This is a genomic window from uncultured Sphingomonas sp. (assembly GCF_934560975.1).
Classification (GTDB): domain Bacteria; phylum Pseudomonadota; class Alphaproteobacteria; order Sphingomonadales; family Sphingomonadaceae; genus Sphingomonas_I.
The window spans coordinates 1-57,671 of sequence record NZ_CAKTFO010000008.1; the positions used below are offsets into that span (position 1 = coordinate 1).

Here is a 57,671-nt window from a genome sequence, read left to right on the forward strand (position 1 = left end):
CTCGCAGCGGCATGACCAACCAGCGGCGATCCACTTAACGACCCCGCGAGCCTGTGCAGACAAACCGAGCCACCTCTTGTCGCCGTCTGACCTGGCAACGGAGAAGACGCGCACCTTCCTGCGGCTGATGGTAATCGAGGGACGAGCCGCTGCCGCCGGAGCGATCCGCCGCAATGGATCATAGCAGCGTTGGTGCGGCCGGCTGGCGCGTCGGGAACTCTGGCCCGCGCACCGTCATCCGAGTGGCCGTATAGGGGCGCTGGAGCGCGACCACATCGTCGAAGCTGCCTCTCAGCCAACGTTGATGGTCCTCCGGCCGCAGGATCGTGATCATCGCCTTAGGGTGGATCGGCGCGACCAGCTCGTTCGGCTCGCACGTCACCATGGTGAAGCCCTTTGTCTCGCCGAACGCCTGCCAGAAGCCCGCGACCATGAAGATGGCCTGATCCGTCACCTGGAACCACATCTCGCCCTTGATCGGCTTCTTGCCGTCGCGAAGGTCGACAGCCTTGGGCGTCCACTCGCAAAATTCAGTGAGCGGGATCAGACAGCGGTTTTCCGGGCGCTCCGCCAAACGCCGCCATTGCGCCAGGCCGAGTTGGCGCACGTTGGTCATTGGCCAGGCCGCCTGCCCGTCGAGAACATCCCAGATCATCACATCAAGCCCAAGTCCACGATCATTCTGGCGCAGCACATAGGCCCGGCCCCGCGGCGCAAGCTCTTGCCAGTTGAAGCGATTGTCGGTTGGTCGCGGCTCCGCCCAGTCGGCACCGAAGCGCTCCTTCAGGGTTTCAGGTTCTGTCCGGTTGCGGGCTCGGTTGCACATGGGCGCAGCAAACACGCAAACGCCACCCACCCGCAAGCGCCGAGCGCATTGTGCATGACGTCTACGTTCGACCAGATCTGGGGAAGGCTCGACGAGGACTATGCAGACGGGAACTCGAACTCGCCCGCCATCTGCCGCGCGGCGTGCCCGCTGAGGTAACCCTGCAACACGGGTCGTCCTTCCAGTTCCATGTAGATGGGTGCATGCAGCCCGATGCCTGACCGGGTCCACCGCTCTCGCGGCATGGCCAGGATCGTCTCAACCGCGTCCCGCAACGTCATCTTGGTACGCAGGATGCGCAGCGATGGCGGCTTGTCGGGCTCGAACAGCTCAACCTCCATGCTCCAGTCGATCGAAGGGTTTGTGGGAGACGAGGACATGATGGCCCTGTGTTGGAGATCCGATCCAGCATAGGAGGAACGATGCTCTTCCTCTACGCGCTTGCGCTCTCCGCTGGTCAGCCTTTCATCTGCGATGTCGTCAAGGTCCACGACGGTGACGGGCCCTTCCACTGCCGCAACGGCGTGTCAATTCGGCTCCAGGGCATTCAGGCGCCGGACTTCACCCGCGCGGAACCCTGCAAGAAGGGCAAAGACGGCTACGTGTGCAGCGACAGGCTTGCCCGGCAATCGCGCGATCGTATGGCGGCGCTGATCAAGGGGCGGCGGCTCAGTTGTAACGCGACCGGCAAGAGCTGGCAGCGAACCGTGGCGACATGTTCATTGGCCGGCGAGGACCTCTCCTGCCTGGCCGTCCGCCGCGGCATCGCAACGCGATGGCCGAAGTACGACCGGGAACGGCGACTCGTCGGCTGCAAGTGAGCTGGCGGCAGGCGTTCCTTGAGCGTCAGCCGCAACCTCCAACCCCGGTTCTCCTAACCAGCGTCATCCAGCTCGGGAGACGCATCTGACGTGGCTAAAGCGGCACCGGGCAGCCGTTCGGCTAGTGCGCTGATGCCGGCGCCGTGCACCTCGTCCATCAACACGCCGTCGATCAGCAAAGCATGTTCTGGCGTGAGGACCGCACCATCCCGGTGCGCCGGATCCAGCGCCAGCCACGCGCGCACCGCGCCCTCAAGGCTGGTCACTTCGGCAAGTTCGCTGTCGCCGCGCGGTACGTTCTTCAACGCGGCGCTCGTGCGCCAGTTTATCTCCGGCGACGCCGCGTCGCCCCACCCTGCTTCGGTCATGAATGTCTCCAGACCGCACGCCCCACCAACCCGACTGCCGTGATGGCAGTCAGGCCGAGGTGGGGGACGTGCAAGGGTGGTGGATGCTTCGGCGTGCGAAGCGGCTGCGCGAAGAGCCGGAAGGAGCGAGGCTGGCTCTCGCCAACCTGTTTTTCCCGTCCTCACGCTCTTCAATTTTGCAGCTTCGTCGACTGCCTATCGCAATCTAGGGATGTGCCTTGGTGTGGAGGCCTAAAAGCTCAACCTATCCGCGGCAGTCTCGCGAACTGATTCCCAGCACGTTGCAGATATCGATGATTATCCGACGCTTGAGCAGTAGCAGCGGCCAGCACGTCTGGGCCCAGCCGCCGCAATTCTTCTGCCGCCAATTTGTCCTTGAGCGCCACCGCAGCACGTCGGTTACGCTCGGCGACCGTGATCGGTCCGCCAGGGCGGATAGTGGCCGCATGCGCTTCCTGCCAGCTTATGACGAGCGGGTGAGAAGGAGCCACAGGTCGCGGCGGGTCAGACTTGGTTGTCGTTGGTGTGGGGACGCGCGAGTTCATCACGGCCTCCGGCGCAGTGGAAGCAGCAGGTCGCGGAGCGGCGTCCTGGCCGATCGGCCTATAGTCCGATGGAGGTGGAGCAACGTTGACTTGTGGAGCGACTGGCCGGCCCGCATTCTCCTGCGTGCGCAGGATACCTGCCAGGCGGCGCTGAACGGATTGCGCCCGAAGCTCTTCGTGCGTGACCCCCAGGCGCACAGCGTCGGCATCCCGGATGGCAACGGCATCTCCAATGCGGTGGACCGCCACCCCCGCCTTGGGAATCCCGTCGACCGCCCGATGGGCCGCGGATGTCGATGCCTGGTGCATGGCAGATCGATGCGCCATTCCTGTTTGCTGCGCGGTCCTGAGGCGATCTTGGACGCTCGGGTCGACAATGTAGCGGCGCAGCCCATCCTGGATGGCGCGGTCGGCATGGGCGATTGTCCATTTGCCATAGCTTTCCACCGGGATCGTCAAAATAGCGGGAGCCGCTTCCACGGCCGCTGAGATCCGCGCGATCAATCGGTTCTGTTGATCGCGAATGCGGTCCAGTTCCTTCAATTGCGCGGGCGAAGCGACACCCAGCATGTGCCGATCGCGATCGGTCAACCTAAACGGTTCGACCCGCCCATCGCGTCGCGTCAGGCGTCGGTGCCGATTGATGCGTCCGATCCAGTCGTCAACCTCGGCGCTGACTGACCCGAACATCGGAGGTTGCACCGTTGGCGATGGCGCAGGTGGCCGTGAGGACGCGACGGGCGTGGTTGATGGAGATTGCCCTTTCGTCCCTGCGGCGGCGGCCTCATCACGGAGCGCCGTGGTGACGGCCGGGGGACTCTCGCCAAGGATCGAACGGGTAAATCTCGCAGCAGCGTACAGGACGTCAAGCTCGACGTCGATCTGCTCCCGTGCCTGCTGCGCGTCCGAGACTAGCGATGTAGCGAGCCGGGTCTCGGGCGCGAACGTCCGCTCAAGCTCGGCTATGTAGGCTTGAGCGTCCCTTTCACGCTGCTTGAAAGCCGCGTGGCGCGGATGATGCTCGGTGCGCTGCCCCCTGGCCACCAGCTTATCGGCGAGTTCGGTGGCATAGCCGTTCATCTTCTCGGCCGTCTGCTCCGCGTTGCTTCGCGCCATTGGATGGAGGATCTTGAGAATAACGTCACCCGTTCGGGCTTCGGCGCGCTGCTCCGCCATGCGCCGCTCGAGCAGCGCAAGAGTGTTGCGGTGCTTCGCGTCCTGGCCGATCACGGCGCGAAGAACTTTGATGCGGTATTCATCATCTTTGTCGATCTGATCGTGTTGCAAGAGCAGCTGACGCACGCGCCATGACCAACCCTTGCGAGCGTTCTCCCGCTCCTTGGTGGGGGCGGCGCCACAGGCGGCGTGAAAGGCCACGCCCCTAGCGAGGTGTTTCTGCGGTTCAGCATTGATATTCATATCTTCGTAGCGCCGCGGATCGTAGCGTCGCCGCGAAGATGTGCGGGCGAGTTCGACATTGACCGCCTCGGCGAAGCTGGTTCGCAGGTACATCGGCCAGTTCTGTGCACGCACATCTTTGTGCTTGAGCTGACGATGCGGGTAGCTTCGTGTGCGATTACGGGACGAGGTCCTGCGCTCCTGCGCAATGGTGAAATCCCAATGGCCTGCATCACCAATCCGTTCACAAGGACGGTCGTAATACAATAGGTGAAAATGCCAGTTGCGGTCGTGATTGGCGGCGGTTGGCGCGTGCAGGGCGACATAGTAGCGGAGACCACGCCGATCGAACTCCTTCGCCAGTTTCTTGAGCACCTTCCGGCAACCGCCAGCGCCGAGTTCAGCGGGAAGTTCGCCGGTAACCCGTCGCTGGACGATACCACCTCTCCCTTTGCGCAGATGGACCAGATCCGTCGCATTGTGCCTGCTCAGCCAGGCAGCGCAGCCGGCGATATCTGCGTCAGTCTGAAGAGGATGCGTCTTGCTCTTGGGACTGCCCGATCGCTCGACCCGATAGGCATTCGGATCCGCCATGATCCGCTCGATCCCACTCTTGAGTTGTGACGGAATGGTACTGTCCTGGGTCAAAGCCCGTAACTTGGCGATGTCGAGTGGTTCGGCCACGCAGATACCGTCGGGATGACCAATGTCCTCATGTTGGACCACGGTCGCGAAGAAGGCGGAGGCCTCCCCGTCGATGTTGGTCAGGACGATCGCAGTGCCGTCACCATCGGTTGCGACCGCCGTGTCACGGGAGACATAACCGACATGGGCGACGGCCTCATGAACGAGTGGGTCAAAGGTTTCCTCCGGAGCGTTGGTTGCCACCGCGTCCTCACGCCCGACATATTCGACGTGCCCAGCCGGGTCAGCCGCACGGCCATCATTCGTGCGGCAGACGCCACCCACCCCCTTGGTGACCGTGGTGAATTCGAGATGGAAGGATACGCGACCGTCCGCGGTGCAGGGGCGACCACGCGGCGGCCGCGGCTGATGAAAACGTGCGGGCGGAAGGCTGGACGAAGGGCGGCGCGCTCTCTCGGGTGCGGTATGACGCTGGGGCTCATTGGCTACTGATCGGTGCAGGATCTTCAGAACGTCTGTTTCGCGACCTGTGATGTCCTCGTCGGACGGGAGCGCCGCATACTTGGCGATGGCCGCACGAGCATGCACGGCCTTTTCTGCAGGGAGCGCGCCAGGAGGCGCAAAGGCAAAAGCGAGCTGAGAAGCCATAATCGACATTATCCATCAGACAGCATCGATGCGCAATAACAATTGCGCGTTTGCACAATGACTCTAGCTTATAGGATTGTCTGGAAAATAGCACGGCGTATAGATGCCATCGTCGTGGGCGACGGTGACTATCGCGAAGCGACCGCCCGCCAGGGCTTTCACTTTATCGGAGCGACTCGCATACCCGATAAAGGTATTGCGCAACTCCTAAACGGTGGCTCTGTATTGCTCTGGTATCGGCCATCGGTACATTTAAAACCCCATTTTCTGGGAAGCTTGAACGAGCCGTTGGCGAGCTTGGGGCATGGTCCTTAACGTGCGTTGAAGAGATGATGCTCGATATCTAACCCCCTTTCTGGGGAGGCCTGGATCTACTTGGGCAAGGAATGCTTCATCACCCTTGTCCGGGGGTGAGAGCCGCCGCAGGCGCGTTGACGACGGCTGACGGGACTGCTGATCCTGGACGATCATGCGTCTTTATGGCGCCGGCGAGCTTTTCCATGCTGCATTCGCGCGTGCGCTTCCGGAAGGACTACTCACGTGGGACGACACGCCGTCCGACGAAGAGCAAGGCAAACCCGGTGCCGCTATCATCACTTAGCTTCACACAGGGGATGTATTGCCACTGCCCGACTATGGAGTCAGACCAGCCTACCCAGCGTCCCTCTTGGGGTACCGTGCGCCTGTACCCGTCGCATTCGCCGCTCGATTGACGTCGCGCTCACTTGGGAGGTGGATAATGGCTGCCGAAAGTAGGCAGCGCCGGCGCAATTATTAAACTGGTTGCGCTGGGCCCCTGCGGATGCAGGTGCGGTGACGAGGAGCAGCGCACCAGTAGTACCTATGCGAAAGCCTCAGCGAGCAGCGTTGCGTACAAGGGGCACTGGATCGAGGCGATCGCCTTCCCCCCCGCGCGGCGGCTGGAGGATCAAGGTCCACGCATTTACTTAGGACATCGACTCTTGCCACGTGCTGATGCTGGTAACGGGCGATCTTAACAACATAGAGGCAGCGCCAGCCAGCACATGCTATCTGCTGGCCGGCGGAGCCGACGCACTTGTCGGCCCCGCTTTCCTATCATCGTTCCCAGATGGATCCGGTACCGCAATTGACGAGCGAACGTTTGCGATCGAAGCGCAGCTCCACTCCCCTGCTCATGAGCGTGGTGGCGCTTATAATCTTGCAGTCATCATCGAAGGGCAACGTAAATCTTGAAGACAGCGAGCCGCCGACCAGCGCGTCGACATCGTCTTGCGAGAACTCCTGATCATACCAGCGAAGTATGTTGCCGGACTGCTCGAATATGCCAGGTGCGACAATCTCGGTTTTGATGCAGCCATCGCGCCAGAACAACGTCGCGTAGACGGGTCCTGCCTCGGCCATGAAGGTCACGCTTGTTTCGTAGCTGGCAGCGAGGCGAGACAGGACCTCCGCCTGACCTTCCGGGGCGAACCGCACGACGGCGGCCGCGAGCGGGTCGATCTCGCCATCCGCACCCAGCGCGCGCAGTTCGTCGCGCTCCGCGCGACGGCCGTCGATGCCGTGGGGAACCGGATCACGCCTGAACTGCCCATCGATAATGGCCGGGATGTAATCAAGCACGACCCCGGGTCGCATTGCCTCGTCGATTGCGTCATATTCGAGGTAGAAGCAGAAGCGCTCGTCGTCCCGCTGACACTCGAAGTCGATGGCGATCGCGTGGATGGCGACGCCGACCGCATCGCGCGGGATTTTGGCTTCGGCGATGGCTCGCACCGCCTCGACCTGGATAGCGACCGCACTGCGGCGCCTCCACAGGACCTCCATGTCGGCGACGATCGATGCCGCGAGAGCCTCGATCTGCGCCGGGGTAGCCGCGCTGAAGCGGGAAGCACCCGTTTCACTTGCCCAGCGCTGTAGCACGACGCCCCCCGCTTCCCCGAACGGCGGGAATTTGAGCAGATGCCGGGCATCGGAGTCGACGATAAGCACGGGCGAAGGCAGGCCGATCTGTCGCCAGGGCTTGTTCCGAACGGCTTCCGAGATGGTATCGCGCAGCAACTCCAGATTAGGACCGTGTGCATCGCGCCGCATGGTCTCCAGCGGAAACAGGCCCGCTTGGCCCGCCCTGGTCACCCAGGTTTCCGCGCCGATGCGGACGGAGCCAGGCTGGTCCGACCGGACCTCGGCACCTAGAGGCAGCATGAATCGCTGATGCTTGTGCTCCAGCGCCGCAAGCAGATCGGCACCGAGATCTATGATCGCGTCATCGTCCAATGCGTCGATAATCTCGACGCCATCCTCATTCCGGCTCTGGCGCAGATCGACCATGATCGCGGAGGCAAGCGCGGCCGCCAACGACGTGCCATTGGCGAGTTCCAACGCGTTCAAGGCAGCGTTGAACTTGTCTAGCAGCAAGACTTCAAGCAGGTCATCAACAACCATCATCTTCTTAAACTCCTTCATTTTCCGTCCTTGGCATCTGCCAATCTTCGAAAATTGATCGAACGGAGTTCAACCTCGAGAGGGTAAAGGAAATGAGGACGAAGGTGTCATTCGCGGCGTGAGGTCTTGTTCACGATGCCGGCGGCACAACCGCCTCTTCACCGGCAATGTCGGTCATGGCATTGTCCGTAGATATTGGCGGCCAGCGGACGAAGGTGTGCGTACAGCCTCGTTTTATAAGGACCCCTGAATCGCAGAGCCTGGCAAAATGCCACGTAATACTCCCATCTCGTGCCGGGGTCGCGCCGCCGCCTGAGGCACCGCTGACAAGCTCACGGCCGAACTGCGGCTCCCTTTCATGGAGATCCTTCAGCGTCGTCATGACGCGATCTGCGGCGACCCGCTTACCCCCGACAAGGTTGGGATAGGTGATGCGGATCATACGGAGCACGAGTTCGGTGCCCGGCGCATAGTCCTTCGGGCGGCCGTCGGCTTGGTCCGAAGCTGGTACAGCGTTACGCGCCTTCGAGGACTTTGTGCGGGCTTTACGCAGCTGTGATCCGCTGCCTTCTTCCGGATCCGCAACCGCAGCCTGGGGACGCTCGACCTCCTGAAACGCCCCCCTTGAATCGCGAACAAGGTAGCGCGGCTCGCGACAGACACCGAGAAGATTAGCCTTGGCGGTGTAGACAACGAGGAAGTCCGTATGCGGAAGGCCGGGGAACATGTCGCGCAGCTTCGGTTGCTCGCGGTGTCCCTTGCCGCCCCACTCCTGGAGATGCCGCACCTCGACCGCCATGCGCGGCGCCGTGGTCCACATGGCGACACCGCGCAGGCGCGCGGCCGCCGTGGCCCATGGATCCTTGCGGGGCACGAACGCCGCCTTGGGAACGTGGCCGATGATCGTGAAGAAGATCCCGAGCGCCTCGCACAGGCGCCCCAGATAGAAGAAGAAGCTGGTGGTGGCCTCGCCTTCCATGCTGTCGAAGCCCGCCATGCTGGTGGCGGAGTCAAGGACCACGCCCACGATCCGGTCCTCCGGATCGTCGTGGCGCGCATTCCACTTGGCGATGTAGTCGCGCACCTCCTGCATGACCTCGGAAGCACCCCAAACCCGGTCTATACCCAACCGGAACAGGCTGGCATTAGGGTGTTTGAACTCGTCCTCGGTCATGCTGAGGAACGGCATGACGTGAAGGCGCGAGCAGGTCTCGTGCCCAATCGCGGAGCTCTGCTGCATCGTGTTCTCGACGATGTCGCGCAGACGGCCGAGGATCTGCGGACGCGTGTCCTCGGCGGTCAGGATGAGGACATGGCCGGTCCCGTTGATCGTGCCGCCGAGCCAAGTCGGTGACCGGTGCTGCGGCCGGCTCGCGATCATGGCGGCCATCCAGAGGAGCAGTTGCGTCTTGCCAGTCGAACCTGCGCCGAACCAAACGGAGGTGCCGCGCTCGGCAAGCCAGCCTTCGACCCTGAAAGACACACGAGGCGTTGCGCCCTCTGTGTGATGGCTTGCGAGCCACGTGTCTGTTTCGGGACGTGCGTCCCAGCGCTTGGCCGGCGCTTCTCGCGTCGGCTGGTTTCGGCGATCCGGATGTGCCGGATCGGGTTTCGTCGGCGCTGCCTGCGCCGACCGGCCTTGGCGATCCGGCGCATCCGGATCGCTGGTTGTAACGAAATGACCGCTCATGCTGATCAGATCCTGTGTCAGCCGCGCTCGTGATGAGCACGGCTTGGGTCGGATTCAGCATTCAGCGCTAAAGTCTTTATATATACCTATGGACATAGGCGGCTGAATATCTCAGCCGCCTTGTTCCATTGCCCCTGCGCTGAAAAGTCGAGGGTCGCAACAGCCGCGCTGTCAGGTAGGCAGCACCGACCGGGTGCACGGTTGAGGCGACGGCAATGGCCGACGGCCAGCCTGGGACGGCCAGTATTGTGAAGGCTGACCTGGCAAACTTCATACGCGCGTGTCCACCCCAGCGGATAGTGGAAGGAGGGACACGCGCGGATGCTGGGGATGACCGGCAGGATGACCGGTAGACGACCACAAAAAGTTGGCGAGGAACAGCGCATGGGTGTCGAACCTGTCGTTTTCCCCCAAGCTCCATTTCGCCTCTGCCAACGTGAATGTTCCAATTATCGGTCATATCAAGTTGTATGATTTATATTTAGGTCATATAGGTTGCCTTATGGCCCCACAATCACGCTATGCTGAACACGCCTTGAAGCTGATGGCGGATACGATCCGAACAGCCCGGATGGAGCAGCGGATCTCGCAAGCCGATCTCGCGGTTCGCGCCGGGATCTCGCGTTCGCTGCTTGTCCGTGTCGAGCGGGGAGAACCGGGGTGCGCCATCGGGACTGTGTTCGAGCTGGCGGCGATCTTGAAGGTGCCCCTGTTCGGTCTAGACGAGAGAGAACTGACCATCGAAGCGAACCGGGTTGCCGATCGGCTCGCCTTGCTTCCCTCCGCCATCCATAGCCGTCGCGTTGCGGTGGACGATAGTTTCTGATGGCAGAGCAGGCGTTTGTCTGGGTCTGGCTGCCGGGGCGAACTGAGCCGGTCATTGCCGGGCGCATCTTCCGCGATGGTCAGCGGCTGTCGTTCAACTACGGGCGCAGTTATCTGGCGCGGAACGACGCGGTAGCCCTCTACCTGCCCGAACTGCCGCTCGTCGCCGGTGCGCTAACGCCCTTGCCTGGTTTGTCGATGCCGAGCAGCCTACGGGACGCTGCGCCCGATGCATGGGGTCGACGCGTCATTCTCAACCGGCTTCTTGGCCGTCAGGCGCGGGACGGCGACGTCGATCGGATCGATGAGCTGGGCTATCTGCTCGAATCAGGCTCCGATCGCGTCGGCGCACTGGATTTCCAGGAATCGCCAACGGACTATGTGCCGCGCGCGTCGGTCGGTGCCACGCTGGAGGAACTGGTCTGTTCGGCGGAGCGGGTTGAGGCTGGCATACCTCTGACGCCCGAATTGGATCGGGCGTTGCATCACGGCAGTTCGCTTGGCGGGGCCAGGCCCAAGGCTCTCCTGACCGACGGCACGACGAAATATGTCGCGAAATTCCCGGCTGCCGGTGATGTGCAGGATGTCGTGAAGGCGGAATATGTTGCGATGCGGCTCGCAGCCGAGGTCGGACTGGACGTTGCGCCGGTACGCCTGGCTCGGACACAGGGCAAGGACGTGCTGCTCGTCGAGCGCTTCGATCGCGTGGCGGTGGCAGAGGATTGGTCACGCCGTGCCATGGTATCGGCGCTGACCCTGCTGGAACTCGACGAGATGATGGCGCGATATGCCAGCTACGAGGTGCTGGCAGAGATCATCCGCCACCGCTTCGGCGCGCCGAGGGAGACGCTGCGCGAGCTGTTCGGCAGGCTGGTCTTCAACATCCTGTGCGGGAACACCGACGACCATGCGCGCAACCATGCCGCATTCTGGGACGGACAGGCGCTGGCGCTGACGCCTGCCTACGACATCTGCCCGCAGGCGCGTGCGGGCGGTGAGGCCGGTCAGGCGATGCTGATCCGGGGGAGTCACCGCGATAGCCGACTTTCGCTGTGTCTCGATGCAGCAGGAGCTTTCCTGCTCACCCGAGAGGCTGCCGATGCACTCATCGACCGACAGATCGGCATTATTATCGACCGCTATGATGCGATCTGTAACCAGGCCGGCATGACGACCGTCGACCGCGGCCTGATGCGCGGGCGACAATTTCTCAATCCGTTCGCGCTGCAGGACTATCACGGAGCGTAGCGCGGCGATCAAGCCCCCATAGATGGCGAGGCTGCGGGCCGCTTACCAATGGCGCCCGCGTGAAGACGTATTTGCTGGGGGAGGATACTAGATTGTGGAAAACGACGGAGGTGATATTTCCGGATGAGGTGCCTTTCCATGTGACAGGTGATTGGCTAGACTCCTGAGCGAGCCCAGGTCGACTGCTTGTTAAAGCAAGAGCTTAGATGGTTTACGCACGGGTGTGAGCATCCTGCCGCCCCAGCCAATGTTTTCCGCCGTTCGTGCGGTCACGCCCGGGTGCTGCCTCCAGGCCATTCCGTACTACGTTCCGCAATCATTCGGCCTTCGCCTACAACTTCGTGACGGCAGGATCGCTCAGCGTTGCCGTCACGGCCTGATCGGCGTCGAGCATCCGGCAGACCGTTGACACGGCCCAACTCAGCACCGCGGCGATCGAGAATGTCGTTCGTCGGAGCGCTGTTTGTTGGTGACGTCGTTGCTCCATTGATGCCCCGTCCCGCCGACCCCGTCACCTTTGTGACCGATGCCAGCCTTCCGGCGCGGGGCAGCGCGATCCGCTCGCCGTGGAGCGGACGACTTTTACAAAGGCGCGGCGGACACATAGCCACGCTCCCTCGTTTGCGCCGGGGGATCGATCCCACCAGGAGGATGACGTCGATGGCTGTAAAGTTTGCCGGTACGATGAACGCGATCAATCGCGGGCTCGATGAGACCAAGCCCGCCAAGGGCGCCGACATGATCGAGGATTGGGAAGCGGCACTTGCCGAAGTCGATGTTCCTGGCGCGAAGGGCATCCTCCGTGACCTCGTGTCCCTGCGCAAGCAGCTGGAAAAGGACGAGCCCGACGCCGATCGGGTGCATGCCCTGCTGCATCGCCTGGGCACGGCAACCACCAAGATCGCCGACAAAGCCGACAAGTCGCAGGACAAGCTGAAGGCGCTGGGCGAGGCCCTGATCGAAGCCGGCGAGGACCAGCCGGACGAGGAGGAAGACGCCGAGGCCGCCGCAGCACCCAAGCGCGCCCGCAAGACGAAGTGACGAACTGGGGCGGAGGCCGCGGTCTCCGCCCTTACCTTGGAAAAGGTGGAGAAGGCGGCGCCTTGGTTCCCGAACTGCCCCGACAATCGCCCCCGCGGATCTGCCGCTTGCTTCGGCAGGCGACAATTGCCGAGCCGGTTTCGGATCATGATGTGATGTGCGCGCTGGCCGAGGGTCCGATCAGGCTGACGACGCGCGCGGTCGTCCGACTTTTCCACCGGTTTTTAACCACGTTGTAATCACCCTGTCACCTCACCCGACGAAGGTCGCACCGTCTCCTCTCGCCCAAGGGAGGAATATGTCTGGTGGTTGCGACTCATTCGGGGGTGTCTGATGAAGACAATGTTGCTGTGTGCGGGCATTGCCATGTTCGCCGTTTCCGGTTCAGCCGACGCAGCCGGCCTGCTCGACAGATATGCGGTCAGCTTCGCCAGGGCGATCGACACCAAGGAGGCAAGCGCCGTCGCCTATAATTGGGACACGCGCAGGCTGTTGGTGACCAATGACGAGGAAGAAGCCGACGGCACCAACATCTGGGGCGAATATGATCTGAACGGCAGCAAGACCGCCAACGTTGTTCTGGCCGGCTGTTTGTCGCTCGGAAAAGCCCAATGCGATCCCGAGGGCCTGACCTATGTCGGCAACGGCCGATATGCCGTGGCCGAGGAGCGTTACCAGGATATCGCCCTGATCAGTGAGATCGGCGGCAGCGGCGGCACGCGCACCTATACCGCCTATCCGAATGCCCCGACCGTCAGCGTCGGGCCCAATGCGGGCAATAGCGGCCTGGAGGGCGTGGCCTACAACCGGGTCACCGGGGACTATTACGGCGTGAAGGAAACCTCCGCGCAGACGATCTACAAGATCGCCGACGTCGATTTCGCCAACCAAACCGCCACCGTCAGCACGCTGTTCGATCCCGCCATGCTCGGCCTCGACCGGCTGTCCGACATTGCGGTGCTCTCCAACGGCGCGTTCGCGTCGACCCCGTTCGGCGACAATCTGCTGATCCTCAGCGGCCGCTCGTTCAAGCTGCTAGAGGTGACGCAGACGGGCACGGTGGTCAGCGCCTATGACCTCTCCGGCTTCCGGTCGCTGGTCGATCCCGAGAGCGAGGGCGGCAAGTTCGAGGGCCTGACGCTGGACGATGACGGCAACATCTACCTCGTCAGCGACGATGGCGACGGCAGCAACCAGTCCTATCTCGTGAAGCTGGGGCTCACCGGCGCCGTGCCCGAGCCGGCGAGCTGGGCGATGATGGTCGGCGGCCTCGGCCTGATCGGCGGCATGATGCGGCGCCGCCACAAGACCGCCGTCGCCTTCGGCTGAACAGGTCGGGATGGAAGAACGGACGTCGCGCAGAAACCGCGGCGCCCGCCTCATGTGCTCCCGGCACCATCGGACGCCCTCCCCTGTTCGGCGGCATGCCGATCAAGGAGCGGCCGAGCGTTCAGTTGCATGACACGGGATGATGGAAGGCCCTCCCCCCCCACGCGCCACAAGGCACGTGGCGCCGCCGGGCAATGCATGCCGCCTTCAGCCGCCGCTCGTACAGGATCGGCGACCGCAAGCTGCTCTAGGATAGAGCGGAGCGAGCAGGACTGCGCCATCCGGGTCGCGTTCAGATCCCGCGGGTGCGTGCATGGTTCAACTCGGCGACGTCCTCAAGCTCATCGGGCCAAACGCGGCCATTATCTTCGCCGCGTGGATCTTCATGGGCTTCCTGCAGCAGCGCTACGACGCTGCCGTCGATCGCTATCGGGAGGTGGTCGGCGACTATCGCTCGAGCCAGCATGAGCCCGATCGCGCAAGCAATCTCAAGAAGCAGATCCTGACCTATCGGCACCGATGCAGGTTGATGGCCTGGTCCACCCTGATCGGCCTCGTCGCGGCCATTCTGCTGATCGCCTCGCTCATGCTGGGCGCCCTGGAGGTGATCGTTCCGAATGTGCCGGCGATCGCGGTATCCGGGGTGGTGGCAGCCCTGAGCGGCTTTGCCCTGGTGATCGTCTCGGCGCTGATCGTCATTGCCGAGGGACGGATCGTCAGCCGGCAGATTGACGACGAACTGCGCGATGTTCCGGACCTTGCGAGCGACACCGGGCAGAAGTCCGGAAGCTAGCCGCGCGCGGATAGACGACAAGGCGCGTGCCGGCCTATCACGATACCCTGGTCTGCAAGGCTTAGCGAGGCATCTCGCTGTTCAGCGTAGCCGATGGTAGGCCCGATGGATGACCCTGTCGCCGCACCCCGCGCTCGCATTCGAGCGGCCGGCCGACCTCGCCGACTGGCTTGCGGCGAACCACCAGAGCAGCGGCGAATTGTGGGTGCGTATCTTCAAGGTGAATTCGGGCCGGGTGTCGGTGACATGGGCGGACTGCGTCGTGGAAGCGATCCGCTTCGGCTGGATCGACGGCCGGAAGCAATCGGATGACGAAAACTCCTACCTACAGCGGCTGACTCCCCGCCGCGCAGGGTCGAACTGGTCCGCCAAGAACCGCGACCATGCCGACCGGCTGATTGCCGAAGGGCGCATGACCCCGGCTGGACTTGCACATGTGGAGGCCGCCCGCGCCGACGGACGCTGGGAAGCCGCCTATGAAGGATCGGCCGCCATGGTCATTCCGCAGGACCTGCTCGACGCGCTAGCGGCCGTGCCCGCAGCCGAAGCATTCTTCCGCACGCTGGATCGCAGGAACCTGTACCCGATCTACTACCGCCTGCAGACCGCCAAGCGGCCCGAGACGCGGGCACGCAGGATGAAGCAGATCCTGGACCAGCTCATGCGCGGCGAACGCTTCCACTAGGCGCATCACTCGCCATCGGGTTGCGGGTATAAGGCGAACGGGACCGTTCCTTCGCTATCGAGCATCCGCATCACGGCCGCTACGGGCGCACTCCGCGCGTCGGCTTCCCCGACCTTCGCGGCGCGGGCGATGAGGCGATCCAGCTCCATCTTGCCCGTGACGTAGCTGGTGCCGTATCCGGGCTGGCGCAGGTAGAGCAGCTGCTCGAACCCGACCAGCGGACTGTCCGGATCGGAGAAGCCGCGCGGCGTCCAGCGGGCGTGAAACTGCCCGGCCTTTACCAAATCCCATTCATTCGCCTGGACATGGAGCGAGGCCAGACCGCGCGCCGCCCGGTTGGCGAGCATGATCCATACCAGCTCCCGCCCCCTTGGCTCGGCATCATACAAGCCTGCGTGCATCACCAGCTCTTCGAATGCCGTGGCAAACCCCTCGGAACGTGACTGGAAGATGTTGTAGAGCGGGGCTCCGCGCCGGATCGGGTCGGGGTTGGGCTCATGCCTGATGCGCGCCAGCTCCACCCAGTGGATGTCGTGCGAATAGAGCGGCCACGGATCGAGCGCGGTCACGTGGTTGAAGAAGTTGCGCCTGGCGGGCTCCGTGAAGTCGAGCGTCTGTGCGGCCAGTGCCGCACGGTAATAAGGCCGGTCCTGGATGAGCTTCTGCTTGACCAGGAAGTCGGTGAAGACCGTCATCTTGCGTTCCGCGAAGCGACGATAGGCAACCCGGTCGTCGATCGAGCGCAGCGGTGGCAAAGCGCGGTTGCGCTGCTCCTCAAGCTTGAGGCCGGCCCAGGCGCGCTCCAGCTCGCGTTGCAGCAACACGCGCTGCTCGTCCCATGTATAGGGGACGAGCTGAACATGCTTCATGTACCAGTCGTAATCGGCCTTGCCCACGCCCGAGGGTCCGGCCTTGTTCGGTGCCTGGACCTTGACCCATGCACCGAATGCCGCGGTCGCGTCACGTGCGGCGATTGCCGCGCGCAGCAGAGGGGCGGGGGCGCCCGTGAGGCTGGCAGACTTGGCCCCATCCAGCGTTCGCATCGACAGGCTCCCGTCGATCAGGGCGTCGAGCACCGACTGCTGCTCGGCAAAGGCGCGATCGCCATAGCGCCACAAGTCGGCGGCCTGGCTGTCCGCCAGCCACGATCGGGCGTGGTCGAGCAGCCGCGGCACGCCCGCCAGCCGTGCCGCCAGGTCGCGGGCGTCGGCCGGCGACAGCGGCCAACGGTAGCGAAACAGGTCGATCGTGTCGGCGGACGGCCCCTCTCGCGCGGGAACATCGCTCTCTTCGCCATACACGGTCGCGTAGAAGCTGGGGTCGCGTGCCCATGGCCGTCGTACACGCAGGTCGAAGTCGAGGCCGTTCATCTCGGCTTCGATCAGCCTGGCGTCGGCGATGGCGTGGGCGGACCAGCCGGTCCGGTCGATCTCGACCAGGCGCTTGCGGATGCGGGCGAGGTCCTGCGCCTGGCGCGTCAACGCCGCCGGGCCAAAATCCACCACGCCATCCTGTCGTGCGGGAGCAGCAATGCGCCGCCAGTCCTGAAAAAGTGCGATCAGGGTTGCCGGCGACGTTGCGTCAGCTTCGGCGGATCGAACCGGTTGCGCAGGCTGAGCCAATAGGGTCGCGCCATGTGCCGCCGACGCGGCCATCGCCAGGCTGGCGATCATGATCCTCCTTTTGCTGCCCATGCTCATCCCTTGTTTAGCCAAATGATTGAAAACGCTGCCGATGCGGATCAACGTCCGTGCGATGCGGTGCATCGGCCCGGTCGGCAGCCGATGCGGAGGTGTCGATCCCCCATCGCTCCATAGAAGCTGCCGGCTTCGACCACCACATATGCCGCACACAGGATCATGCCCACCGCCTGCGCAAGGCAGCATGACATAGCAGCGGTTTCTGCATGACGGCGGCTCCGATACGGTCAACGGGATGGCGCGGATATTGTCGAACGGTTAGTGCGTTCACACCTGTCATGCACAAAGGAACGCCCGTGAAAGCGCATGCCGTAACCGCCGTTGTGGTGGGGTTGATCCTCTGCACGCCTGCGGGCGCCCAGGTGCAGCTGGTGGCCGACAGTACGGGATCACCGTCCGCAGGCACCGCCACCGTTTCGCCCAGCAGCGTGAACGAGGCATTCGCCCGCCATGATGCCGGGGACACGTTCGGCATATCGCTGGGGACGGCCTATGCCTCGGGCAAGTTCGGGGCGGACAGCCGGTCGCACCTTTGGACCACGGCATTGGGCGTGCGATATGTCCGCGGCGGCCTGCGCCTGAACGCGTCCATCCCGTACATGCGCATCCGCAGCGCCGGCACGATCTACAGCGGGATCGACAGCACGCCCGTGCTGGTGTCCACCACCAGCCCCGGCATCAAGCAGACGCGCGACGGGCTGGCCGACCTGACGCTGGGCGCATCCTACATCGTTCCGCTGAAGCAGGATGGGCCGGAACTGGAGTTTTCGGGTCGCGTGAAACTGCCGACCGCCTCCAACTCCAGCGGGCTGTCGACCGGCAAGACCGACTATTCGGGCGGCGTGCAGCTCACCCAGCAGATCGGGCCGGTCGCGCCGTTCGCATCGGTCACCTACCGCATGTTCGGGGATCGGCGCGATGTGCGGCTGCGCGACGGGCTTGCGGCATCGGCGGGAACGTCGTTCGTGGTGAGCGACAATGTGGTGGCGCTGGCATCCTACCATTATTCGCGCTCGGCCACCCGTCTGGTCGACGACGCCCATGAACTGTTTGCAGGCGCCTCATACCTCGTCCCCGGTACCGGATTGCGCGTCAACGGCTTTGCGACCGCCGGGCTGTCGCGGGGTGCTGCGGCCACGTCGGGGGGCCTGAGCCTGTCGGTCGATTTCGGATCGTGATGTTTCCGGCCCCTGCCTTGCCGCCGGGACAGCGGGTCTATGCCATAGGCGACGTGCATGGCCGCCTCGACCTCTTGGACGCGCTTGTCGCAAAGATCCGCAGCGACAATGCGGAGCGGCCCGGCGGCGAGGTCACTATCATCCTGCTGGGCGACATCATCGATCGCGGACCGAGCAGCGCCGAGATCGTCCAGCAATGCATGGATTTTACCAAGCGTTCCGCCGCCTTCGTGGTCCTGAAGGGCAATCATGAAGCGATGATGGTGCGGGCCTATCGCGGCGACTTCGGCGCGCTCGGCGCGTGGGTCGACCATGGCGGGGACGCGACGCTGCAAAGCTGGGGCGTGCCGACCGACATGATCGCCGACGCCTATCCGGCCCTGCTGCTTGCGGAAATGCGCAGGCACGTGCCGCGATCGGCGATCGACTGGATGGACCGGCTACCGCTAAGCTACCGGTCTGGCAGCTATTTCTTCGTCCATGCAGGCATCAAGCCGGGCGTCCCGCTCGCCCGGCAGCGCGAACGCGACATGCTGTGGATCAAGGAGGCGTTCACGGACGACGTCAGCCTCCACCCGATGATGATCGTCCATGGGCATTCGGTCCGCATCGAAGGCCCGGAGTTGCTGCACAATCGCATCGGGCTGGACACCGGCGCCTATCGTTCCGACATCTTGAGCGCCCTCGGCCTGGAGGGATCACGGCGGTGGATCATCCAGACGGGCGACCAGCTCCGGATGGCGGACCATGCAAGCGAGAGCGAGAGCGTGTCATGAGTGCAGCACGGCAGGATCCCGACCATTCCGAACTGGCATCGCTGCGCACCAACGTACAGGCGGTGCTGGGCCTCGGCGATCAGCCGGCACGCCCGCCGGTGGCGAGACGGCTGGTGTCCGACGATCGCGGCGTGGTGATGACCGTCGCCGGGGCCGCCGCGGGCGTGCTGACCCTGGCGGGCATTCTGGCGATCGGGGTTGGTTCGTCGGTGCGTACGGCGCCGTCCGGCTCGCCGTCGCAGAAGGCCGCGCCGTCCCGTCCGGTGCGGGCGATCGAGGCCTCATCCATCGGGAGCATGGCTGCCGAGCCGAGCCGCGGCCCCATGTTTCGCGAGCCTGCGTCCGGCATGGTCGTGCCGGCCGGAATGCCTGAGATCGTAGCGGCGGAACCGCGTGCAGCCCTTTCCCCACCCGAAAACGTGACGTCGCCGACGACCACATCGCCTGTTCAGGCGCCAAAACCGCGCACCCGGCATTGGGGGAAAGGGCGCGCCGGCAAATCGGTCGATTACGCAGTGCTGGCGGTGGTTACGCCCGTCATCGCTCCCGCCGAAGCGATTGACCGGCCAACCTTGCCGCACCCCGTTCAAACCGAGCCGGCGGTGCGGCAGGTGATGGCGGAGGCCCAGCCGGAGGCGGTCCGCACCACCAAGCACCGCCGCGATGCCGTGGACCTGCTGCGGTCACTCCGGCGACAATAAGGCGGTGCAGTTCGTTCGGCTAGGCTCGGCGGAGGCGGAATCTACCGTCCGCAATCATGTTGCGTGAGCCGCTGGGCTCCCGCTTTCGCAGGAGCACGGGAGCAGGCGCGTTGCCGAGACAACGGCCGGACTAGCCTCAATAGGCCAGGGCGCAGCCGTCCGCCCGCATCTCACTGGCGGCGGCGTAGACGCGGTCGCGGCCGTCCATGCGGTGTTCCACGCACTGGTAGCGGCCGAACCCGCCATCGGGTTCGCCGATCGTCCAACCCATGCCGGCGAGCGCCGCCTTGGTACGGTCCGGCACGCCGCTTTCCAGCCGCAGCAGGCCGTTGGCGGGGAGGCCAGGTGAGTCCTCCCCCATCGACTGGGACGACCCTTCATGGTGCCAGCGCGGGCTATCGCCGGCGGACTGGATTTCCAGACCGTAATCGACGCGATTGACGATGATCTGCGCCTGCCCCTGCGGCTGCATGTCGCCGCCCATCACGCCGAAGCTCATCCATGGCGCATCGCCGCGCGTGGCGAAGCCGGGGATGATCGTCTGGAACGGGCGCTTGCCCGGCGCATAGACGTTGGGATGACCGTCCTTGAGGCTGAACAATTGCCCGCGATCCTGGAACATGAAGCCCAGCCCGTCCGCGACCAGCCCCGATCCCATGCCCCGGAAGTTGGACTGGATCATGGACACCATCATCCCGTCCTTGTCCGCACAGGTGAAGTAGGTCGTGTCGCCCCGGCTGGGGGCCTGGCCCGGATAGACGGGGGACAGGATGCGGTCGCGCCGGATAAGCTTGGCGCGCTGTGCAGCATAGTCCTTGGAGATCAGCCACTCCACCGGCACCTTGGAAAAGTGCGGGTCGGCGTAGAAGCGTGCGCGATCCTCGTAGGCGAGGCGCTTGGCCTCCGCCTGCAGGTGGATCGAGGCGGGCGACTGGAACCCCTCCTTCCCCAGGTCAAAATGCTCCAGGATGTTCAACATCTGCAGCGTGGCGATGCCCTGTGTGTTGGCGCCCAGTGCGTAGACGCCGGTCCCGCGATAGTCGGTGCGATAAGGGGTTACCCACTCGCTGCGATGCGCGGCAAGGTCTTCCGCGCGGAGCCAGCCGCCGATGCGCCGGAAATAGGCGTCGATGGTGCGGGCAATGTCGCCCTTGTAGAAGGCGTCACGGCCGCCCTGCGCGATCATGCGATAGGTGCGGGCAAGGTCCGGGTTGCGGAACACGCCGCCCATTGTCGGGCCGCCATGACCCAGGCCGTAGGTGCGCACGGCGTTGGCCGTTTCCTCCACGCCCGATCCCGCCTTGGTGAAGTTCGCCAGGCTGCGGCGGATGTAATATGCGATGATGTCCGGCACCGGCGCGCCGCCTTCGGCCAGGTTGATGGCAGGCTCGAACAATTCGGCCCATTTGAGCTTGCCGTAACGCTGGTGCAGCGCCCACCAGCAGTCCACCGCGCCCGGAACGGAGACGGTGACGGCCCCCAGCGGCGGCAGCGCGCCGTTGCGCGCGCGGGATCGCGCCATGTCCAGGCTGAGCCCGCGCGGCGATCCGCCCGAACCCGCAATCCCCGCCACCTGGCGCTTGGCCGGATCCCACAGCATCGCGTAGCAATCGCCGCCGATCCCGCTGGAGGTCGGCTCCAGGAAGCCCAAGCAGGCATTGATGGCGATAGCGGCGTCGACCGCCGATCCGCCGCGCTTCAGGATCTCTATCCCGGCCTGTGTAGCGAGCGGGTGGGCGGTTCCGGCCGCGCCGTTGAGGCCGTAGGCGGCGGTGCGGGAGGCGAAGCTGGCGCCCACCGGCCTGTCCCCCGCGCTGACGTCCGGACGCAGGAACCGGTCCTGCCCCGCTTCCCAGCGCGGCGGCAGGGGTGCGGCCGGCCCGGTCTTCATCGGCGCGCCGCCCTGCCCTTCGCCTTCGACCCCCGGGCTGCTGGACTTGCCGCTCTGGGCAAGCAGCGGCGTGGCGGCTGCCGCGGCGGGAAGGGCGGCAAGGAACGTACGGCGGCGCATGGGCCTCTCCTGCGGGTCGATGATGCCGTCTTCTCGCCGCGCGGCGGACACTTGTCCATCGCCATGCGCCGCCCGTCGCGATGCCGCCTGCATTGCCCTTGGCAACGCTGCCGGGTTAAGGCGAAGGCAACGAAGCGGAGGAGAACAGGATGTCTTTGTGGAACGCGCTGGCCCTTTCCCTGGCCGCCGGTGCGATGGTGGCGGGCACGACCGCCCCGGCCGTGGCGCAGTCGCCCGCCGCGCGCAGCATCACGGTAGACGCACGCGCCGAAGCCCACCCGCGCGATCGCATGGCGCAGATGTCGATCGGCTCCGACTTTCCCGGCACGCTGATCCGCGACGACAGCCTGGCGCAGCTTCGGACCACGCAAAAAGAGCTACGGTTCCGCTACATCCGCTTCCACAACATCTTTGCCGATCAGTTGGGCACCTATCGGGAGGTCGCGGGCAAGCCGGTCTATGACTGGAGCAGGATCGATTACCTGTACGACCAGCTGCTCGGCATGGGGCTGAAGCCGTTTGTGGAACTGGGCTTCACGCCGGACGCGATGAAGCAATCCAACCAGACATTGTTCTACTGGAAGGGCAACACCTCCCACCCGCAGCCGGAAAAGTGGACGGCCCTGGTCGATGCCTTCGTCCGCCACCTGATCGCGCGTTATGGCGCGCAGGAGGTTCGCAGCTGGTATTTCGAGTTCTGGAACGAGCCCAATCTGGACGGTTTCTGGGAAAAGGCCGACAAGCCCGCTTACCTCGATTATTACGGGCGCACCGCCCGCGCGATCAAGGCGATCGACCCGCAGTTGCGCATCGGCGGGCCGTCCACCGCCGGCGCCGCCTGGGTGCCGGACCTGCTGTCCTACGCAGCCAAGAGCCGGCTACCGGTCGATTTCGTGACCACGCACACCTATGGCGTGGAAGGCGGATTCCTGGATGAAAAGGGCGAAGGCGACAACAAGCTGTCGCGCAATCCCGATGCGGTCGTGCAAGACGTGCGCAAGGTGCGCGGGGAGATCGAGGCCGCGGGCCGGACCGGCCTGCCGTTGTTCTTCACCGAATGGAGCACCAGCTACAATCCGCGCGATCCGATCCACGACGATTACTTCGGCGCGGCCTATATCCTGTCCAAGCTTCGCCGCACTGAGGGGTTGGCGCAGGGCATGAGCTATTGGACCTATAGTGACCTGTTCGAGGAGCCCGGCCCCCAGTCCAAACCATTTGAGGGCGGCTTCGGCCTGATGACTCCGCAGGGCGTGCGCAAGGCGACATGGTTCGCGTACAAATACCTCGCCGATCTCGGTGATCGCGAGGTGCCGACCCATGACGACCAGAGCATCGCCGCACTGAAGGGCGACACCGTCCAGCTGCTGGCATGGCGGGACGTGCTGCCCGACCAGCCGGTCAGCAACCGGCCCTTCTTCACCAAGGTGCGCGCGCCCGCTACCGCTGCCCCGCTCGACGTGACCCTTCGCCGGCTGAAGCCCGGATCCTACCAGTTGCGGGTGCGCCGTACCGGCTTCCGCCAGAACGACGCCTACACCGCCTATCTGGAGATGGGCCGTCCAGCCACCTTGACCGATACCCAGCTGCAACGGCTCCAATCCTTGACCGCCGACACGCCGGTGGTCAGCACAGTCCGCGTGCGGGCGGACGGCACGGCTCGGATGAACCTGCCGATGCGCGACCATGATGTGGTGATGGTTGAACTCAACCCCCGCCGGTGAGGGCTTCAAGACACCCGGCGGCAAGCGGAGCGGCGCGTTCCGCTCCCTCGCCGGCCATGGTCAGCGGCGCGACGCGCGGCTAAAGGGGCGGCATGGCCGAACGCTTTGAACGACACCGCCAGCCGTGGCGGCCCGACGAGATCCAGAAGCTGCACACGCTTGCCAAAAAGGGCATGGCGCTGAAGGCGATCGCCAAGGCGCTGACCCGGAGCGAGGAGTCGGTGAAGGAGCGCGCCAAGCTCGACGGCATCTCCATCGCCAAACTGCACTGACGGCGCGGGCGAGGCACGGCCGGTCTGGCCGGATTGCTCGCCCTTGGTCTAGCCCGCTGCGGCTGGGACCGCCGCCATTCGCCCCTTGTATCCTGCGGCCAGAGCCTGCCCCACCACGGGCGCCATCGCATCGGCGACCAGGCCGATGGCGCGCGCATTGGGGTGCACCCGGTCGGCCAGCACCATGGTGGGGTGACCGAGGATTCCCGCCGGGAAGAAGCGGCAGGTTCTGGCCCCGTGGCGTGCCGCCAGGGTTTCATGGATGCCCAGATAGGCGCGCGCGTGATCGCGCAGCATCGGCGGCGGGTCCACGATCGTCAGCAGCACGGGCACGCCGCAGCGGCCTATCTCGACCAGAATCGCGTCAAGGTTGGCGCGCGTGGCAGCCGACGGCAGCTGGCGCAGGACGTCGTTCGGCCCGACCTGCACGATCGCAAGATCGGGGCGAGCGCCGAGCGCGGACAGAGCCGGCGGCAGGCGGCGCAGCACATCGGCCGTGGTGTCGCCGGACCTGCCCGCATTGACCACGCGCGCGGAGGGATGACCGGCACGCAGCCGCCGCTCCAGTTGCGCCGGCAGGCTTTCGGTGGGCGCAAGCCCATGGCCGGCGACGAGGCTGTCACCGATGGCGAGGATGAGGGGCTGGGAAGACATTGCTGTATCCCAGATAGGATGCCGCCCACATCCTGAAAGACCTGCGATAACCGTATGCTGGACCGTCATCGCGGAGCGCCGGGCTGCGCTCCAACCCCCAACGCAGGGCCGCACCGCCCACAAAGGAAAAGGGCGGCCCTCGCGAGCCGCCCTTCCCCATCCGGATTGATCCGATCCTAGAAGTGAACCTGCGCACCCGCATAGAAGCGGCGGCCGAACGGATCGTAGACGTCGGCAGCCGTGGTGGTGCCGGTGATGGTCGGACCACCGGTGAAGATGCTATCCTCCAGGACCGGCGGCTTGCGATCGAACAGGTTGTTCACGCCCAGGAAGAGCTCGAACTGCTTGTTCTCACCCGCATACGCCTTCAGCTGCACGTCGTGATACATGCGGGACTTGATGCGGTTGTGCCCTGCCGCAATCTCCGCCTGCTGCTGGTTCAACCCACGGGCGAGCAAGAATTCGATCGTACCAGGCGTGTCGAACTCCGATTCCGGCTGGAACACCATATGGCTGAGATAGGTCGTGTTCCAGTTCAACGCGAAATTGCCGAACGAATAGCCGACATTCGCATTGACCTTGTTCTTGAACACCTCGCCATAGAGCAGATTGCCGAGACCGCTATTCACCGGAGCGGACGGATCGGACCTCTGCTCAAACTTGGTGGTACGCGTGTACAGAATGTGCAGGCTGAACTCATCGTCGGCGAGCAGGCCCAGGCGGTGGTTGTAGGCGAGGTCGAAGTCGATGCCGGCCGTCTTGAACGTCGCGATGTTGATGTTCTGCGCATTGACCGTGCGGATCAGGCCGGAATTGGCACTGCGCACGACGTTACCGCAGAATTGCGGCAGGCCGGTCAGGAGGCACTGCTCGATCGAGGTGTTGCGCTGGATGATCCCGATCGCATTATCGATCTTGATGTTGAAATAGTCGGCAGAAAAGCTGAAGCCGCGCAGGAAGGTCGGCGTGAACACGGCGCCCGCCGTGTAGGTCTTGCCCTTCTCCTCCTGCAGACCGCGGTTGCCGCCGTCGAAACCGTTGATCTGTTGCAGATCGGCCAGCGAATATTGGAACGTACCGTTGGCGCGGATCACATTGGCGATCGCCGGGACCGCGCGGCACGCCGCCGCAAAGCTGCCGCCGCCCGTGGTGGCGGTGATGCCGTCGCACGGATCGCTGACCGACGGGAAGGTTTCCGACGCGGCCGAGAACAGCTCGTTGATGTTGGGTGCGCGGTTGGCAACCGAGTAATTGCCCCGGAAGCGCAAGTCGCGGATCGGCGCATATTCGGCACCGGCGGTCCAGCTGAACACGTTGCCGATGGTGCTGTAGTCGGAATAACGCGCCTTGCCGTTGACGGTCAGCGCATAAGCGAAGGGCAAGTCCTGCAGCAGCGGCACGTCGACCTCGCCGAACACCTCCTTCACGTTGAACTTGCCGATCGTGTCGGGCGTCTGGTTGCCCGAATTCAGTCCGGCATTGGTCAACTCGTCCCAATTGTCGACGCTCTTCTCACGGCGATATTCCGCGCCGACCGCCGCCTTCACGTCACCATAGGGCAAGGCGAACAGCGTGCCGGACAGGCTGGCGTTCAGGACCAGTTCCGTATTCTTGATGTCGTCGCTGCGCGGGATGCTGGCCCGGACGAAGGACGATGCCTCCGCGCTTGCCGTATTGTAGCCGAACAGGTTGATCGGGGCGCAACCGGCCGCCCGCGCGGCGGGATCACGGCAGACGATCTGGCCGCCGACCAACGTCGCGTCCAGCGCCTGCACATACTTCCTGACGTCGATGTCCTGGGTTTCGGTGTGGTCCTTCACCTGGCCGTAGACACCGGACACTTCCCAGTTCCACCGGTTGCCGATGTCACCACGGAAGCCGCCGGCAACGCGGAAGGTGTCGCGGTCATTGGTGTTGCTGCGCGAAAAGACCTCGTTCTGGCGACGGGCGAACTGGATCGAGCCAACGTTATTGTTCGGGTCCGCATCGCTGTTGCGAGCCGCGATGATCGCCTGGACCGACGTCGGAATGAAGGGATTGTCGATCCCGTAGCCGCTTCCGATCTCGGACGCACCGATCGAGTCCAGCGCGGACGGCTCGATCTGCGAACTCGACTTGGTCTTGCCGTATGTGCCTTCAAGGAAGGCGGTGATGCTGTCGGTCAGCTCATACTTGGCGGACGCGGCGGCGAGGTAACGCTCCACCGGCACCGAGATGCGGCGCACGCCATTGCGGTTGAAGCCGTAGCCGGTCGGAAAGCCGGACACGACGCTGTTGTCGGAATTGAAGGTGAAGGTGTTCTGCGCGGCAGCCCCGGTGGTGCCGGTCAGGTAGCTGCCCCCGACGCCGGGAATGCCGGGCGAGAACAGGAACCTGCCCTGCGCCGGGTAGGACGAATAGGCGCTCGGCCCGCAGATGTAGGAGCAATCCTCACGCGAGATCGCACGGTTGCGGGACAGCAGGCCGCCATCCTTGGCGTAGGTGACGTTGGCGATGATCGACCCGCGATCGTCCGCGCCGAACTTCAGCCCGCCGGAAATGCTCGCCTGCGTCGTCGGCAGGTCACCGCGCGAGGTGATGCCGCGCTGGACGCGCGCGGTGATGCCCTCCATGTGGTCCTTCAGGATGAAGTTGACCACGCCCGAGATCGCGTCCGACCCGTACACGGCGGATGCGCCGCCGGTGATAACCTCGACCCGGTCGATGAAGTCGGTCGGAATGTTGTTGATGTCGACGATCGAGGTGCCGGCGACGCCGCCGATGAAGCGGCGGCCATTGACCAGGACGAGGGTGCGCGCGCTGCCGAGATTGCGCAGGTTGATCGACGCGATGCCGTTACCGGTCGTCGAGAAGTTGGAATTGGTGCGGCTGTAGCCGGGTATGCCCGCCTGCGGCAGCTTCTGCGTCAGGTCCTGGACGTTGGTGATGCCCTGGCTCTGGATCACATCGCCGCTGACGATGGCGAGCGGCGTGGCGGACTGGTTTTCCGGGCGCGCGATGCGCGAACCCGTGACGACGATCTCCTGCCCCGCGCCAGTGTCGGCACCGGCCGTGTCGGTGGTAGTCGGCGGCGTGGTGGTTGCCTGCTGCGCGTGCGCGGGCCCGGCGATCAGCAGGGCCAGGCCCAAGGCGAACGAGGCCGAACTGGCGCGGAGCACCGTCCGATGGGAAAGCTGGTGGGAGATCATCTGTGCTGGTCCTCGTTTGCGCGACAGAGGCGGGGCGGAAGGCCGCGTGCGGCGGGCCGGTCCTGATGCGATGCCTCGGTCGTCCTCCACTGATCAATCAGGCGTTGATGCTTGGCCGGAGACCGCACTGCAAAGACTAACTTAATGAATTAACCCCATTTTTCCCACGTGTAACCAAAATGCAACATGATTGGCAGGTTGGCCGATGCGGGGAACCGAGCGGGCGACCTGCGGAAGGGGGCGGCGGATGTCGAACTTCCTTGCGCCGGTCGGCCGCATCCGGCCGCGTGGCGGCGAGCTGGAGATCGACCTGGCAGGCGACGTCCGCCGATCGGCAACCATCCCTGCACCGATGCCCAGGCGCGAGCCCGCCTTTCCCACCCCCGACGTGCTCAACGTGCCGCGCCATGCGGGAACCATGCAGCCGTTTGCCGGCCCGTCGGTGAGCGGCCGCACGCTCGACCTCAGCGCAGCGGCACCTATGTCGGGCCGCGCGCGGCTGCACTGGACGGCGGCAACCTGTGTCTGGCGGGATACGTCAAGGCCAAGGCGAGCGCCGCTCACCCCCGTGTCCGACCGCCTGACGGCGCGGGTCGAGATCGACAACATCCTCGACCGGACCGATACGCAGAGCAGCTACAGTACATTGTGGATCTATCCGGGCACGCCCCGCTCGAACACGGGATCGCTGACGATGCGCTTCTGATCCCGCCCCGGAATTGCGAGTCGGCGCGAAGGTGCGACAATATGCTATCGCCCGCACGATGCCGCACAGCGACCGCCTCCCCGCATCGACCATCGCGCATCCGGTCTGGCGCGCGCTGTCCGGCTACACGATCGGCCCCGCCACCACGCAATTCTCCTTTGCCGCGCGGCTGGGCCGGGAAAACGGGTGGAGCCTGGCCCATACGCAGCGCGTGCTGGAGGAGTATCGACGTTTCTGCTTTCTGGCGGCAACGGCGGAGTGCACGGTGACGCCGTCCGACGCAGTGGATCAGGCGTGGCACCTGCACCTGACCTATACGCGCGATTACTGGCAGCATTTCTGCCCGGAGGTGCTCGACCGGGAGCTGCATCACGGTCCGACCGCAGGTGGCACGGGAGAGCAGCACCGCTTCTACGCGCAATATGCGGCCACGCTGCGCGCCTACCAAGCGGCGTTCGGTCACGCGCCGCCCGCCGACCTGTGGCCCTCCGCCGCGCGGCGACTGATCGAGGATCCGCGTGCGCGCCGCGTCCATCCGCGCGACGGTCTGGTCGTGCCGCGCGGGGTGGTGCGCCTGGTGCTGGCATGCGCCGGATTGGCCGCGCTCGGATACATATTGGAAACGATCGTCGGGTAGAGAGCATCCACGATGCGCCTCAATCCACTCGAACTGACCGGCGGCTCCTTCCTGGCCTTGTACGGCGGGTTGATGGTCGTCGCGATCCTTGCCAGCCTTTGCATTCCGCGCCTGACGCGGCCGGGTGGATGGTCCGGTCCGATGGACGATGCCGACCATCTGGCGCTGCTCGGCGGCGGGCCGCTGCAGCTGGTCGACACGGTGGTGACGCGGCTGCTGGTGTCGGGCGCGTTGACCATGCCGACCCGCCGGACATTCGCGGCAGACACGCGCCGCGCCGCCTCGTCCGACTCCGAACGGCAGGTGCTCGCGCTACCCGGACCGATCCGCTGGCGCCGGATACGAAGCGTGCTGACGCCCTATGCCGCCAGGCTGGAGCATGAGCTGATGACCGCCGGCATGATGGCCACCCCGCGCGAGCTGACCCGCCTGCGCCTGCACCAGACCGCGCCTTTTCTGGCGCTGTCTGCGCTGGGTGGGGCTAAGTGGCTGGTTGGCGTCGCCCGCGACAGACCGGTCGGCTACCTGACCTTTCTGCTGATCCTGACGGCTATACTTGCCGCGCTCCGTTGGAAGAGCGTCGATCGAGCGACACGCGCGGGCCTCGCCACGCTGGCAGGCGCACGGAGCAGTGCCGACCGGCTGCGCCGCGCACCGATGCCAGAGGAAATGGACATGGCCGTGGCCCTGTTCAGCACAGGGGTGCTTCTTGGCTCAAGCCTGGTCGCCTACCACCAGTTGCGCACCGCCTCGTCGGGCGGGGGCGGGGGCGACGGCGATGGCGGCGGATGCGGAGGAGGCTGCGGGGGTTGCGGCAGCTGAGCGGCCCCTGCCCCGTCGCTCGTCCCATCCCAAGCCCGCGCGCGCCCGCTTCCACTCAGTCGGCGTAGATCCTGATCAGGTCGTAGAGATAGTCGCGGCCGGTATAGACCGCCTTGACGATCGCGCGTTCGTTGAGGCCGTGGGTACCGTTGCCGTCGGGGTCGCCGTACAGGCCGGGCGGGCCGTAAACGGGGATGCCGATCGCTTCCAGGAAGATGCCGTCGGTGGCGCCGGTCGACATCATCGGCGCAAGCGGCACGCCCGGATAATATTTGCGCAACAGCGCCTCGGCCGGCCCGATCACCTTGGGATCGAGCGGCGGCGGCACCGCCAGCGGCCCGCGATCGTCGGTCTGCTTCACCGTCATGCGCGGATCGGCGATGACCTGCTCGATCGTGTCGCGTACCTGCCCTGCGGACACGCCGGGAAAGATGCGGCAGTTGACGTTGGCGGCGGCGCGCTGCGGCAAGGCGTTGTTGGCATGCCCGCCGTCCAGCAACGTGGCGACGCAGGTGGTGCGCAGCATCGAATGATAGCTCTTGTCGGCGTTTAGCTTCGCCTCCGCTGCCGTATCGGCGGGGTTGGCGGAGATCGCCATCATCGCATTGCCCAGATCGTCGCCGCGCGCCTTGCCCGCGATGCGGAAGTACGCGCGGGTGGTGTCGCTCATCTGCACGGGAAAGTCGTAGGCGCGCAGCTTCACCAGCGCGTCGGCAAGCTCATAGATGGCATTGTCCCGCACCGGCGCGGAGCTATGCCCGCCCGGATTGGTGGCCTCGATCCGGTAATTGACGGCGCTCTTCTCACCGACATGCATGTTGGCGATAACGATCCTGCCCTTGCCGTCCGAACGTCCCCCACCACCTTCGTTGAGCGCGAATTCGGCGGCGATCAGGTCCGGCCGGTTCTTGGCAAGCCATCGCGCGCCGTTGAACGCCGTGCTGGTCTCCTCGCCGCAGGTGAGGGCGAGCTTGATGGTGCGCTTGGGTTGGTAGCCGGCCTGCTTGAAGCGGATCATGGAATCGATCCAGATCGCGTCCATGGCCTTCATGTCCTGCGTACCGCGCCCGTAAAAATAGCCGTTTTCCTCGACCATCTTGTACGGGTCGCGCGTCCAATCCTCGCGCTTGGCCGCGACGACGTCGATATGGCCGAGCAGCAGCAGCGGCTTTACGGTCTTGGACGTGCCGGGTAGCACCACCACCAGCCCGCCCTCCCTGGGGTGATCCGGCGTGGCGAAGCGCGTGATCTGGCCATCCGCATAGCCTGCCGCCTTCAGCCGCGCCGCAACCTTGTCGGCCAGCGCGGTGCAGCTGCCGGTGGTGACGCTGGTGTCGGTTTCGACCAGTTCCTGGTACAAGGCGCGGAAGCTCGCCTGGTCCGGGCGAAGCTGCTGCGCCGGCGCGGACAGCGGAAGCGCCAATGCGAGCATGCTCGCGGCCATTCGACGAAAATGCTGCATGAAATCTCCCCGTTGACGCCCTTGCCGACGCCAGGACGCCAGCCAACCCGGCCGCGCCCTATTCCGCGGCCGGGTTGCGATGTTAGCCGGCAAATGCCGGCGCACAATCCGGTATCTAGGCCATCAGGATCCTGTCGAGGGAGAGGCGGAACTTTTGCATGTCCTGGGCGGACCCGACCGTCACCCGCGACATCCGGGGATAGGCGCTCCAGGAGCGGCCGATCTGCACGCCCTGGTTCAGGAATGCGGCCATCATCTGCTCGGGCGTCTGGGTCTTCCACTCGACCATGAACATGTTGGCGCGGCTGCCCGGCAGATATTTCAGGCCCCGCTTACTGACATGGGCCAAAGTTTCCTCGCGCACGGCGGTCATCTGATTGCGGCGCGCGGCGATCTGGTCCGCCAGCGGCAAGGACGCAGTGCCGCACGCGACCGCCGTCATCGGCAACATGCCGGTGACCTGCTGGCCGTCATAGCGCATCATGCGATCGTGCAGGTCGTTGGACGCGATGGTCAGGCCCAGCCGCATCCCCGCCATGCCGAACAGCTTGGAGAAGGTGCGCATCACCACCACGTCGTTGCGCGTCCCCGCCAGCTTCGCGGCACTGGGCGTGCCGGCGAAGTGGATATAGGCCTCGTCCACCAGCAGGATGGCGTCCTTGGGCTTGTTGTCCGCCAGCCACGCGATATCCTCCAGCGGCGTCAGCGTGCCGGTCGGGTTGTTGGGCGAGCAGATGTAATACAGACCGGCATTCGGGTCCGCCGCCAGCATCCCGCGCACGTCGTGGCGATAGTCTGCGGTCAGCGGAACCTTGGTCACCTTGGTGTTCAGCCACGCGCCGGTTCGCCAGATCGCCTCATAGGTAGGATCGGCGGTGACGATACCGCGCGTGGGCGAGGCGAAGCTGATGGCCGCACGGTTGAGCGGGTCGCTCGATCCGGGCCAGGCGGTGACGCGCTCGACCGGCACGCCCTCGATCGCGGCGACAGTCTGGAACAGCTTGGCGTGGTTCTCCTCCGGCTCGTAGCGATTGCCGCGCGAGACGATGTCCATCGCCGCCTGCGCGCCTGCCGGCAGCGGCCCAGTCCAGCACTCGTTCGCCCCGATCCGGACGGCGCCGACCACCGCCCTGGCCGCCTGCTGCGCAAAGGCCGGGGCCGTTCGCGTCAGGGCAATGCCGCCGCCCAGCAGGGCCGCGATCCTGGCAAGGTCGCGCCGGCCGTAGCCGCGGTCGAGCAGGTCGTCGCGCACTTCGCGCCGGCCGATCCTGGCCGCGACATCCGCGTCTTGCGTCATCATCGTCTGACTCCCTTTATGATATGGTGGGTTATCGGATTGCGCCGCTCAAAGCGCGTTGCGGAACATCAGGAGCGCGATCGCCACCAGGTAAAGACCGAACACGCGCTTCAGCATGGCGGGCTCCAGCGAGTGCGCCGCCGCGACGCCCAGCGGGGCGGTGAGGATGGACATGGACGCGATGGAGATGGTGGCCGGCATGTTCACATAGCCGAGCGAACCCCAGGGCAGCCCCTTGTCGTGCAGGCCGATCAGTGCGAAGCCGATCGCGCTGGGGATGGCGATCAGCGTGCCGACGCCCGACGCGGTGCCAACCGCGCGATGGATCGAGCGGCCGCACAGCGTCATGATCATGATGGCAATGGTGCCGCCGCCGATGCCAAGCAGCGAGGAAAAGGCGCCCAGCCCGCCCGCCAGGCTGACCCGCAGCACGCCGGTCGGCATCTCCTGCGTCAACACGCGGTTGCTCAGGCGCGGGATCAGGAAGTTGAACGACATCAGCAGCACGCCGGTCGCGAAGATCAGCGTCAGGATGCGGCCGTTGACGTGGCTGGCGAGCACCACGCCCAAGCCGTCGCCCAGCACGATCCAGGGCGCCCATTGCTTCAAGATCTCGAAATCGACGGAGCCGCGCTTGGCATGGCTCATCACCGAGCGGATCGACGTGATGATGATGGTCGCGGCAGACGTTCCGATCGCGACATGGGCATATTGCGCGCTGTCCCCGCCCAATAGCGGCAGCATCAGCAGCAATGCCGGCACCACCACGAACCCGCCGCCGATTCCGAACAGTCCCGCCGCAAATCCGGCGGCAAGCCCCGCCAGCAGCAGTCCGATCGCGGGTACCAGCCAATCCAGTGAAACTACGGCCATATTATCCACCCCGAAGCTTTTGCGAATATCGGTGCGCCGCGTCGCTTTCCGGCCGACGATCCGGCATCCGGGCAGTATATCCTGCCTGATACCGCATTCCCGATCGTCGACCGACGCATTCACACCAAATCGAGGCGGGCCGTGCAGGCGTGCTGCGCGACCCGCCAACATGTATCAGAAGCTGAACGTTACCCTGCCATAATAATAGCCGCCGTTGATGCCGTATGGGCTGAACGTCAGGGGTGCGTCGAAATTGTTGCCCCCGTTGACGATCGTCTCGTCCGCAAGCACCTGGATCTTTGGCGGCTTCTTGTTGAACAGGTTGTTGGCGCCGGCGCTCAGCTCGATCACGCTGCTGAGCTTGTACGAAAGCTCCAGATCGGTAATCGCGGCGGTCTTGATCGTCTGGCGGTAATAGGTGCCGCCGTCCGGGCTCACATCCTGGCTGCTCTTGCCGTACAGCGTTTCACGCAACGTCACCGACAGCGCGTCCATGGTCCAGAAGGCGCCCGCGACCAGCTTCACCCGCGGTGATGCGCGTTCCAGGTTGCTGATCGCCTCGGCGTCGAACAGGGCCACCGGCCGGGTGCCGCCCGGCGGCGTCAGGGCCGCGGGTGCCAGGCCGATCTCGGTCAGCTTGGTCCTGTTATAGTTGGCGGACAGCGTCCAATTGACCGATCCCATCCCACCCAGCGGCGTCGTGTAGCTCGCGGTTACGTCGATGCCGCGCGTGCGGGTGTCGGCACCGTTGGTGAAGATGTTGATGCCGGTCTGGCTGACGGTGGGATCCAGCACGTTGCCGTTGGCGATGATCGCCGCCGTGACGCTGGGGAAGTTGATCGCCCCGCCGCTGCCGTAGAGCGATCCCGTACCCAGAATGCGATCCCGCACCTTCACCTGATAGGCATCCACCGTGACGGTCAGGCCGGGCGCGGGCGACAGCACGGTGCCCGCGCTGAAGTTGGTGGATTTTTCCGGCTTTAGATTGTCGAAGCCGAGCAGCTTCGCCGCCGCGGAATTGGCGGGCAGCTGCACAAAGGCCGACGTGGGCGACACGTTCGTCGCGGAATAGAAGCTCTCGGCCAGGGTCGGCGCGCGGAAGCCGGTGGACACGGTGCCGCGCAGGGCGAAGGCGTCGGTGAAGTCGTAGCGACCCGTGCCCTTGAAGATCACCCGACTGCCGAAGTCCGAATAATGTTCGTAGCGGACGGCGCCGTCGGCCTTCAGCCCCTCGACGGGCGTGAGCGCAATGTCAAGGTAGACGCTCTCCGCCTCGCGCTTGTGCGTGCCCGCGTCGGACGGGCGGAAACCCGGATAGGATTGGCCGCCTTCCTTGTAGATCGAGCCCGGATCGCCCGATCCGATCGAATATTTATTCCAGCGATACTCGCCGCCGAACGCGACGTTCATCGGCTCGGCCATGCCGACGTCGATCTCGCGGCTGAAATCCAGGTTGCTGGTCCACTCCGCCGCCTTGAACGTGCCGTCATAGAAGCTGGTCGGGGTGAAATGGGTGTCGATGAACAGCGATCGATTGGCACTATTGATCGTGTAGATCTTGTTCTTGTCCTGGCCGTAGGTCGTGCTCAGGTCCCAGTGGAAACCGGCCACGTCACCCTTCAGGCCGCCGGTGATGGAATAATCATCCTCCCGGATCTTTTCACGCGGATTGAAGCCGTCCGCGTCGAAGATGATCGCGCCCGGCTGGCCCAGCCCGCCGGCGACCCCCAGCACCGGCGAGGCGACGATGCGGTCCGGCACGCGCAGGTTCTCATACGCGCTGGCGATCCGCTTGGAATAGCTGCCGAAGCTGTAGGCCTGTATGTCGCCGAAGGTGTAGCCGGCATTGAACTGCGCATTGGTGAGGTACGAGCGGGCATCGCCGCTGATCCGGTTCACATAAGGGAAGCCCGGAATGTTGCGATACAGCGCCTGCTGCGCCGGAGAGAGCGAGGCGCGCAGCGCGCCGCTCGGGTCGGTCACCCGCGTGTCGAGCCCACCCACCTGGGTGAAGTCATGATAGCGGTGGAACAGGGTGACGTTGGCGAACCCGTCGTCCCCCAGCTTGGTGGCGAGGTGCGCGGTCGCGGCATAGGTATCGCCGCCGACATTGTAATTCTTACCGGCGGTCGCATAGCCCATGCCGCCTTCGGCATCGTCCTTGAGGATGATGTTGATGACGCCGGCGATCGCATCCGACCCATATTGCGCGGCCGCGCCATCCTCCAGAACCTCGATCCGCTTGATGGAGGATGGGGAGATCAGGTCGAGATCGGGGGCGGCGGCGCCCTGATACGGTCCGCCGAGCACCGCCAGATTGGCCGTACCGTGCCGGCGCTTGCCGTTGACCAGCACCAGGGTGTGGTTCGGACTGAGGCCGCGCAGGCGGGCTGACAGGGTCAGGTTGGCCGTGTCGCCGCCGAACGCCTGCGCGGTGAAGGACGGCACGAGCTGCGTCAGCACCTGGTTGAGGTTGGGCTGGCCGACATGCTCGATCGCCTCCGAACTCAGCAGCTTGATCGGCGTCGCGCTTTCGGCGGCGGTAATGCCGCTCGCTCGGGTGCCGGTGACGATGATGTCGCCATCGGCGGCCACGCCCGCCCCGTTGGCGCCTTGGTTGCCCGGAAGAGATTGGGCCTGCACGCCTGCGGACCCGGCGAGAATGGCTGTAAGCAACGCGTGTCGAGAAATCGCCGAAAACACCTTCATCAAAGCCCCCTTTAACAAAGAATTACGGACCTCTCCTCGTGCAGGCGATCTGACGTCGCCATTATTCAAAATTCACAATTCACAACACAAGCTACCGCGCCGCAACAACGGCACATACACGATTGTAATTCTCTAGCTTGACGTGACGTTTTACAATTTTGATTCTTGCAACAGGGGCATTAGTAGTCAGCAAAATATTTTACCCGCAAGAGGTATATCAAGCAGGATTGATGCGCTGCCGCAATTTGTCTTCCTGTCGCTTTTCTGCAACAAAGCAGACGCGGCGGCACATACCCCGGCGTGCATCCGCGGTTGGTGGCCGACATGAGACAGCCTTCCCCTGCGGAGAGCTGGAAAGGGCGCGCAACCTGCGGTCGGAGAGATCGGGCTATGGCGGCGATGCGCGGAGCCCACCGCCTCAACCGCCGTTCACGACAAAGGCAAGGCGCGCCATTTCGGCGTCGTGCCAACAGCAGGATCGCGTCGGCTGGCCGTGGCCGGGGCTTCGGCGGCGATGGCCGATGCAAATAGTGCAGGCGTAGGCCAACGACGCGTCCTCCACTTGCAGGCGACAGATCACCCGCACAAAAGGCCAATCATGCCTAAGAGGACGTCGACTCCTTCACCGGTCATTCGCCGGTTTGAGGTAAAGAGAACGTAACCCGCCGAACTCCGCAAGCATATTCGTGACACTATCGCGACAGCCGGCATGTTCGGGCCGAGTGCGGCAGATGTGCACCACTCGCCTTCCCCACAAAGGACCAGGCAGGCTTGCGCACGTCCGCCGACAATGCCTACCAGCCGGGATGCGCATTGCCCTGTTCGAGCCCGAGATTGCGGGAAATGTCGGTGCCGTTCTGCGGCTCGGCGCCTGTATGGGCGCGACGGTGGACCTGATCGAACCGATGGGATTTGCGTGGGACGATCGGCGCGTCAGGCGGACCGCGATGGACTATATCAATCATGTCGCCGTGACGCGGCATGTCGATTTCGCTGCATTCCGCACGGCGATCGGTTCGCGACGGCTGGTGCTGTTCACCACCAAGAGCCAGCAATCGAGCTACGATTTCGGCTTCAGGGCGGACGATGTCCTGCTCTTCGGCAAGGAAAGCGCAGGCGTGCCGGCGCACATAGCCCAAGCGTGCGATGCCCGACTGCGCATTCCGATGCGGCCGGAGGTCCGATCGATGAACCTTGCCACGTCGGCAGCGCTGGCGCTGGGTGAAGCCCTGCGCCAGACCGCGACCTTGCCGGGCATTGCCGACTGAAACCTTCGCGCCCGATCGCTCAGGCAGCGTGCCGGCGGGGTGTCGCGACCGGCGCATCATCCGGTTGCTCCACGTCCGCCTGCCCCGCGATCGGCTGCTCCACGATAGGAATGTCGATGGAGAAACTGGTTCCGACACCGCGTTCGGAGCGTACGGAAATGGTGCCTCCCATCATCTCACAGAATTGCTGCGTCAGCGCGAGGCCCAGGCCGGTGCCGCCATAATGGCTGACCGTGTCGTTTTCGGCCTGGCCGAAGTTGCTGAAGATCCGGCCGACCCCTTCCGGCGTCATGCCGATGCCATTGTCGGCCACCTCGATCAGCAGGCGGTCGCCCCCTGCCTGCGCGCGCCGGCCCACGGTCAGCATGATCGTGCCCTTGGTGGTGAACTTCGCCGCGTTGCTGAGCAGGTTGAGGATCGACTGTCGCACCTTGAGCGCGTCGAGATCCAACGTGCCGAGCTCGTCCTGCAGCTCGACCACCATACGATTGTCGCGCTTGGCGATCAGGGGTGATGCGGTAGCGACCACTTCGTCGATCAGCCCCGCAACCAGGATCGGCTCCGTCGTCAATTCCTGCCGATTGGCCTCGATCGCGGACAGGTCGATCGTGTTGTTGACCAGCGCCAGCAGGTGCCGTCCGGCGGCGTGGATGCGGTCGAGATCCTCCATCTTGCGATGCGCCTCGGGGCGCTCCTCGAAATTCTCGCGCAGGATGTCGGCATAGCCGATCACGGCGTTCAGCGGCGTGCGAAGCTCGTGGCTCATCTTGGCGAGAAAGATCGACTTCCGCTTGGACGCGCGCTCCGCCGCTTCCATCGCTTCGCGCAGCAGCGCCAGGTTGGTGCGCTGCTCGATCGTCTCCTGCTCCAGGTGCAGGCTGATCCGCATCACCCGCTCATAATAGAGCATCAGCAACGTCATGTAGACCAATGCGCTGATGATCGAGAATGTGTTGGCGAGGTATAGCCCCTTCGGGTCCAGCAATGTTGGAAACGCGCCATAGATCACGCGCGCGGCGAAAAAGGTCGCGAGCTGGACGGCGACGCCCACCAGCATGCGGGCGATGGCATCCGCCAGATAGAAGAAGCCCAGCGCCATCGCGATCAGGAACCAGGGCAGCAGCGGCGAGGCGATCCCGCCAAAGAAGAAGGAGCCGAACAGGCTCATCCCCACGATCATCTGCACTGACAGGCCCGCGGCGATCGCCAGGCTGGCCGTCGCGCGCAGCACGAAGGGGATTGCCAGGAATGCGAGCACCATGGCTTCCAGCACCCACAGCTGCCAGCTGCCGCCCGCCGACGTCCGGCTCAGGAAGAAGGTGACGGACTGCCCCATCAGCGGACCCGCCAGATGCAGCGCCACAAAGGTCCGCAGCATCATGTGGTCGGAGTCCGTCCCGCGCATCGCGTGCGGGATGAACCAGTTGATGAAGCGGTGAACCGACCTGAGCATCGTCTTTTCCATGTTGCGGCAGGCGACGGTCTAACCGGCACGTTTTAACAAAAACCGACCACAGAGTTTACTTCGCTTTAGGATGATCTGGCTAAGTGCCCGTTCGTGTCCGGCTGGTTCGCCATTTGGATGCATGGCGACACCGGGGCGGGATGCACGAATGACGAGAGGTAACAGAAGAGGCCATGCGCGCCTCGAACTGAGCGCCTTGCTCGACCGTTTCATTCCGATCGAGTTACAGGCCAATGCCGAAACGCATCGCCGTGCCCGCATGTTCATGCTTAGCCATGTATTCGGGCCGGTGCTCAGCAATTCCATTCCGCTCTACATGTATTGGAGCGGCATTTCACGAGATTATCGCGCCCACGTCTTTCTGACCTCGATCCTGGCATTCTGGATCTATCCATTTCTGCTGCGATCGACCGGGCGTTACCAATTGCTTGCCTTTGCGTCGGTCCAGAACCTGATCTTCTGTGTTCTGTGGGCGTGCTTCTCCTATGGCGGCATGACTTCGCCATTCCTGCCGTGGATCCTGATCCTGCCGCTGCTGGCATTCTTGTACCTCCCGCCCACCGGATGGGTGCGTAACGCGCTGCTCGCCCAGATCTTCGGAAGCGTCGTCGGCTTCACCGCCTTGTGCTTCAGCGGCTATGCGCTGCCGCCGGCCGAACTGCACGAATTACAGGCAATCGGCATGATCTCCATGGCATCAGTGGCGCTCTATTTTGCGATGATGTCGCTCTATTTCGCGAAGATGTTTCGCGAACAGGGACAATTTACGCGCGAACTCAACTCGCTGGTTTCCACCTCCGACAATCTCCGCAACCTCACCGCCGCTGCCGAACAGGCGAGCCGTGCCAAGGCGGACTTCGTCGCGGGCATGAGCCACGAGCTGCGCACGCCGCTCAACTCCATCATCGGCTACAGCCAGCTGCTGATGGAAGAGGCGCAGGACGAGGATGACGTCGAGACTGTCACCGACCTCACCCGCGTCCACGACGCCGGCGCGCACCTGCTGCGGCTGATCGACGACATCCTCACCTATTCGCGTATCGAAGCGGGCAAGATGCCACTCAATCCGTCGGTGGACAGCGTTGCAAAGGGCGCAACGCGCTGGAGCGTCGCGGCGGACGCGGCGGCGATCAGCCCGCGCGTCACGATCGACCCGTCATTGATGCGGATCGATCATCCGCTGGCGACCGACTGGACGCTGGTGGATGCCATCATCCAGCGCCTGATCGCGGGCATAGCAGTCCGACACCACGGCGGGGTCATTACCATGGCGGCGGCGCCACCGCAGCCCGGCCATGACGGCCTCGCCATCGCCCTTACCTATTGCGACGCGCATGGCCACGCACGGCCGATCGCCGCCGACAGCGAGATCTTCGTGGACGAGGATGACGCATCCTCCTCCAAATATGGCCGCAGCGGGATCGAGTTCCCGCTGGCGCACAAGATGACGAACCTGCTCGGCGGCACGCTGCGGCCCGCCGCGCCGGCCGCCCTGCTGCTCACGCTGCCGCCTTTGCCCACGCTTCCACCCGAACACCGCCTCGCCGCCTGACAGAAAGCCGCACGGAGACCATGACCAAGATTCTGATCGTCGAAGACAACGAACTCAACCGCGACATGCTGCAACGTCGGCTGGAGCGTAAGGGCTACGAGGTCGTGTGCGCCGTTGACGGTCCACAGGGGATCGCAATGGCGACCAGCGAACGCCCCAACCTGATCCTGATGGATGTCGCCTTGGGCGAGATGGACGGATGGGAAGCAACACTCGCCATCCGGGCTGCACCCGCCACTGCCGATATCCCGGTGATCGCGCTGACCGCGCATGCGCTGGAGAGCGACCGCCGCCGAAGCGTGGAGGTGGGCTGCGTCGAGTTTGAAACCAAGCCCGTCTCGCTTCCGCAACTTATCGAAAAGATCGAACGGCACGCGGCCTGACGACGCCGACACCTTCCTGGGCCAACTCAATTCAACGGGGGACTGAATCATGAGCAACACCAACATGACCGAACACACCCACTTCGATGCGCTGGGCGGCAGCATGCGCGACTTCCGCTATCTGCCGGGCTCGGACCTGCTCGGCCGGGTGGAGGCGTTCTATGGATGGCAGCAGGCGCGCCGTTCCGCCGGCGTGTGGCCGCTCGGCCGCTCGACCGAGATGGGCGCGTTCAGCCGCGCGGTCGCCCGCACCGATGACGGCGCGCTGTTCCGTGGCGTGAACTTCGCCAGCCAGGACTATCTGAGCATGAACGCGCACCCGGCGATCCTGGACACGGCGATCCAGGCGATGCGCGATTATGGCGTCCATTCGGCCGGCTCCCCGGCGCTGGTCGGCAACACGTCGCTGTCGATCGCGCTGGAGCGCAAGATCGGCGACTTCCTCGGCTATGATCATGTGGCGCTGTTCCCGACCGGCTGGGCGGCCGGCTTCGGCGTGATCAAGGGGCTGGTGCGAGCGAGCGACCATATCGTGATGGACGCGCTGAGCCACGCCTGCCTGCAGGAAGGGGCGCAAGCCGCGACACGCAACATCCACCTGTTCCGCCACAACCAGGTCGAGCAGCTGCGCGCCAAGCTGGCGAACATCCGCGCCAAGGACACCAGCAACGGCATCCTGGTCGTCACCGAAAGCCTGTTCTCGATGGATTCGGACGTGCCGGATATCCGCGCCATGCAGCAGGCGGCACACGAATATGGTGCGACCCTGATGGTGGACGTGGCGCACGATCTCGGCAATCTCGGACCCACCGGACGCGGCATGATCGAGGTTCAGGGCATGTTGGGCCAGGTCGACGTGGTGATGGGCTCCTTCTCCAAGACGTTCGCCTCCAACGGCGGCTTCGTCGCGGCGCGCGGGCGCGCGGTGAAGGAATATATGCGCTACTACAGCTCGCCCAACACCTTCTCCAATGCGCTGTCGCCGGCGCAGGCGGCGATCGCCGGCAAGGCGTTCGACATCATCCAGTCGGACGAAGGCGCACAGCTGCGCGCCAAGCTGATGGACAATATCCTGACGCTGCGGAAGCTGCTCGCCGGCTGCGGCCTCGAAACCTATGGCGAACCGTCCGCCATCGTCTGCGTGAAGATGGGCAGCGAGGCGCTGGCACGACTGGTCAGCCGCCGCCTGCCTGCTCTAGGCATGCTCGCCAATCTGGTCGAATTCCCGGCGGTGCCCAAGGGGCAGGCGCGCTTCCGCCTCCAGGTCATGGCCAACCACACGCAGCATGACATCGTCGATGCGGTGCATCGCCTGTCGACAGCCGTGGCGGAAGCCGGCAAGGATCTGGACGCGCTGGACCAGGGCCATGCCACCCTCGCCACCTTGGACCAACACCGCCCGCTGCCGCAGGCGTCGCACATGGATGAAGCGGCGGTCTCCGACACCCTGCCGATCGAGCAGGAACCCCTGCGCGCGGCATCGTAGCACCATTCTTAACCCGGATTTTACCTCGGCAAGCCAGGATGCTGCCGAGAAGGAACCCACTGACCATGAAGACGATCTGCCTGATTCTGGGGGCACTGCCAGCCGGCAGCATGCTCGCACTCGCATCGCCGGCTGCGGCGCAGCAGGCGGGGGACGCCTATGTCCGCGTCGCCGCCGCCCGCACCAAGCTCGTCGACAATGGGGAGGTCGCCACCAACGGCGTCGTCAACCCCGCCGACGGGTACAAGACCCGCGATGCCTATCACGGCGTCCTCACCGGCGGATTCTTCATGTGGAACGGCGTTGCGGTGGAAGCCTCGATCTCCACCCCCGCCACCACCAACAACGTGCCGGCGGGCGGCCTGGCCGGCCTGCCCAATCTGGGCGATGACGAGTTCACAACCGTCACCGTCGGCGCGAACATCCAGCCGTTCAAGGGCCGTGTGTCGCCCTTTGTCGGTGCCGGCATCGTGCGTCATTTCACCACCCAGGAGCGTGACGGGCTGGGCGTCGGCCTGAACATCCCCAACGCCCATGGCCCCTATGTGCAGGCCGGCGTGGACTATGCGCTCACCCCCCGCTGGGGCGTGTTCGCGTCGGTGCGCAAGGCCTGGTACGACACCAATGCCACCGGCCGGCTTCCGCTGGACGCGACCATGACCAGCTTCGCGGCGGTTTCGGCCAAGGCCGAACTGGACCCCGTCACCATCCAGCTGGGCGTCACAGCACGCTTCGGCCGCCATGCGGACGACGGCGCGCTGGAGCCGATCGGCACAGATACCACCAAGTGGACCGTCCGTGCCGGCCTCACCAGCCTGACCCTGGCCGACCGGGTCGACCTGTCCGTCGGCGGCGCGCACTATCCGGGCGCGGACCTGTCGACGTTTGAGCATTGGACGCCTACCGTCCAAATCGGGCGCTTCCTGACGCGCAACGTCGCCATCAACCTGACGGCGGGCATCCCACCATCGATCGATGTCTATGGCGGCGGTTCGATCGGCTCCCTGCCCAAGCTGGGCAAAGTGCGCTACGGTCCGATGGCGCTCACCGCGCAATATCACTTCACCCGCAGCGGCCGCATCCGCCCCTATGTCGGCGCGGGCGCAAGCTACATGATCGTGTTCGGCACCAAGGACGGCACTTTCGAGAACCTCAAGGTCAAGGACGATTTCGGCTGGGCGTTCGAGGCCGGGACCGACATCATGATCAGCAATCGCGTGGCGATCTTCGGCGACGTGAAGAAGGCGCTGCTCCGCCCCGTCACGACGGGCCTCTTCATGGGCGACAGCGTGGTCGGCAAGACCCGCCTGGACCCCTGGGCGTTCAGCGGCGGCATCGCCTACCATTTCTGACCAACCTGCATGCCCGATCCCGGCGCGGCGGCCATCGCCCGCGCCGGGATCGCAGCAGGTAGGGCACGCCGGACGCCTTGCCTGCCACCTCTCGCCAATGGCCTGTCCCGGGTGAGTTCCCTCCCCTGCCAAGACGTGATGGTTCAAAGGGAGCCTGCTGCTGCAAGCTCCCTTTTTTGCGCCCTGCATCGCTTGCTCCGGCAAGCCGCCGCCGGCGCGCGCTCCTGCCGATCAATGGCAACCACGATCGCCCAGCGGCACCGTTGCTGTCACAACGCCATGAACGAAAGGGTAGACGTGGCCAGACCGACGCTGCCAAACACCATGCAAGGCTGCGCGCGTAAATCGCCCGGTTGCTGGACAGCACCGCTACGGGGCCGATGCCCCCATCAACGATTGCGCAAATGGCTGGTCCTACCGACAGACAGTCCCGACTACGAAACCCTCTCGTGCTCCCCCAAAGGCGGAAGCGCAGGCACCCGGGCGATGCCGCTTCGGATTGCCCCTACCCGCCTTACTCACGCCAGCATTGCGCGGCCTGGCAGACGGCAGCGTCCGACACCACCATCCGGCTCAAGCCGCGAAAAGCCGCGCTCGATCAGGACAGGTGCGACAGCGACGAATTGGCGCGCCCATCGGCCGCCTTGGTCGCCATCCAGGCTTCCAGCTGATCGATCGGCATGGGACGCCCCGTAAAATAGCCCTGGATGAAATCGCCGCCCAGCAACTGCACCACGGCGGCCTGCTGCGCCGTTTCGACCCCTTCGGCGATGATCGCCATGGACAGGCTGTGGCCCAGGTCCACGATCGCGCGGAGCAGTTCGGTCCCCTGCCGCCCCTGGTCGAGCGCGGTGATGAAACTGCGATCGACCTTCAGAATATCGACGCCCAGATCTTTCAGGTAGCTGAGGCTGGAATAGCCGGTGCCGAAATCGTCCAACGCGATCTTCAGCCCGGCCTCGCGCAGCTCCGCCATTGCCCGGTCGGCGGCGCGGGTATGCGTCACCAGCACGCCCTCCGTAATCTCCAGCCGCAGCAGTTGCGCGGGAACGGCATGGGCGGCGAGTCGCTCGACGATCTTGCGCGAAAAGCCCGGCTGCCGGAACTGGACCGGCGAAATGTTGATCGCAATCGGCACGGTGCCGAGCCGCTTGATCTGCCGCAGCGCGCGTTCCAGCACCCAATCGTCGATGTCGACGATGTGCCCGCTCGCTTCCGCCAGCGTGATGAGTTTGGCCGGGGAGACCGGGCCGAGCAGCGGGTGATTCCAGCGCAGCAGCGCCTCGACGCTGGCGAGTTCGCCCGTGCGGGCATCCACCACCGGTTGCAGGTGCAAGTCTAACTGATCCTCGCTCGACAGGGCTTCGGCCAAATCGTTGCGCATCGTGCGGCGGAAGTTCAGCGCCTCGTCCATCTGCACGTCGAACGGCTGCACCGGTGTGCGGCCGTCGAGCTTTGCCCGGTACATGGCGACGTCGCTCCGCCGCAGCAGTTCCTGGCCGGTGACCTGGCCGGCGCGCCCATGCGCAATGCCGATGCTGACACCGATGTTGAGCTGATGTTCATTGCTGCGCACCGGTTCGACCAGGGCATCCTGCATTGCATTGGCGAACCCATGGATCGCGGCCTCCGAACCGGGGCCGAATGCGGCCGCACCGAACTCGTCGCCGCCCAGCCGAGCCAGCAACACGCCGCCGGGTCGCACCGCCGCGAACCGCTTCGCCACCTGCGCCAGAAGCTGGTCGCCGACGTCATGGCCCAACCCGTCATTCACCTCCTTGAAGCCGTTCAGGTCCGCGAACAGCAACGCGGCTTCGGACCGGCTGGATGGCGCGAGACGATGCTCCAGCTCCCTTTGAAAGGCGGTGCGGTTCGGCAGGGACGTCAGCATGTCGACGTCGACCGGCACCCGGCGTATCGGTGCGAAGCGCATGCCCAAGGCGAAGGTCGCCAGCATGATGGCAGCATGGATGGGCCGCAGCACCCCCGCAGCCTCCAATGTCACGGACAATGCCGTGGCGAACAGCAAGGGAGCGGCGGCTCTTGCCTGCTCCCGCAGCCACGCCAGGTCCAGCGTCCGGCGCTGCCCGTGCCGGTCCTCCGGCGAACCCTCGGCAGTCGCGTCGGCGGGCGTCTCACCCGCGCCCCGTTGGGTGTCGGGCGCAGGCTGGGCAAGCTGGTCGCCGTCCAGCACCAATGCCAGCATCTCGCGGCTGGATGCGGTGATGCGGGCCAGGTGCCATTGCTCCGCCTCGCGTTCCTCCACGACCGCATCCTCCACCAGCAGTTCGCTGTACCCGATCACGAGATCGAGCCCGCTGCGCAGATCGTGGCTGGATTTGGCCATGAAGTCGGCGGCGCGTTGATCCTCCTGCTCCATGTCGCGGATGGCGTCGCCGGTGCGGCATGCCGTTTCGTCATAGCGCGCGGCCATCTCCGCCAGCCTGGATCCTTCCACCTTGAGGCGCGAATAGAAGGCGGCGATCAGCGACACGTACAAAGCGGCGGCAAAGGACGATGCCAGAAACAAGGCGCCGAGCGCGCCCTGCTCCAGGCGCGGTGCTTGCGGCCAGAGGTGATGCGCGATCAGGAACAGCAGTCCTTGAAGGATCATCGCGCCCATGCAGCGGAGCGTCGCCTGCGGCAGATATGCGAAGCCGAGCAACGTGGCGACGATCAGCCACGCCGCGAAGGGCGAATTGAGCCCGCCATAGAACAGGGCGCCGAACAGGCTGATGGCGGTCCACAGGTGCACCGACAGAAACGCCGCGCGACGAAGTCCCGATCGCGCCACGAACGGCAGCAGCCACAGCAGGCACATGCCGGCCGTGAGCAGCGGCGCCACCGCATCGTGGCGGTTGTCGAACGTCAGCAGACTGGCGCAGATCGGCAGCCCGAAAACGGGCCCGAGGAGATGCAGCACCACGAAGCTGCGATACAGCTTGGGGTCCTCGCCGCTCGCCGCCGGCTCCTCCAAGAGCTGCGCAAGGAGGCTCGGTCGTGCCGGCAGGAGCGGTGAAGTAAACGAGGAGCGCATAATGGCTATCGGATTAGCCAACGGCCGTTAACCGGTTATTACGACACAACAAAATAAAGATGAGCCATGCACCGCTTCCACCCCCCAGTAAACCGGAACTGGTATGTTCGTCTGGTTGGCGGGTTTGGGAGATTCGCCGCGTTCCAGGCAAGGCGCAATGCCGCGGTGGATGGGCAGCACCTTCGCCTGTTCATCGTCAGTCACCTGTGCGGGCCGTTGATCGGCCTGGCGCTGGCCGCCCTGATGGTGGTGCTGGGCTTCCCCCTGGATAGCGGCCTCCAGTCATTTGCCGTGCTGGTGTGCCTGTTTTGGGCTTACCCGGCGGCATTGGCCGCAGGAGCACGATATTGGCTGCTGAGCCTGGTGTCGCTCCAGCACCTCACCGTCGTGATCCTGTTGGCAAGCCATGAATATGGCGGCTTCACCTCCCCATTTCTGCTGTGGCTGGCGGTGGTGCCGTTGCTGGCCTTCCTGTATTCCGCACCCAGCGTGCGGCTATGGGCGGTTCTGATCGGGTTGTTGGGTTTGAATACCGGCCTGTTCGCGGTCGTGACCGCCAATTTTCCCGCACCACCGCCCGTTGATCCCAATGCGCTGCATGGGCTTGCGCTGGTATCGTTGCTGTCCGCCTGTACCTATGTCTCCATGATGGCGGGGTATCTTGGGCGGGTGCTGAGTTCGCGCAACGAGATGGCCGAGATCGTCGCACAACGCAGCGCCGCTGCTGCATCGCTGGACCGGCGCAGTGGCGAGTTGCGGCAGATGCGCACCGCACGGGTCGCCAGCCTGTCCCGGCTGGTGCGGGGGTGCAGACCTCCGGTGAGCGACATCCTGAGCAGTTGCGAACAGGTGATTGAAAATGCGCCTGCGCACCGCCGCTCGTCGGACATCTCCGACCTGCTGAGCATCAAGGCTGCCGCGGCGCGCCTCGCCGACCATGTCGAGGAGATTGACCGCTATCGGACGGGTCTGACCGGCACTCCGTCGGATGCGCGTGCATAGCCCGACGGCATGATCCTGCTACTGCCGGCGTATCGCGACCGCCTGCTCAGTAGCTGACGTAATAATCCTTGCGAAAATCCTCGCCCGAGAAGGCGCGCAGCATCGTCCACGGCAGCGCGGCGTCGGTCCAGTATCGGTGCGTCGGCGGCAATCCCAACGCAATCAGGCTTTCCGACGCGATATACATGCTGCCTGCGTTGGAATAGGTGTCCCCCAATGTGGGCTGGTGGCGCGCGAAACCGATCGTCAGGTAGCCGTCCGCATTGAAATTGCTGGGATCCTTGAACACGCGCCGCTGCGCCGCCATGGTGGCCGCACGGACCTGCCCGAACGGAAGCGTCGCAGGCAGAAGCCCACGCCAGGCCAGGTGACCGAGCGGCTGGTGCACCGCCGTGCGATAGGTCAGGGACCGCCCGATCGCGGCATAAGCGCCGTCCGGGCCGATCATGCGCTCAAGATGCTCGGCGTAGCGCTGCGCCCGCTTCACCGCGACCTGCAGTTCCGCCGCGGGCTTGAGATTGTTGAACGCCGGTTCGCCCGCGCTCAACGTCTCCAATATCTGCACCAGCATGGGATGGATGACGTAGCTGTTGTAATAGTCGAAGTGGAAGCGATCACCGTCGCCATACCACCCATCCCCGACATACCATTCCTGGAACTTCTTGATCGACAGGTCGACGCGCATCGGGTCCCAATCCTCCCCGATCGAGAACAGGAACGCCTCGTTCATGGCGGCGAACAGGATCCAGTTCTGGTAGGGCGGGGAAATGCGGCGGAGGCCCTTGATCTCCTCGACGATGCGCCGCTTGGTGGCGGCACTCAGCGGTTTCCACAGCGCATCCGGTGCACGCAGCAGCGCGCTGGTGAAGTAAGCGGAATCCACCAGCGCCTGGCCATGGCTGCGCCACAGCAGATAATCGAGGCTGCGCGGATCGACGGAATGCTCGAAACTCGCACAGGCCTGATCGCGCAGCCGGGCTCGCAAGCGTCCTTCCGCAGAGGCGTCGTCCGGCAGCGCCAGCCAGGGCGCGATCCCGTCGATCAGGCGCCCGAAGCCTTCGAGATAGGCGACCCGGGTATCGCGACCGTCCCAAGTCGGGCTGAGTTCCGGCTTCCACTCACGCTGGAGCCGGCCGCGCGACATGGGGCCAAGCACCGGCCCTGCCATCCGCCGCAGCAGATCCAGCGCATAAGCGCGATCGGCGGCGCCATCCGATAGCGTGGCGCCACCGGTTTCGCTCCCGACGGTCGCGGCGGCGTGCTGACCCGAAGCGGCCGTTGCGGCAAGCATCCCCGCCCCTCCCCCCAGGCTGGCCAACAGGTGGCGACGATCGACGGCGTGGCTCAACGAACATCCTCCGGCACAGTGAAATCCAGCGTCGCGGTTCGCGCATAGGCGTCCCACGATTCCCGCGTCACGAACCTGCCTTGCCCCTTGTTCCAGGCGGATCCTGAGTAATAGACAAACGGCTTGCCCGGCATAGCGCGGAGCAGAACGAGCTGGTTGTCGGCGTCGCTCCGCACGTCCGCGATCATCGCCGGGTCGACGCGCAGCGCGATCGCCATGCGGCCATGATCGCCGTCTTCCGGCCCCCACCAGGATATCAGCCCACGCGCGCGATCAACCGTCAGCTCGCCGGCACCCTGGCCCGTGGTGCGCTTGCCGATGCCGATGCCGACCAGCAGCGGATCCGCCTTGTCGGACGAAAGGGTCGATACGAGCCGGGTGAAATGGGAGCCTAGCGGCAGGGTGAAGCGCCGCGTCTCCCACACCTTGCGATCAACACCGACCGGCCAGGACGCATACTCCACCACGAAGTCCGCCACGTCGCCGCCCGTGGCGATGATCCTGTGGCGGACATAGTTGCGCGATGTCCATAGCTTGTTGTTGTACCAGATGCCGAGCCCGCCAGCGCCGCGGGTGGTGCCGACATTGTAGAAATCCAGCCCCTCGCCATGATACGCATGCTGGTCGCCGGTGCGCAGTTGGCGATCGGCAAACGGCCAGCCGACATTCTTGCCCCAAGAGTCGATGCCGGAGCCGGACGGCGGCTCGGCGGCTTCCAGCGCATGGCCGTAGATGCGGTGGGCAGTGCGATCATTCTCCCACAGCAGGTCGTCGTAGCGATAGGGCGCGAGCGTAACCGCAGCGCGAGGCGCGCGCGCATTCGGGGCGGCAAGCGCATTGGCGGAGAGCGTGGCGGACGCAGCGGCCCGATCCGGCGCGGGTTGCAGGGCAGACGCCTGCGCCAGCGGCAGGCACACCGCCACGCCTACCGTCAGGCGCAAAGTCAGCCGACGCTGCATCCACCAGGATCGCCGATGCGACATGTCCTCTCCTTCGTAACTATGTTGTACGACAACTTAGATTGCCCTGGCTTTTCTGCCAAGCGCGATCAGAGTTGGTGTTTAACAGCCGCAAAGCGGTCATAGGAGGGCCATGGCCAAAACCGTATCGCTAGCCGACGCACTGTTCATGAAGCTGGAAGCGCAGATCCGGTCGGGGGACATGGCGCCCGGCACACGCATGCCCACGCAAAAAGACATTGCGGAGCAGCAGAGGGTAAGCCGAACCGTGGTGCGCGAGGCAATGGCCCGGCTGGAAGCGCAGGGCCTGACGGTCGCGCGCCAGGGGTCGGGCGTGTTCGTGTCCAACGACGCCGCGTTTCAAGCATTTCAGATCGCCCGCCATGAGATCACCGAACTGGCCGACATCGTGCGGCTGCTGGAGGTGCGGTTGTCGGTGGAAGCGGAAATGGCGGCGTTTGCCGCGGCCCGGCGCACGCTGGACGACATTGCCGCGATGCGGGGCGCGCTGCACGACATGGCGGCGGTGGCAGACGATGCGGTCGCTTCGGCGGCAGCCGACACCCGGCTGCACATGGCGATCGCGCGCGCCACCCAGAATGACACGTTCGTCAAGCTGATCGAGTTTCTGGGCGTGCGCCTCGTCCCGCCGCGCAGCCTCTACCTCCGCAACCAGCCTCCGCACGCGCAGCAGGCCTATGTGGAAAAGGTACGCGCCGAACATGAGGCGATCGTCGACGCCATCGTGCGGATGAATCCGGCCGGCGCGCGTGACGCCGCGCGCCACCATATGCAGGAAAGCCTCAGTCGCCACACCGAATTGAGCCAGACGATGAATCTGCTGTCGCGTAACTGACACAACCCGTTGACGCCTTCGCCAGGTTGTATGATAACTTGTCCTCACGCCAAAATGGCGGAGCATTGAGGAGGGGGGAAATCATGGGCAAACTGGCCCGTATTGGTGTGACATCGACGACGGCACTCGCGTTCGCACTGCTGGCCGCGCCGGCCATGTCGCAGACCAGCCCTCCCCCGGCCGAAAGCCTGGGCAACGCTCCTGCCGCGCCTGGCACCAGCCCGGTGGGCTCATTCACGGCGCAGTCGGCTTCGCCAGCGCCGACCAGCCCGACCCCCGTGCCGCCGGACGGCGCATCGCCCGTGGAGGCGGACGCACCGCAGGAAATCGTGGTGACCGGCTTCCGCCGCAGCCTGGCCGAGGGCCTGTCCTTGAAGCGCGAAGCGGTGGGCGTCCGCGATTCGATCGTGGCCGAGGATATCGGCAAGTTTCCGGAAGCCAACGTCGCGGACTCGCTCCAGCGGATCCCCGGCGTTATCCTCAGCCGCGACGGCGCCTCCAACGAAGGGCAGCGGATCAGCATCCGCGGTCTCGGCTCCGAGTTCACCACCACCACGATCAACATGGCGCCAGTGCGGACCACGTCCTCGCTCAACGTCGGCAGCTCAAGCCGCGACTTCAATTATGACGTCTTCCCGTCGGAGCTGTTCGGCCGCGTCGATGTCTACAAGACGCCGCTCGCCAATTTGGAAGAGGGCGGCATCGGCGGCAATGTCGATCTGCAGACGCCCCGTCCCTTCGACAGCAAGGGTCGGGTCATCAGGTACACCGCGCAGGCGAACTACAATACGGGATCGAAGCGTTGGGGGCCGCGCGGTTCGCTGCTGCTCAGCGACACGTTCGGCGACTTCGGCGTGCTGGTCGGCGCCGCTTACTCGAAGACGGTGAACGAGCGGTCGGGCTTCCAGTCGACAGGCGGCTACAATTCGTCCGTGATCGGGTCCGGCGGCTACAACACCCCGGCGGGACAGGCGCGGCCGCTGGTAGGTCCGTTCGAGTTCCAGCTCGACCTCGACAATCCCCGGGCCAATTTCGGCACGCTGACCCGCGCCCAGGTGGCCAACGGCCTGCTGCCACGCTTCTACCGCGTGTTCGCGTCCAGCAACGAGCGTGAGCGGCTGGGGCTGGTGGGGTCGGTCCAGTACAAGACCGATCACCTGGATATCAGCCTGGACGGCATCTACTCCAAGCTGAAGGACAATACGGACGAGGTCACGTTCGGCGTGCCGATCCGGAACACGCGCACGGTGGCGGGAACGACCAGCCCGGCCGGACGCGGCACCAATTCCGGCCTGATCCCGCTCGACGTGCGGCTGGACGATTACAACAATCTGTATGGCACGTTCGGCAACACCTCGATCCTGACCGAGAGCTTCTACCGGGATGCGGAAACCCGCTTCAGATATGGCATATTGCGCGCCGCATGGGACGTGACCGACGCGCTGAAACTGTCCGCGCAGGGCAATCTCAGCAGTAGCCGCGCTTATGGTTCGCAGAACCGCATCGTGGCCAACATCTACGGCATCACCACCACGTTCGATCCTACCGACAACGTCTCCTACCCCGCGATCGGCACGCCGGTCGACATCACCGATCCGCGCAGCTACACCGATCCGTCGATCGGTTTCGGCGATGCGTTCGAGACGGACAAGCAGCGAACGGCGCGCGCCGTGCTCGACTGGACCCCGGTTGACGACGGCAAGCAGATGTTCGCGCTCAAACTGGGCGGCAGTTACGTCTCCACCGAGAAGGAGATTTCGCGGCGCGATGCAAGCGCACTCGGCGCGAGTCGCACCCTGCCCGGCGGGGGCACGTTCCGAACGCTCGACGTCTTCTCGTACATGGACCCCCATGTGCAGTTCGGGCGCCTGCGCAACGGCGGCAATGCCGGCTTTCCGTCCCAATTCGCGACCTTTTCGCGCGATTTCGTGCTGAACACGCTGGATGCGAACGGCGCCAACCGTGCCGCGCCAGTGCTCCTCAACGGCTCGTTCAAGGCGGAGGAGGTCGTCAAGACGGGGTTCTTCGAGGTCAATTTCAAACTGCCGCTGTTCGGCAGCGAATTGCGCGGCAATGCCGGCGTCCGCTATTCGGACACACGGACGATCATCAACAATTATGTCAGCGCCGGCGGCGGCAACTTCCAACCGGCGGAGCGCCGGGGCGGCTATGACAATTGGCTCCCCTCCGCCAGCCTGTCGTTCGACGTCACGCCAAAGCTGACCATTCGCGCATCGGCGGGGCAGACGATCACCCGCAACGCCCTGTCGACGATCGCCGGCAGCACGGTCGTGCCCAACGTGTTCAGCGCGGACGTGACCGTCGGCAATCCGGACCTGCTGCCGCAACTGTCGGATCAATATGATCTGGTTGGCGAGTGGTATTTCGCGCCGGGCGCCCTGATCAGCGTCGGCGTGTTCCAGAAGGACATCCAGAACCGGCCGTTCGCGTTCCAGGACTTCGTGGCATTCGGCTCGCTGGGCCTGCCGTCAAGCGCGTTCAACGCGCCGTCCCTGGGCTTTGCCGACGGCACCATCCCGGGGGATTTCCAGATCCGCCGAACCCTGACGATCAATCAGGGCGAGTTGAACCTCAAGGGCCTGGAAGTCGGCTACCAGCAGAATTTCACTTTCCTGCCGGCACCTTTCGACGGCCTGGGCGTGACGAGCAGCTTCACCTATATCGACCAGAAGGGCGGCGACTTCGTCACGTCACAGGGGACGCGCACCTCCATCTCGTTCGTGCCCGATTATTCCTACAGCATTACCGGTTTCTACGAAAAGGGGCCGTTCTCCCTCCGCGCCTCCTATAATTACCGGGGAAAGACGGGCACGTCGTTCAACAATCTCGGCAATGACCAGATCGTCTACTTCGCGCCGCAGGGCTATCTGGATGCGACGGTGAGCTACCGCATCAACGACTTCATCGAATTGCGCGTCGATGCGCTGAACCTCACCAACGTGAACACCTATACCTATTACGAAAACCCGGATCAGCCGAGCGGCAACGGCAAGTCGCGCCGGGACAACAGCTTCTTCAACGGGACGACCGTCTCGTTCGGCATCCGCGGCAGGTTCTGAGCGCCGTCCGGGCACGTCCGGCCTGACATGCCGGATGTGCCGGGCGCGGAAAGGCGGTAGGCTCTCGCCCCGCAAGCGAACTCGACAGGCCGGCATGAAGCCGCTGCCCCCAGCGGCGGCTTCATCTCGCCATTCCCGAACTGGCGACCGCCGGCCCCAAGACTTCTGGAGAAACATGCATGATCGGCCGACTTCTGACACCCGTCGCGATCGTCGTCGCGGCCGCCTCCCCTACCTTGGTCCACGCCGAAGCGACGCCGATCGCGACGGCGACGCGGATGGCGGAATGGCAGCTCGCGCGGCTGAAGGATCCGGGCCGCGCCAGCAAGGCGACCACCAACCCACGGTCGTGGGAGCAGGCCGTGTTCTGGGTCGGCATGACCGCTCTGGCGGATGCCGGGGCGCCGCCGCAGATCAAGGCCGCCATCCTCGAAATGGGGCGGGCCAATGGCTGGCAACCGGGCGCGAAGCCCTATTTCGCCGACGACCATGCGATCACGCAAAGCTATTTGTGGGCGGCGGAGCATGGCGCGGGTGCCGCGGCGCGCAGCCCGACCCAGGCGACGTTCGACCAGGTGGTCAACAAGCCCTCCGTCACCACCCTGGCCTTCTACGTCCCGCCGGAAGGATATGACGCCGCCGAATGCCTCACCCGCTGGTGCTGGTGCGACGCGCTGTTCATGGCGCCGCCCGCGCTGCTGGAATTGAGCCGTCAATCCGGCGATCTCCGCTACCGCGCGTTCGCGCTGCGCGAGTTCTGGGCGACCACCGACTTCCTGTACGACCCCGTGGAACGCCTTTATTACCGGGACAGCCGCTTCTTCGAGCGGCGCGACCAGCAGCAGCGCAAACAATTCTGGTCGCGCGGCAATGGCTGGGTCTTCGCCGGCCTGGCGCGCAGCATCCCGCTGATCCCCAAGGACAGTCCCGATCGCCGGCGGATGGAGGCGTTGTTCAAGGAGATGGCGGCCAAGCTGCGCACCTTGCAGAAACCGGACGGCTATTGGGCCCCGTCGCTGCTGGCGCCGGAAAACGCCCCGCCCGAAGCTAGCGGCACGGGCTTCTTCACCTACGGCATGGCGTGGGGCGTGCGCACCGGCCTGTTGCCCCGCGCGGAATATGAGCCCGTCGCCCGCCGGGGGTGGACGGCCATGCAGCGGGCGGTGCAACCCGATGGCGGCCTCGGCTGGGTCCAGCAGGTGAGCGACCGGCCCGACAAGGTGGAGGCCAAGGACACGCAATATTACGGCGTCGGCGCATTCCTGCTCGCCGCGACCGAGATTGCGGCGCTCGATCGCACAGCCCGCTGATCGAGGATCCAGGCGTGTATCAGAAGACGTTCTACGGCACTCACCCCGACATGATGGCGGGCGCATCCAACCAGGATCTGCGCGACCGCCATCTGGTGACCGGATTGTTCCGCGACGGCCAGGTCGTGCTGACCTATTCGCATGGGGAACGGTTCATCATCGGCGGGGCCGTCCCCACGGGCTCGCCGCTGCCGCTGCCGGTGCAGACCGAGCCGGAAAGCAGCGCGGGCCACCCGCTGCTGGAACGGCGCGAACTCGGCGTGGTCAATATCGGGGCGGGCGAAGGCACCATAACGGTGGACGGGCACAGCTTCGTTCTGGCGCGCCATGAGGCCTTGTATGTGCCCATGGGCTCGCGCGACGTGACCTTTGCGGGCATGGGTGCGCGCTTCTACCTGTTGAGCGTGCCTGCCCATGCGGCGTTTCCGTTGCGCAAGGTGACGCTGGGCGACACCGATCCGATGCGGCGCGGCAGCGCGGACACCTCCAACGACCGCATGATCTACCAGCTGGTTCTGCCGCACCTCTGCACCAGTGCGTCCCTGTGCCTGGGGCTGACGCAGCTGAAGCCGGGATCGGTGTGGAACACCATGCCGCCCCATGTTCATGAGCGTCGCAGCGAGATCTACCTGTATTGCGACCTTCCGGCGGACAATCGCGTGTTCCACTATATGGGGCAGCCGGACGCTTTGCGCCACATCGTCGTCCGGGACGAGGAAGCCGTGATCTCGCCGCCCTGGTCGGTCCACATGGGCGCCGGCACCAGCAACTACACCTTCATCTGGGCGATGGCGGGCGAGAACCAGGATTATAACGACATGGACGTGTGCGACATCTGCCAGCTGCGTTGAGCAATTCGGGATCTTTCCAGGCGAGGGACGGCGGCTGAGGTTTTGGGGCGGACCGTCGCGATCCGGGCGGGATCGCGATGGTACGTCCGTGTCCAGGCGGGTGCATCCGGCCCGAAGCCCTTGCCGAACCGCACGCCGTCCCCGACGCGGACGGCATCGTCCGGCGGACGGACCATCACGAGGTGCGCCGCGCGTGAACTATGCCCTGCCCCCGCTCGGTCACAGGGCTCGCCGACGCGCTTGCCCAGTTCCGCGGCGGAGCGTGGAGAACATGGCGGAGGCGGCCCGCGTGCTTGCCGAACGCGCGGGTCGGAGCCGGACGTCCGCCTGACTCACGCATTTCACGCCGGCCTCGGCATCACAGAACAGGCCTGAAGCGGGCCGGTCCCCGCATCGATCCGGCCCACCGATCGCCGTCAGGCGCGCGCGGCGATCACACCAGTGCGGCGCCGAAATCCGAACGTCGGCGGCGCTGCGCATTCTCTAGCCCGCGATTGAGCGCCTGGCGGATGCGGTCGAGCAACTCGGAGCGGCGATACGGCTTGCTGACCACGTCGGTCGCCCGCGCGCGCGGGCCGTTTACCACCAATTCCTCATTATAGCCGGTGGTCATCAGGATCGACACGGACGGATCGCGCTCGCAGATCGCGTCGGCCAGCGCGAGGCCGTTCATGCCGCCGGGCATGACCAGGTCGGTGAACAAAAGGTCGATCCGCGCTTCGCCATGCGTGGCTTCAAAGAAGCGCAGCGCCTCCTCCCCGTTCAATGCCGTGGACACGCGATAGCCCGCGCTCTCCAGGATCTCGCGCGCGACCACCAACACCTCCTCATGATCTTCGACGACAAGGATGTGCTGCGGCTCGCGTTCGTCGATCACCGCCATGGCGGGGACGTGCGGCTTCGCGTCGATACTCCGGTCCTCCACCGGCTGCTCTGGCTGCAATGCGGGAAACAGCATCCGGATCGTGGTGCCCTTGCCGGGCGTGCTGTCGATCTCCAACCGCCCGCCGGACTGGCGCACGAACCCGCTCGCCATCGCCAGGCCCAATCCCGTGCCCTTGCCCGTGCCCTTGGTGGTGAAGAACGGCTCGGTGGCGCGTTCCAGCACCGCGGCCGGCATGCCCTGCCCCTGATCCTCGACCTCCAGCGCGACATAGTCGCCCGGCGGCAGCTCATGCGCCTCGCCCTCGCCCTCCAGCCGGACGGGCTTCGTCAGGATGGTGACCACGCCGCCATCGGGCATGGCGTCGCAGGCGTTGTTGACGATGTTGAGCAGCGCCATTTCCAGCTGGTCGGGATCGATCACCACATGGCGCAGACCACGCCGTAGGCTGAGGTGGATGTCGACCTGCTTGTTGACCGCGCTCTCGATCAGCTCGCAGAACTCCGTCACCAGTTGCGTCAGGTCGAGCGGGCGGGGCTCCAGCCGGGTCTTGCGGGCAAAGGCCAGCAGTTGCCGGGTCAGCTTGGCGCCGCGCTCGGCGGCGGACTGCGCCGCCGCGACATAGCGTTTGATCCGTACCGGATCGTTGGTCGCCGTCACCAGCTCAAGGTTGCCATTCACGACCTGCAGCAGATTATTGAAGTCATGGGCCAGGCCGGCCGTCAGCTGCCCGATCGACTCCATCTTCTGCGCCTGCCGGAACGACTGCTCCGTATTCCGGCGGCGGGTGACGTCCAGCTGGCTGGCGAAGAAATAGAGCAGATCGCCGTCCGTATTGTACAC

Annotated in this window: 44 protein-coding genes (1 of these 44 running past the window's edge); 25 read left to right on the top strand and 19 right to left on the bottom strand. The window is 64.9% G+C overall.

From position 1 onward, the window contains the following. Positions 1-178: 178 nt before the first annotated feature. Complete coding sequence (locus Q0D93_RS07455) at positions 179-826, bottom strand: SOS response-associated peptidase family protein (RefSeq protein ID WP_294392657.1); 648 nt, start codon at positions 824-826, stop codon at positions 179-181. Positions 827-924: 98 nt separating this feature from the next. Beyond that, positions 925-1,206 (bottom strand): hypothetical protein, encoded by a 282-nt coding sequence (locus tag Q0D93_RS07460; RefSeq protein WP_294392526.1) that lies wholly within the window; start codon positions 1,204-1,206, stop codon positions 925-927. Positions 1,207-1,248: 42 nt separating this feature from the next. On the opposite strand from Q0D93_RS07460, the gene Q0D93_RS07465 reads away from it, so the two are divergent. Beyond that, positions 1,249-1,647, top strand: a complete 399-nt coding sequence (locus Q0D93_RS07465; RefSeq protein ID WP_294392528.1) for a hypothetical protein — start codon at positions 1,249-1,251, stop codon at positions 1,645-1,647. Between the two features lie 53 nt (positions 1,648-1,700). Here Q0D93_RS07465 and Q0D93_RS07470 read toward each other — a convergent pair whose 3' ends face one another. From Q0D93_RS07470 to Q0D93_RS07485, 4 genes are all read right to left on the bottom strand, one after another. Further along, positions 1,701-2,015, bottom strand: coding sequence for a hypothetical protein (locus tag Q0D93_RS07470; protein ID WP_294392529.1), 315 nt, complete (start codon positions 2,013-2,015; stop codon positions 1,701-1,703). A gap of 239 nt (positions 2,016-2,254) precedes the next feature. Next, on the bottom strand, positions 2,255-5,251 hold the full coding sequence (locus Q0D93_RS07475) for a MobA/MobL family protein (protein WP_294392532.1): 2,997 nt from the start codon (positions 5,249-5,251) through the stop codon (positions 2,255-2,257). 1,077 nt (positions 5,252-6,328) lie between these two features. Continuing rightward, positions 6,329-7,696 carry a hypothetical protein gene (locus tag Q0D93_RS07480; protein WP_294392534.1) on the bottom strand — a complete coding sequence of 456 codons (1,368 nt, stop codon included), beginning with the start codon at positions 7,694-7,696 and terminating at the stop codon, positions 6,329-6,331. A 109-nt stretch (positions 7,697-7,805) separates the two neighbouring features. Further along, a complete protein-coding gene (locus tag Q0D93_RS07485; RefSeq protein ID WP_294392536.1) occupies positions 7,806-9,365 on the bottom strand; it encodes an AAA family ATPase in 1,560 nt (519 codons plus the stop codon). A 388-nt stretch (positions 9,366-9,753) separates the two neighbouring features. Between Q0D93_RS07485 and Q0D93_RS07490 the strand changes: the two genes are divergently transcribed. The 6 genes from Q0D93_RS07490 to Q0D93_RS07515 all read left to right on the top strand — a co-directional run bounded on the left by Q0D93_RS07490 (position 9,754) and on the right by Q0D93_RS07515 (position 15,286). After that, on the top strand, positions 9,754-10,191 hold the full coding sequence (locus Q0D93_RS07490) for a helix-turn-helix transcriptional regulator (protein WP_294392539.1): 438 nt from the start codon (positions 9,754-9,756) through the stop codon (positions 10,189-10,191). Then, complete coding sequence (locus tag Q0D93_RS07495; RefSeq protein WP_294392541.1) at positions 10,191-11,438, top strand: type II toxin-antitoxin system HipA family toxin; 1,248 nt, start codon at positions 10,191-10,193, stop codon at positions 11,436-11,438. The genes Q0D93_RS07490 and Q0D93_RS07495 overlap by 1 nt, the downstream gene beginning before the upstream one ends. 660 nt (positions 11,439-12,098) lie before the next feature. Next, positions 12,099-12,479 (top strand): hypothetical protein, encoded by a 381-nt coding sequence (locus Q0D93_RS07500; protein WP_294392543.1) that lies wholly within the window; start codon positions 12,099-12,101, stop codon positions 12,477-12,479. Positions 12,480-12,812: 333 nt separating this feature from the next. Then, on the top strand, positions 12,813-13,808 hold the full coding sequence (locus tag Q0D93_RS07505; protein ID WP_294392545.1) for an SdiA-regulated domain-containing protein: 996 nt from the start codon (positions 12,813-12,815) through the stop codon (positions 13,806-13,808). Positions 13,809-14,121: 313 nt separating this feature from the next. Continuing rightward, a complete protein-coding gene (locus tag Q0D93_RS07510; protein WP_294392547.1) occupies positions 14,122-14,601 on the top strand; it encodes a DUF2721 domain-containing protein in 480 nt (159 codons plus the stop codon). A gap of 109 nt (positions 14,602-14,710) precedes the next feature. Then, the gene (locus Q0D93_RS07515; protein WP_294392548.1) at positions 14,711-15,286 is read left to right on the top strand and encodes a YdeI/OmpD-associated family protein; all 576 of its coding nucleotides are present in this window, start codon (positions 14,711-14,713) and stop codon (positions 15,284-15,286) included. Between the two features lie 5 nt (positions 15,287-15,291). Here the strand turns inward: Q0D93_RS07515 and Q0D93_RS07520 are convergent, their stop codons facing one another. Then, entirely contained in the window at positions 15,292-16,788 is a 1,497-nt protein-coding gene (locus Q0D93_RS07520) for a DUF885 family protein (protein WP_294392550.1), read from the bottom strand. A 494-nt stretch (positions 16,789-17,282) separates the two neighbouring features. On the opposite strand from Q0D93_RS07520, the gene Q0D93_RS07525 reads away from it, so the two are divergent. From Q0D93_RS07525 to Q0D93_RS07535, 3 genes are read left to right on the top strand one after another with little or no spacing between them, the layout of a single operon-like run. Beyond that, positions 17,283-18,164 (top strand): hypothetical protein, encoded by an 882-nt coding sequence (locus Q0D93_RS07525; RefSeq protein ID WP_294392553.1) that lies wholly within the window; start codon positions 17,283-17,285, stop codon positions 18,162-18,164. Beyond that, positions 18,164-18,940: a metallophosphoesterase family protein gene (locus tag Q0D93_RS07530; RefSeq protein ID WP_294392555.1), complete on the top strand. Its 777-nt coding sequence runs from the start codon at positions 18,164-18,166 to the stop codon at positions 18,938-18,940. The genes Q0D93_RS07525 and Q0D93_RS07530 overlap by 1 nt, the downstream gene beginning before the upstream one ends. Further along, positions 18,937-19,641 carry a hypothetical protein gene (locus tag Q0D93_RS07535; RefSeq protein ID WP_294392557.1) on the top strand — a complete coding sequence of 235 codons (705 nt, stop codon included), beginning with the start codon at positions 18,937-18,939 and terminating at the stop codon, positions 19,639-19,641. Before Q0D93_RS07530 ends, Q0D93_RS07535 begins: the two co-directional genes overlap by 4 nt. 136 nt (positions 19,642-19,777) lie before the next feature. Here Q0D93_RS07535 and Q0D93_RS07540 read toward each other — a convergent pair whose 3' ends face one another. Then, a complete protein-coding gene (locus Q0D93_RS07540; RefSeq protein ID WP_294392558.1) occupies positions 19,778-21,652 on the bottom strand; it encodes a gamma-glutamyltransferase family protein in 1,875 nt (624 codons plus the stop codon). A gap of 149 nt (positions 21,653-21,801) precedes the next feature. Between Q0D93_RS07540 and Q0D93_RS07545 the strand changes: the two genes are divergently transcribed. Both Q0D93_RS07545 and Q0D93_RS07550 read left to right on the top strand, forming a co-directional pair. Next, positions 21,802-23,376 (top strand): cellulase family glycosylhydrolase, encoded by a 1,575-nt coding sequence (locus Q0D93_RS07545; RefSeq protein ID WP_294392559.1) that lies wholly within the window; start codon positions 21,802-21,804, stop codon positions 23,374-23,376. Between the two features lie 92 nt (positions 23,377-23,468). Beyond that, a complete protein-coding gene (locus Q0D93_RS07550) occupies positions 23,469-23,648 on the top strand; it encodes a hypothetical protein (RefSeq protein WP_294392561.1) in 180 nt (59 codons plus the stop codon). A 48-nt stretch (positions 23,649-23,696) separates the two neighbouring features. Here Q0D93_RS07550 and Q0D93_RS07555 read toward each other — a convergent pair whose 3' ends face one another. Together Q0D93_RS07555 and Q0D93_RS07560 are read right to left on the bottom strand one after the other, a co-directional pair. After that, a complete protein-coding gene (locus tag Q0D93_RS07555; RefSeq protein ID WP_294392563.1) occupies positions 23,697-24,302 on the bottom strand; it encodes a GDSL-type esterase/lipase family protein in 606 nt (201 codons plus the stop codon). A gap of 176 nt (positions 24,303-24,478) precedes the next feature. Then, on the bottom strand, positions 24,479-27,490 hold the full coding sequence (locus Q0D93_RS07560) for a TonB-dependent receptor (protein WP_294392565.1): 3,012 nt from the start codon (positions 27,488-27,490) through the stop codon (positions 24,479-24,481). A gap of 247 nt (positions 27,491-27,737) precedes the next feature. Between Q0D93_RS07560 and Q0D93_RS07565 the strand changes: the two genes are divergently transcribed. From Q0D93_RS07565 to Q0D93_RS07575, 3 genes are read left to right on the top strand one after another with little or no spacing between them, the layout of a single operon-like run. Then, positions 27,738-28,196 (top strand): hypothetical protein, encoded by a 459-nt coding sequence (locus Q0D93_RS07565; protein WP_294392567.1) that lies wholly within the window; start codon positions 27,738-27,740, stop codon positions 28,194-28,196. Positions 28,197-28,227: 31 nt separating this feature from the next. After that, complete coding sequence (locus Q0D93_RS07570; protein ID WP_294392569.1) at positions 28,228-28,833, top strand: hypothetical protein; 606 nt, start codon at positions 28,228-28,230, stop codon at positions 28,831-28,833. A gap of 12 nt (positions 28,834-28,845) precedes the next feature. After that, positions 28,846-29,655: a TIGR04222 domain-containing membrane protein gene (locus tag Q0D93_RS07575; protein ID WP_294392571.1), complete on the top strand. Its 810-nt coding sequence runs from the start codon at positions 28,846-28,848 to the stop codon at positions 29,653-29,655. Between the two features lie 55 nt (positions 29,656-29,710). Here the strand turns inward: Q0D93_RS07575 and Q0D93_RS07580 are convergent, their stop codons facing one another. The 4 genes from Q0D93_RS07580 to Q0D93_RS07595 form a co-directional block, all read right to left on the bottom strand. After that, positions 29,711-31,117 carry a M20/M25/M40 family metallo-hydrolase gene (locus Q0D93_RS07580; protein WP_294392574.1) on the bottom strand — a complete coding sequence of 469 codons (1,407 nt, stop codon included), beginning with the start codon at positions 31,115-31,117 and terminating at the stop codon, positions 29,711-29,713. Between the two features lie 115 nt (positions 31,118-31,232). Further along, positions 31,233-32,417, bottom strand: a complete 1,185-nt coding sequence (locus tag Q0D93_RS07585; protein ID WP_294392576.1) for a pyridoxal phosphate-dependent aminotransferase — start codon at positions 32,415-32,417, stop codon at positions 31,233-31,235. A 45-nt stretch (positions 32,418-32,462) separates the two neighbouring features. Further along, the gene (locus tag Q0D93_RS07590) at positions 32,463-33,287 is read right to left on the bottom strand and encodes a sulfite exporter TauE/SafE family protein (RefSeq protein WP_294392579.1); all 825 of its coding nucleotides are present in this window, start codon (positions 33,285-33,287) and stop codon (positions 32,463-32,465) included. A 174-nt stretch (positions 33,288-33,461) separates the two neighbouring features. Next, complete coding sequence (locus Q0D93_RS07595) at positions 33,462-35,882, bottom strand: TonB-dependent receptor (protein ID WP_294392580.1); 2,421 nt, start codon at positions 35,880-35,882, stop codon at positions 33,462-33,464. 920 nt (positions 35,883-36,802) lie between these two features. Here Q0D93_RS07595 and Q0D93_RS07600 point away from each other — a divergent pair. Then, positions 36,803-37,264, top strand: coding sequence for a tRNA (cytidine(34)-2'-O)-methyltransferase (locus Q0D93_RS07600; RefSeq protein WP_294392582.1), 462 nt, complete (start codon positions 36,803-36,805; stop codon positions 37,262-37,264). Positions 37,265-37,283: 19 nt separating this feature from the next. Here the strand turns inward: Q0D93_RS07600 and Q0D93_RS07605 are convergent, their stop codons facing one another. Beyond that, positions 37,284-38,717 (bottom strand): ATP-binding protein, encoded by a 1,434-nt coding sequence (locus tag Q0D93_RS07605; protein WP_294392583.1) that lies wholly within the window; start codon positions 38,715-38,717, stop codon positions 37,284-37,286. 160 nt (positions 38,718-38,877) lie between these two features. Between Q0D93_RS07605 and Q0D93_RS07610 the strand changes: the two genes are divergently transcribed. The 4 genes from Q0D93_RS07610 to Q0D93_RS07625 all read left to right on the top strand — a co-directional run bounded on the left by Q0D93_RS07610 (position 38,878) and on the right by Q0D93_RS07625 (position 43,502). Next, entirely contained in the window at positions 38,878-40,281 is a 1,404-nt protein-coding gene (locus tag Q0D93_RS07610; RefSeq protein ID WP_294392585.1) for a histidine kinase dimerization/phospho-acceptor domain-containing protein, read from the top strand. A 20-nt stretch (positions 40,282-40,301) separates the two neighbouring features. Beyond that, on the top strand, positions 40,302-40,664 hold the full coding sequence (locus tag Q0D93_RS07615) for a response regulator (RefSeq protein WP_294392588.1): 363 nt from the start codon (positions 40,302-40,304) through the stop codon (positions 40,662-40,664). A 49-nt stretch (positions 40,665-40,713) separates the two neighbouring features. After that, positions 40,714-42,150: an aminotransferase class I/II-fold pyridoxal phosphate-dependent enzyme gene (locus Q0D93_RS07620; RefSeq protein ID WP_294392591.1), complete on the top strand. Its 1,437-nt coding sequence runs from the start codon at positions 40,714-40,716 to the stop codon at positions 42,148-42,150. Between the two features lie 65 nt (positions 42,151-42,215). After that, positions 42,216-43,502: an OmpW family outer membrane protein gene (locus tag Q0D93_RS07625; RefSeq protein ID WP_294392594.1), complete on the top strand. Its 1,287-nt coding sequence runs from the start codon at positions 42,216-42,218 to the stop codon at positions 43,500-43,502. Between the two features lie 598 nt (positions 43,503-44,100). On the opposite strand, the gene Q0D93_RS07630 is transcribed toward Q0D93_RS07625, so the two are convergent. Then, complete coding sequence (locus Q0D93_RS07630) at positions 44,101-46,479, bottom strand: bifunctional diguanylate cyclase/phosphodiesterase (protein WP_294392596.1); 2,379 nt, start codon at positions 46,477-46,479, stop codon at positions 44,101-44,103. A gap of 225 nt (positions 46,480-46,704) precedes the next feature. Between Q0D93_RS07630 and Q0D93_RS07635 the strand changes: the two genes are divergently transcribed. Then, a complete protein-coding gene (locus Q0D93_RS07635) occupies positions 46,705-47,541 on the top strand; it encodes a hypothetical protein (RefSeq protein ID WP_294392598.1) in 837 nt (278 codons plus the stop codon). 46 nt (positions 47,542-47,587) lie between these two features. Here Q0D93_RS07635 and Q0D93_RS07640 read toward each other — a convergent pair whose 3' ends face one another. Then, complete coding sequence (locus Q0D93_RS07640) at positions 47,588-48,889, bottom strand: DUF2264 domain-containing protein (RefSeq protein ID WP_294392599.1); 1,302 nt, start codon at positions 48,887-48,889, stop codon at positions 47,588-47,590. Next, positions 48,886-49,872: a DUF4861 family protein gene (locus Q0D93_RS07645; RefSeq protein WP_294392602.1), complete on the bottom strand. Its 987-nt coding sequence runs from the start codon at positions 49,870-49,872 to the stop codon at positions 48,886-48,888. The genes Q0D93_RS07640 and Q0D93_RS07645 overlap by 4 nt, the downstream gene beginning before the upstream one ends. Before the next feature lie 109 nt (positions 49,873-49,981). On the opposite strand from Q0D93_RS07645, the gene Q0D93_RS07650 reads away from it, so the two are divergent. The 4 genes from Q0D93_RS07650 to kduI all read left to right on the top strand — a co-directional run bounded on the left by Q0D93_RS07650 (position 49,982) and on the right by kduI (position 55,945). Then, positions 49,982-50,704, top strand: a complete 723-nt coding sequence (locus tag Q0D93_RS07650; protein WP_294392604.1) for an FCD domain-containing protein — start codon at positions 49,982-49,984, stop codon at positions 50,702-50,704. A gap of 83 nt (positions 50,705-50,787) precedes the next feature. After that, complete coding sequence (locus tag Q0D93_RS07655; RefSeq protein ID WP_294392606.1) at positions 50,788-53,784, top strand: TonB-dependent receptor; 2,997 nt, start codon at positions 50,788-50,790, stop codon at positions 53,782-53,784. A 179-nt stretch (positions 53,785-53,963) separates the two neighbouring features. Further along, positions 53,964-55,094 (top strand): glycoside hydrolase family 88 protein, encoded by a 1,131-nt coding sequence (locus Q0D93_RS07660; RefSeq protein WP_294392608.1) that lies wholly within the window; start codon positions 53,964-53,966, stop codon positions 55,092-55,094. Between the two features lie 14 nt (positions 55,095-55,108). After that, entirely contained in the window at positions 55,109-55,945 is an 837-nt protein-coding gene (gene kduI / locus Q0D93_RS07665) for a 5-dehydro-4-deoxy-D-glucuronate isomerase (protein ID WP_294392610.1), read from the top strand. A 433-nt stretch (positions 55,946-56,378) separates the two neighbouring features. On the opposite strand, the gene Q0D93_RS07670 is transcribed toward kduI, so the two are convergent. Further along, positions 56,379-57,671, bottom strand: partial view of a histidine kinase famiy protein gene (locus Q0D93_RS07670; protein WP_294392611.1) — the 3' portion only. It continues 474 nt past the right edge of the window; 1,293 of the gene's 1,767 nt are visible here — the last part of the coding sequence; its start codon lies off the right edge, out of view; it ends in the stop codon at positions 56,379-56,381.

Coding starts and splice junctions, on each gene's coding strand:
- Q0D93_RS07565 (WP_294392567.1), top strand. CDS start 27,738: ATGTCGAACTTCCTTGCGCCGGTCGGCCGCATCCGGCCGCGTGGCGGC.
- Q0D93_RS07650 (WP_294392604.1), top strand. CDS start 49,982: ATGGCCAAAACCGTATCGCTAGCCGACGCACTGTTCATGAAGCTGGAA.
- Q0D93_RS07530 (WP_294392555.1), top strand. CDS start 18,164: ATGTTTCCGGCCCCTGCCTTGCCGCCGGGACAGCGGGTCTATGCCATA.
- Q0D93_RS07515 (WP_294392548.1), top strand. CDS start 14,711: ATGACCCTGTCGCCGCACCCCGCGCTCGCATTCGAGCGGCCGGCCGAC.
- Q0D93_RS07615 (WP_294392588.1), top strand. CDS start 40,302: ATGACCAAGATTCTGATCGTCGAAGACAACGAACTCAACCGCGACATG.
- Q0D93_RS07560 (WP_294392565.1), bottom strand. CDS start 27,490: ATGATCTCCCACCAGCTTTCCCATCGGACGGTGCTCCGCGCCAGTTCG.
- Q0D93_RS07495 (WP_294392541.1), top strand. CDS start 10,191: ATGGCAGAGCAGGCGTTTGTCTGGGTCTGGCTGCCGGGGCGAACTGAG.
- Q0D93_RS07655 (WP_294392606.1), top strand. CDS start 50,788: ATGGGCAAACTGGCCCGTATTGGTGTGACATCGACGACGGCACTCGCG.
- Q0D93_RS07500 (WP_294392543.1), top strand. CDS start 12,099: ATGGCTGTAAAGTTTGCCGGTACGATGAACGCGATCAATCGCGGGCTC.
- Q0D93_RS07580 (WP_294392574.1), bottom strand. CDS start 31,117: ATGCAGCATTTTCGTCGAATGGCCGCGAGCATGCTCGCATTGGCGCTT.
- Q0D93_RS07465 (WP_294392528.1), top strand. CDS start 1,249: ATGCTCTTCCTCTACGCGCTTGCGCTCTCCGCTGGTCAGCCTTTCATC.
- Q0D93_RS07550 (WP_294392561.1), top strand. CDS start 23,469: ATGGCCGAACGCTTTGAACGACACCGCCAGCCGTGGCGGCCCGACGAG.
- Q0D93_RS07645 (WP_294392602.1), bottom strand. CDS start 49,872: ATGTCGCATCGGCGATCCTGGTGGATGCAGCGTCGGCTGACTTTGCGC.
- Q0D93_RS07510 (WP_294392547.1), top strand. CDS start 14,122: ATGGTTCAACTCGGCGACGTCCTCAAGCTCATCGGGCCAAACGCGGCC.
- Q0D93_RS07480 (WP_294392534.1), bottom strand. CDS start 7,696: ATGAAGGAGTTTAAGAAGATGATGGTTGTTGATGACCTGCTTGAAGTC.
- Q0D93_RS07660 (WP_294392608.1), top strand. CDS start 53,964: ATGATCGGCCGACTTCTGACACCCGTCGCGATCGTCGTCGCGGCCGCC.
- Q0D93_RS07485 (WP_294392536.1), bottom strand. CDS start 9,365: ATGAGCGGTCATTTCGTTACAACCAGCGATCCGGATGCGCCGGATCGC.
- Q0D93_RS07625 (WP_294392594.1), top strand. CDS start 42,216: ATGAAGACGATCTGCCTGATTCTGGGGGCACTGCCAGCCGGCAGCATG.
- Q0D93_RS07470 (WP_294392529.1), bottom strand. CDS start 2,015: ATGACCGAAGCAGGGTGGGGCGACGCGGCGTCGCCGGAGATAAACTGG.
- Q0D93_RS07555 (WP_294392563.1), bottom strand. CDS start 24,302: ATGTCTTCCCAGCCCCTCATCCTCGCCATCGGTGACAGCCTCGTCGCC.
- Q0D93_RS07605 (WP_294392583.1), bottom strand. CDS start 38,717: ATGCTCAGGTCGGTTCACCGCTTCATCAACTGGTTCATCCCGCACGCG.
- Q0D93_RS07475 (WP_294392532.1), bottom strand. CDS start 5,251: ATGGCTTCTCAGCTCGCTTTTGCCTTTGCGCCTCCTGGCGCGCTCCCT.
- Q0D93_RS07610 (WP_294392585.1), top strand. CDS start 38,878: ATGACGAGAGGTAACAGAAGAGGCCATGCGCGCCTCGAACTGAGCGCC.
- Q0D93_RS07620 (WP_294392591.1), top strand. CDS start 40,714: ATGAGCAACACCAACATGACCGAACACACCCACTTCGATGCGCTGGGC.
- Q0D93_RS07590 (WP_294392579.1), bottom strand. CDS start 33,287: ATGGCCGTAGTTTCACTGGATTGGCTGGTACCCGCGATCGGACTGCTG.
- Q0D93_RS07505 (WP_294392545.1), top strand. CDS start 12,813: ATGAAGACAATGTTGCTGTGTGCGGGCATTGCCATGTTCGCCGTTTCC.
- Q0D93_RS07585 (WP_294392576.1), bottom strand. CDS start 32,417: ATGATGACGCAAGACGCGGATGTCGCGGCCAGGATCGGCCGGCGCGAA.
- Q0D93_RS07600 (WP_294392582.1), top strand. CDS start 36,803: ATGCGCATTGCCCTGTTCGAGCCCGAGATTGCGGGAAATGTCGGTGCC.
- Q0D93_RS07540 (WP_294392558.1), bottom strand. CDS start 21,652: ATGCGCCGCCGTACGTTCCTTGCCGCCCTTCCCGCCGCGGCAGCCGCC.
- Q0D93_RS07535 (WP_294392557.1), top strand. CDS start 18,937: ATGAGTGCAGCACGGCAGGATCCCGACCATTCCGAACTGGCATCGCTG.
- Q0D93_RS07545 (WP_294392559.1), top strand. CDS start 21,802: ATGTCTTTGTGGAACGCGCTGGCCCTTTCCCTGGCCGCCGGTGCGATG.
- Q0D93_RS07460 (WP_294392526.1), bottom strand. CDS start 1,206: ATGTCCTCGTCTCCCACAAACCCTTCGATCGACTGGAGCATGGAGGTT.
- Q0D93_RS07575 (WP_294392571.1), top strand. CDS start 28,846: ATGCGCCTCAATCCACTCGAACTGACCGGCGGCTCCTTCCTGGCCTTG.
- Q0D93_RS07455 (WP_294392657.1), bottom strand. CDS start 826: ATGTGCAACCGAGCCCGCAACCGGACAGAACCTGAAACCCTGAAGGAG.